This is a genomic window from Chryseobacterium vietnamense, from assembly GCF_031454475.1.
GTDB classification, from domain to species: Bacteria; Bacteroidota; Bacteroidia; order Flavobacteriales; family Weeksellaceae; genus Chryseobacterium; species Chryseobacterium vietnamense.
The window spans coordinates 115,343-173,013 of record NZ_JAVDQX010000006.1; the positions used below are offsets into that span (position 1 = coordinate 115,343).

Genomic DNA, 57,671 nt, shown 5'->3' on the forward strand with positions numbered 1-57,671 from the left:
CTGTTGAAAGATCCATAATGGTATCAGCTCCCCATCGGCAGGCCCATACCGCTTTTTCTACTTCCTCTTCAATACTGGATGAAACAGCACTATTTCCAATATTCGCATTGATTTTTACAAGGAAATTTCTTCCGATGATCATCGGTTCACTTTCCGGGTGGTTGATGTTATTAGGAATAATAGCTCTTCCGGCAGCAATTTCATCCCTTACAAATTCCGGAGTGATTTTACTTTTAGGAGTATTAGCTCCAAAGCTATGTCCGGGATGCTGAAAAGCCATTTCTTTGGATACTGATTCCAGCTGTTCTATTCTTTGATTTTCCCTGATCGCCACATATTCCATTTCTGGAGTGATGATTCCCTGTTTTGCATAGTAAAGCTGTGTAACTTCTTTTCCTTCCTGTGCTACTTTAGGTTTATGATCGTAAGAAAACCTTAATTCATCAAGACGCGGATCTGCCAGACGGGCTTTTCCGTATTCTGAAGTGATGCCTTCCAGAATATTCACATCATTTCTGTCCAGAATCCATTGTTCTCTGATTCTTGGCAGTCCTTTCTGAATGTCAATAACTGCATTTTCATCAGTATAAGGTCCTGAAGTATCATAGATCGTTACCGGAGCATTATGTTCAAAGCCGCCATTGGTCAATTTCGTGGGGCTAAGCTGTATTTCACGCATTGCTACATTGATAGGATGTATTGTTCCTTCAACATAGATTTTCTTTGAGTTCGGAAATGGCGAACATGTAATGGAGTGAGCCATAAGTTTTTGGTATTAAATATAAGAATTAACCGCCCTGAGTGGCAGTAATGATTAAAACTGAATCGTTGTTGTTGAGAATGGTTTCCGCCCAGACTGACAGGGGAATAATGCGATTATTGAGGGCTACAGCAATGCCTTTCTTTTTTCCGGGCAGCTCAATAGCCAGTAATGCTTCCAGGTTGGCAGGAAGTACATCAAATGTTTTTCGGGTGTGGTTGATTATAAGTTCCATTCCTAATATTTTAAATATACTTTAGGAATGGCCGTTATTGTACAATAGAATGTACAGCAAAAGTCATCTACTTTTCCCTACGCTGGTATGATCCAGATCAGGTTCAAAGGGTAAAGTCTCAGTCTGTTGATACAGACACCCCTAAAGTTGGGAACGAAGTTAGACATTATTTTGAAATAAGCAAAATTGATTTTTGCTTATAATGAAAAAAGACTATCTCGGTTTTGAGACAGTCTTCATTTTTATTTTAAATAATTCTTTAGTAAAAAAGCTTCAGGCTTCCATTGGAATTATATTGATTAGTCCAATTTGATTGGCTCAGAAAAAATTCGGAGCTATAAGGTTGATACTCTTTTGAAATTCTTCTTTGAGGATTATTTTTTGATAATGAAAAGTAGAAATAGTCTTCAAAAATACCTAAATTCTTAAATGGATTTTGTGCAGAATCAAAGTTATCAAATGTAATTTCATTCGTAATGTAAGCATTAATATTATTATGCTTTTCAGTTTTAATTGCCTTTTCTAAATTTCCTGAGGTATTATAAATAAACTTTTCTACGTAGGTTAGAATATAATCTTGTGGATCAGTCGGATCGTATGGAACATTAGGATATTGAGTTAAGATCTCAATTAACTTTCCTGAAGCATCATAAGTATAGGTCAAATACTTATCCATATATGAATTATTAACCTGTGGAATAACTACTTTAATAATTCTACCCTGATTATCAAATTCAAATTTCCTTTCATTCAATTGAACATTAAATGACGGATCAGAGCTGTAAGTCTTCATAATTGCTGTATTTCCTGTATAGGTTACCGCTGTATAAACAGATTTTGAATAAGCATAAGGAAAACCAGTACTTCCGGAAAGTTCCAGTTTTCCTCCTATTTTTTTACTTATTCTTCCCTGAGAATCATATTCGAACATATAATTTTGTTCCAATCCATTAAAGACAGGTGACAAAACAGGATAATTCCACGATATTTTACTTGTATTTTCAGTAATCGTCTGTTGTGAATTATCAACTGGTAACTCATCATTGTCTGAACAAGATGCCATAACCAGCGATGTGGCTAATAAAAGTGATTTGAATTTCATGGTATAGTTTTATGATATGCTTATTCTTCACAAGCTCTCCAGATCGCATCATTTTGAGGCACTGGAGCTATGATTTCAATTTCTTCTTTGGTTACCGGGTGAATAAACTCCAGCTTTCTTGCATGAAGATTGATTCCTCCATCCGGGTTGGAACGTGGCGCACCATATTTCAGGTCACCTTTGATCGGAATTCCTGTTTTAGATAATTGTGCTCTAATCTGATGGTGTCTTCCGGTTTCAAGGTCAATTTCAAGCAGCAAATAATTGTCTAATGTTTTAATCACATTATACGTCAGAATGGCTTCTTTTGCGCCTTCAGTTGCCTTAGGAAAGACAATTGCTTTATTATTTTTTTCGTTTTTCTTTAAATAATGAACCAGTCTCTGGCTTTGCGGAATCATTTCTTTTCCTACAACCGCCCAATACGTTTTTTTTACCTCCCGGTTTTTCACCATCTGCGTAAGACGGGAAAGCGCTTTGGATGTTTTTGCATAGATCACCAGCCCGGAAGTTGGGCGGTCTATACGATGAACCAAGCCGAGAAAAACATTTCCCGGCTTAGCATCTCTTATTTTTATAAAGTTCTTGATGGATTCTAACAGTGATTCATCTCCGGTTTTATCACCCTGTACAAGCTGACCTACCTTTTTATTAATCACCATAAGATGATTGTCTTCATATATAATCTGCTCCTTCATACTTCTTGAGTCTATCTTCTTCTATTGGATAATGACAGGATAATCCCGGCCAGAAGTCCTACTGTTTTTACTGCAGAAAGTTTTGAATCTTCCGGAATAAATGCACCAAATACACAAATGGCAGCAGCAGCATACATGGCATAGACAAAATTCTTATTGGTAAGCAGTGGGGCCTGAATAAAGAAGCTCGCACCTATCAGAACATAAAATACTTTTCTTGAAAGCAAATGATTGATTTCCGGGGAAAATAAATTAAACCATCCCACAGCCAGACAGATCAAAGCTGCGATAGATAATATTCCCTGGATAGATTGTTGATTCTGCATAGATTAATAGCTTTCGTTTTCGTTTGGAAACTCTACGTTCTTCACATCTTTTACATATTGCGAAACGGCTCCTGTAATTTCTGTGTAAAGGTCAAGGTATCTTCTTAAGAATTTCGGACTAAAACCTTTGTTCATTCCTACCATATCATGATATACCAAAACCTGTCCGTCACAATCTGCTCCGGCCCCGATTCCGATAGTAGGAATAGAAATGCTTTCGGTTACTTTTTTCGCCAATTCTGCAGGTATTTTTTCCAACACAACAGAAAAACAGCCTAATTCTTCCAAAAGTTGTGCATCAGCAATCAGTTTTTCAGCTTCTGCCTCTTCTTTAGCTCTTACTTTATACGTTCCGAATTTATAGATGGACTGCGGTGTTAATCCCAAATGTCCCATCACTGGAATTCCGGCATTGATAATTTTCTTAATAGATTTGGAAATTTCTTTTCCGCCTTCAATTTTCACGGCATGGGCTCCACCTTCCTTCATCATTCTTACCGCAGACTCCAATGCTTTTTCAGGATTACTCTGATAAGTTCCGAAAGGTAAATCTGCTACCACCAAAGCTCTGTCGGTTCCTCTTACCACACTTTGAGCATGATAGATCATTTGATCCAGCGTAATAGGCAATGTAGTTTCAAAACCGGCCATTACATTCGCTGCAGAGTCTCCAATCAAAATAGCATCTACTCCACCTGCGTCTACCATTTTTGCCGTGGTGAAATCGTAGGCTGTAAGCATTGTTATTTTTTCCTTGTCGAATTTCATTTTACGCAAGGTTTCAGTCGTAACTTTTTTAATTTCAGAGTGAACAGACATAATTTATCTATTTTTAAAAGTTAAAAAGTCGGCCTTGAGCCGACTTAAGTTTTTGTATGATTTATAAAACTACGTGACCGAGTTTCATGAGTTTGTCGTGATTTAAAATCTTGATATTTCTTCCGTCTACTTCAATCAGACTATCCTGTTTGAATTCAGAAATCAGACGGATGGCACTTTCTGTAGCAGTACCGATAATATTGGCAATTTCTTCTCTCGTTAATGAGATCTTGATAAAGCCTTCAGGATCTACTCCCAGTTTCTGTTCCAGCAGCAAAAGAATTTCTGCCAATCTTTCTCTTACCGTTTTCTGTGCAAGGAAAGTAATGGTATTGGAAGATTCTCCTAATTCGTATGAAATTTTCTGAAGCATTACGAAAGACAACTGTGGATCTACTTCCAGAAGATACATAAAGATATCTGCGGGTAAGAATACACATTCAATATCTGTCATTGCTTCTGCTTTGGCCTGGAAATTTTCCCCGCAAAGCAAAGAACGATAGCCGATGATATCTCCTTCTTTGATAAATCTTAAAATCTGGTCCTTACCGAACGCTCCTGATTTCGAAAGTTTGGCAGCTCCTTTTTCCAGGACAAATACTCCTTTTGGAGTTTCCCCATCCTCGAAAATGGTTTCATGTTTCTGAAAACTCAGTTTCTTTTTGCCATTAATATATTTTTCAAAATCTGCGCTAGAAAGTCTTTCTTTAAATGATTTATCATTAAAAACTCTGGCGAACCTCTCTTCAATTGCTATCTGTTGTTCCTGCGGCATTTTATATGATATTTATCACAAAAATAGAACTTTTTAACGCGATAAACAAAAAAATTTGTTATAATTTTGTAGTTCAATATTTTATGGGGTGAGCGAGAACTGTTTTCATTGTGGTCAAGGGATAGAAAAAGAGAGAATTTTATTTGATGAAAAGACTTTCTGTTGTAATGGATGTAAATCTGTTTATGAAATTCTAAATTTAAATAATCTGAGCAATTTCTATGAGCTTAATAAAGGAGCGGGAATTCGTCCGAATGATGAAAACTCTTCTCAATTTGACTACTTAGATACACCTGAAATTTTTGAAAAAGTAACAGATTTCTCTGAAGGAAGCACCAGTCTTGTTACTTTCAAAATCCCTGTAATTCACTGTTCTTCTTGTATCTGGCTGTTGGAAAGCCTTCACACGTTAAATAAGCATATCAAATATTCGCAGGTTAATTTCACAAGAAAGACCTTACAGATTTCATTCAATCATAACGATATGAAATTAAGCGAACTAGCTAAATTTTTAACGAATCTGGGATATAAGCCGGTTATCAGCCTTGAAACGGCTGATAAAAATGAAGATCATCTTGACAAATCTTTATTAGTGAAATTTGCCATAGCAGCCTTTGCTTTTGGTAACGGGATGTTCCTTGCCTTTCCCGAATATATTGGTGGGGAAGATTATTGGATGGATCATTATAAAGGTTTATTCAGAACCTTGATCTTTCTTTTGGCAACACCTGTTGTTTTTTACTCAGCTTCAGATTATTATAAATCAGCATGGTATGGTTTAAAAAATAAGATTGTCAACATTGATGTTCCCATTGTCTTAGGAATTCTTGTTCTCTATGGAAGAAGTATCTACGAAGTGGTAACGGATTATGGACCAGGATATTTCGATACTCTTTGCGGACTTTTATTCTTTATGCTCCTTGGAAAAATTTTCCAAAAAAGAACCTACAGTGCTCTTTCCTATGACCGAGATTATAAGTCTTTCTATCCGATTGCCGTAACAAAGGTTGATTTCGAAGGAAAACAGGATAATATTCTCCTGTCAGAAATAAAAGTGGGCGATAGAATTCTGGTTAGGAATCAGGAAATCATTCCGGTAGATGCCATTCTGATCAACGGAGAAGGAAATATCGACAACAGTTTCATTACAGGAGAAAGTGAAAGTATCAGCAAGCAGCCTGGTGATAAGATTTTTGCCGGAGGAAAGCAGATAGGGTCGTCTCTGGAACTTGAAGTTATCAAAGATGTAGACCAGAGTTACCTTACTCAGCTTTGGAATAAAGAAGCATTCAAGAAACATGAGACCGGACTTGACACGCTGACGAACAACATCAGTAAATATTTCACATTCATTATTTTAGGTATTGCTATTGTTGCCGGAATTTATTGGGCCTTTATTGATTTAGAGAAGATGTTCCAGGTTATTTCTGCCATTCTGATCATTGCCTGTCCTTGTGCGCTCGCCTTGTCTGCACCATTCACTTTCGGACACATTATGAGAATTTTAGGTAGAAATAAGTTCTATGTAAAAGATACTTTAACGATTGAAAAAATCGCGAGACTTGACACCATTGTTTTTGATAAAACCGGAACGATCACTCACAGAAAAAAATCAAATATCAAATACGAAGGATCTGAGATCAATGAATTTGATTCTCTGAATATTAAAACGTTATTAAAAAATTCCAACCACCCGCTTTCAAAATCACTGTACGAATTTATTGAAGTAAATGATGAATATTTCCCTGTTGAGAAATTTGTTGAAATTTCAGGAAAAGGATATGAAGCCAGCGTGAGAGGAAATCTTTATAAAATTGGTTCTGCCCGCTACAACAACCAGGAGCCTAAAAACCTTGAAACAGCAGTTTACATCAGCAAAAACGGCGAATACTTAGGTAAATTTATCTTTAAAAATGAATACCGCCCGAAACTGAGAGAACTTTTCACAAAACTCACCCAATACAAAATATTTATCCTGAGTGGAGACAATTCCTCTGAAGAAAATCAGCTTAAAGAACTTATTCCAAACTATAAAGGAATGGCCTTTAATCAAAGCCCGGAAGACAAACTGAACTATATCAAATCCCTTCAGGATCAACACTTAAAAGTAGCGATGCTTGGAGATGGCCTTAATGATGCGGGAGCTTTAAAACAAAGTAACGTGGGGATTGCAATTGCTGATGATACAAACAGTTTTACCCCATCATCTGATGTCATTATGAACGGTGATAAAGTGGTTACCTTAGACAATTATCTGAACGTTTGTAAGGGCTCGATCACCATTGTGAAAATGACATTTATAATCAGTTTTCTATACAATATTGTGGGTTTAAGTTACGCTGTTACAGGACATATGCATCCGCTTTTCGCAGCAATCATTATGCCAATCAGTTCGATCACAGTGGTTACTTTTACTACAGTTTCAACATGGATTTTAGGTCGCAAATATTTCAAAAAACAGGCGTAAAAGCCCTTATTTAGACTGATTTTAAATTAGCTGAAATCGGCATTTCGTGATGAATGTCATTATTTTTCACTAAATTTGAACCCCGAAAATAGGTTAATTTTGTTGTCCAATGGATATTCTATATTTAATGATCCTCTGCAGTGTTTCTTTGGCTGCGATTTTCTTGGTCGTATTTATAGTGTATGCCCGAAAAGGACAGTTTGAAGATGATGAATCTCCTGCTGTCAGAATCCTTTTTGATGACGAAAAAGTCGAAGAAAAAGATGAAAGCGGCGACAAAAATAAAGACGAAAAAGAAATAGGAGAAAATAATAAAAATTGAGAAAAATAGTGAATAGTTGATATGGAAACACAGAAGTTTAGTTATGACAATAGTATTGTCCGTGCGTTCCTTTATGCGACCTTAGTTTTCGGTCTCATTGGATTTACGTTCGGGCTTACGGCGGCATTAATGCTTTTCTACCCGGAATTACCTGAATTCTTTTTCGGGACGGATGACACAACCATTAAAAGTTTGGCATCGGGTAATATTGAAGGGTTAATAAACACTCATGGTGCATTTGGTTTTGGTAGAATCAGAATGCTGCACACCAACACCGTAATCTTTGCATTCGTTTGTAACATCGTTTACACGGGTATTTATTACTCATTACAGAGATTATTAAAAACAAGAATGTACAGTGACACATTGTCTTGGCTACATTTCTGGACCTGGCAGTTTATGATCGTTGCTACGTTCGTTACATTCTTTATGGGGATCAACACCTCTAAGGAATATGCTGAACACGAGTGGCCGATCGACATATTGATTGCATTCTCATGGATCATTTTCGGTATCAATATGTTCCTGACTATTTCAAAGAGAAGAGTGAGACACCTTTATGTAGCCATCTGGTTCTACATTGGTACCTGGATTGCAGTAGCAATGCTTCACATCTTCAACAACCTTGAAGTACCTTTATCTTTCACAGGCTGGAAATCTTATTCAGCATATGCAGGGGTAAAAGATGCTATTGTACAGTGGTGGTATGGACACAATGCGGTTGCATTCGTATTGACAACTCCGGTTCTAGGTTTAATGTATTACTTCCTTCCGAAGGCTGCAGACAGACCGGTATTCTCTTATAAGCTGTCTATTATTCACTTCTGGTCATTAATTTTCGTATATATCTGGGCTGGTCCTCACCACCTTCAGTATACAGCTCTTCCAGCTTGGGCTCAGGCGGTAGGAACAGGTTTCTCTATCATGCTAATTGCACCATCCTGGGGAGGTATGTTAAATGGTCTTCTTACGTTAAGAGGAGCTTGGGATAAAGTAAGAGAAAATCCTATCCTTAAGTTCTTCGTAGTAGCTGTTACCTGTTATGGTATGGCAACGTTTGAAGGACCGCTTTTGGCAACTAAAAACATCAACAAAATTGGTCACTTTACAGACTGGGTTATCGGTCACGTACACTTAGGAGCTCTTGGATGGAATGGTTTCATGGCATTCGGGGTGATCTATTATCTGGTACCAATTATGTGGAGAACAAAACTTTGGTCTGTAAAATTAGCTAACTGGCATTTCTGGTTAGGTACTTTAGGAATTATTTTCTATGCAGTTCCAATGTATATTTCAGGATTCACACAAGGATTAATGTGGAAGCAGTTCAACCCGGATGGAACCTTATTATGGAAAAACTGGTTGGATACGGTAACGGCAATTATTCCTTACTTCAAAATGAGATTCGTAGGAGGTTTATTCTACATCTCAGGATCTATCCTGATGATTATTAACGTAATCGCAACAGTAAGAAAAGGATCATTCCAGAAAGAAGTTCCTGCTGAAGCACCAGCGTTGGCCAACATCAGCAAAAACAGAAAAGAAGGAGAAGGTACTCACCTTTGGCTGGAAAGAACTCCGGTATTATTAGGGATCCTATCTTTCATCACGATATCTATAGGTAGTTCAATTGAAATTATCCCAACACTATCTCTTAAGAAAAGTGTACCTACGATTTCTGCCGTGAAGCCTTATTCACCGCTGGAACTTGAAGGTAGAGATATCTATATCCGTGAAGGATGTAACGCTTGTCACTCTCAGATGATCAGACCGTTCAGAGATGAGATCACAAGATTCAACGGTAAAAACGGACAGTACTCCAAAGCTGGAGAATTCGTATACGACAGACCATTCCTATGGGGTTCTAAGAGAACAGGACCGGATTTACATAGAGAAGGTGGTAAAAACCCAAGTTCTTGGCACTACAAACACATGTATAATCCAAGATCTACCTCTGCAGGTTCTATCATGCCTCGTTACCCTTGGTTAATTGCTACTGACTTAGACAGAACTAAGATGGTAGACAAAATGAAGCTGATGAAAAATGTATTCGATGTACCTTATACTAAGGCTGAAATCGATTCTGCAGATAAATGGGCTAACAACCAATCGGCAAAAATTGTGAAAGATATCTTCTCTGAAGCTAATGACCTTAAGCAGGCTTATGCGAAGAGACCTCAGGGAGAACTAGAGAAAAAAGAAATTGTAGCTCTTATTTCTTATCTTCAGAGATTAGGTACGGATATCAAAACAACTGAAATCAAAACAGCAAGTAATAACTAAAAAACATTAAAAAGTTCATACTATGATTCCTCAGAACTTTAAAGATATATTATCCAATACTGAAAATGCTGGCTTCTACCAGACACTGGCTCTGATTTTCTTTATGCTGTTCTTCATAGCTTTAGTAATCTATGTTTTTAGCAGACCTAAAAAATATTACAAAGAAGAAGAAGAGGCACCGCTTGGGGATGATGAAGATGACGATTTTAATTTAAAAAATTAAACTATTTTTTATGAAACAAAGAACACCTGTTGTTATAAACATCTTAATAATAATCGGACTTTTAATAGTTTTTTATTATTTATTTGTACAGAGCTACGCGTTCCTTTCTTCACCTTACTTCTGGGGAACTGTTGTAATCGCTGGTATCCTGGCTTATATTCATGGAGCTATCGGAGACCTTATCGAGAACAACAAATTCAAAAAATTATCTCCTGAAGAAAAGGCAGCTTATTTAGCTGAAAAGAAAGTTCCTTATTTCAAAAGATTGTACCAAAGTGCATTCAAAAAGCAATCTGCTTCTGAAGAAAAGGATATCCTTATCGACCACGGTTTCGACGGAATCATGGAGTTGGATAACCAATTACCGAAATGGTGGGTAGGTTTATTCTATTTTGGGACCGCTTTTTGTATTGTATATATTGCAGCATACTCTTTCACAGACTTCGCTCACCCGTTAAGCGAATATGAAAAAGAATATAAAGAGCAGTTAGCAAGTATTGAAGAATATCAGAAAACTCAGCCTCCTGTAACCATTGAAACAGCTAAGTATTCAGCGGATAATATTGCAGAAGGTAAAGAATTATTCAAAACAAACTGTGCATCTTGTCATAAAGAAGACGGTAGTGGAGGTATCGGACCAAACCTTACTGATAACTACTGGATCAACCAGCCTGAGAAAACGTTATTTAAAAACGTATTCCATATGGACTGGAATGGTTCTCCTACTAACCCTGCCATGAGAGCATTCGGTAAAAACGGAGAAGTTTCAGGTGCGGAGATTGAGAAGATTGCTGCTTATGTATATCACATCAACCAGGAACAACCACCAGTGACTCCAGCTCAGGGAGGAGCAGCTCCTCAAGGAACTGAAGCACATTGGGAAAAAGAATAATTTAAAAAATTAGAAACATATGAAAAAAACATAATTTGTTATTAGATTAAAATAGTAACGAATTATGTTTTTTCTTTTTTAAAACCTATTACATATGTCAGACATAGAAGATATAGAAGTACGCGGCGGACAGGGACAGGTTCTGGACCCTGAGACTTACAGAGATTCTATAGGGACAATGGAGCAATCCGGAAAAAGAAGGTGGGTCTTTCCAAGAAAACCTAAAGGAAGGTACACCAACTATAGAAACATTGTAAGCTATCTACTATTAATTATTTATTTTACATTACCATTCATTAAAATCAATGGTAATCCACTATTATTGTTCAATGTCATAGACAGAGAATTTTTCATCTTTGGACAGCCCTTTTATCCACAGGACTTTTTTATCCTCACTTTAGGTGCTATTGCCTCTTTAATCTTTATTATTGTTTTTACGATTGCGTTCGGAAGAATTTTCTGCGGGTGGATTTGCCCTCAGACAATTTTTATGGAATCGATTTTCCGTAAAATCGAATACCTGATTGAAGGTGACAGAAATAAGCAAATGAAGCTGGACAGACAGGAATGGAACACCGAGAAGATCTGGAAGAGAAGTTTGAAATGGACTGTTTATATTATCATCTCACTGATCATTACCCACTTTATGTTCATGTATATCGTAGGATATGAAGAAGTATTTAAAATTGTTGGCGAAGGGCCATTTGCACATCCTACCAATTTTATTGTAATGATTCTTCTTACCGCAGCATTCTACTTTGTATTTGCGTGGTTCAGAGAGCAGGTTTGTACATTGGTTTGTCCTTACGGACGACTTCAGGGAGTATTGATTGATAAAGACACAATCAATGTTTTCTATGATTTCAAAAGAGGAGAAAACAGATCAAAATGGAGAAAAGGAGAAGACCGTAAAGCGGCAGGTAAAGGAGACTGTATAGATTGTCACCAGTGCGTAGTGGTATGCCCTACAGGAATTGATATCAGAGACGGTCAGCAGCTGGAGTGTATCAACTGTACTGCGTGTATTGATGCCTGTGATGAAGTCATGGAAAAAGTAGGTCTTCCAAAAGGATTGATCCGATATGCTTCCGAAAACGAAATTGAAAAAGAAACTCAATTTAAGTTTACAGGAAGAATGAAAGGATTTGCTGTATTTTTATTCCTTCTTGTAGGATTCTTAGGATACCTTCTTTACAGCCGTGGTGAGATGGAGGCTAAATTCATCAAGCCTGCAGGGAGCACATTCTTTGTAAGAGATGGTAAAATTACCAATACCTACAATTATACTTTCCTTAATAAAACGAACGATAAGAAGATCGTTACCATTAAAGTGATAGATCCTGCACATGGTGAAATCACGTATAGTGCATCAAGTAAGATTCAGGTTGACAGAGATAAAATTTCAAAAGGGACCATCAATATCAGTTTCCCTGAAAACGATATGAAGCTCTCTAAACAGAATATTACCATTGGTGTTTATGATATGAAAGGTAAACTGATAGATTCATACCAGACTTATTTTGAAGGACCTTTCAAACTGCAATTTTAATTAGAAAAAAAATGAAGAACTTTAGTTGGGGACATGGTGTTGTAATTGCACTATTAGCATTCATAGTTTTTATATTATCCATGATGTTTCTTTTTCCGAATGGTCAGAAGAATTCCGAAATGGTTACAGATAATTATTACGAAGAAGAGTTGAAATACCAGGATGTGATTGATGCCAAGAAAAAAGCAGATGATCTGCAGGAAAAACCTACATACAGCCAGGATACTAAGGGCATTACCATTACTTTTCCAAAAGAATATAATAACTCAAATACTACGGTAAAATTTGTTTTAAACAGAACCGACGACCAGAATTTAGATATCAAAAAATCTGTACAGCTTGACGCGGCCCAATCTTTTACAATTCCTGCACAGGTATTGAAAGTAGGAAACTACACCTTAAGATTAAGCTGGACTAAAGATAAAACAGACTACCGAATGGATTATGATGTGATATGGAAATAGGACTTATTGTATCGGCTATTGCTTTAGGCTTTGCTTCCGGTTTTCACTGTATCGGAATGTGTGGACCTATTGCATTATCGATGGGATTAACCAAAAAACAGGCTGCCAATTTCTATCTTCAGAACCTAACCTACCAATTCGGAAGAATTTTCACCTATTCTTTATTAGGTGCTCTTCTGGGAATTATCGGACAGGGATTTGAAATGGCAGGCTTTCAAAAATATCTTACTATTACTGCAGGGATTCTTTTGATCATTATGGCTGTATTTTCATTTGGGGGAAAAGATTTTGCTTCAAAAATTCCTTTTCTCTCTAAGTTTCTGTATAGCGTAAAAATGAATCTGGGAAAATTACTTCAGAAAGCAGATTACCGTTCAAGATTTACAACAGGCTTGTTAAATGGCTTTTTACCTTGTGGAATGGTTTATATGGCACTTACTGCCAGCCTGGCAGGAGGAGGAATATGGCAGGGAGCTCTATATATGGCTTTATTTGGTCTTGGAACACTTCCGTTCATGTTCGCTATAGTTTTGGCCGGAAATCTTATGAATCAGGCTTTCAGGGTAAAAGTTTTAAAAGCAGTTCCGGTGATCATGATTATTTTGGGAGGATTATTTATTCTAAGAGGGCTTGAGCTGGGAATTCCATATGTTTCCCCAAAAGCGGAAGCCATGACGATCATTAAAGATCCTAACGGGGCTGTTAACTGTCATTAATTTGTATTTGATAAACCATGAAAAAAACCATTGTCTTATTTCTGATAAGCCTTTTTACATTGCAATCCTGTAATATTAATACAGAAATAATCTACCATAAAGATGCGGCTTCATCTGTGATTACTGATATTGATACGAGGGAATTTATGGCTGAAATGCAGGCTATGACTCCAGATTCGTTACAGGATGAGAAGTTCAAGGATATGGACAAATTTCCGACAATCTGGACAAGTATGTATGATATGTTAAAGAAAGAAGGAAAACTGAAAACTGAAAATCAGGATACTATTAAAATCCTGAAAAAGTTTTTTCTGAAATCTGTAAAAGAAGACCATAAACCTGTTCCTATTGGCTATTCATTTAAAATGGATCATATCACGCCCAATGATTATGAATTAATTAAAAATTTTAATAAAGACGAAAAGCTGCCCTTTGATCAGAATGTACTCAATACCTGGGATGGAAAAACATTAACCATTAATACAGATTTTTTCAATGCAAAAAATATTGAAGAAGTTCTTCAATCTAAAGGTTCAAAAGAGGAAGCTCAGCAAGTGGAAGGAATGATGATGATGTTTTTCAAAAATATAGGAACAACATTAAAATTTGAAAGTAAAATAAAGTCTATCACAGGTAAACATGACTGGTTAAAACAGGTTGACGACTATTCCGTGAGAATCGTATATGATTTGAAAGCTCTATACGACAAAGATTCAAAACTCAAAAACGCAGATAAAAAGATTATCATTGTTACAGAATAAAATGATAAGGCCCGGACCACAGATCCGGGCCTTTATTTTTTCTTAAATGTGCTTAATTAGCAATTAACGTTGCTACAATAGAAGATTGTGAAGAATATGTATTCCAGGTAAATGTACCTGCATAAGCACCGGTAGTACCTCCAAATTTATAAACATCTTTTGCTACTATGTCAAAAGCATAGGCAGCTCCTTTGGTTACATTTATTTTACCAATAATAACTGTCGTTTCAGGGTTCATACCTGCAGAGGGATGTCCTATTGGTGTTGACATTCCATAAAATGTTTCAATACCATTAACCTTTATCACAATCTGAGTATTGGAAAAAACAAGACTTCCTGATCCGGAGGCCTCTCCCAATGCCGTATAAATATTAGCCTGGATAAGTAAAACACCATCAGCCGGAGCTGTATAATTATAATTGAGCCCTGGGATTGAATTAAATGCTGAAGAGCCATTCACACTCTTTCCGCTACTAAAAACATTGAAGCCAAGAGAAGTTTGACCACTAAGTCCCTGTAAAGAATTCCAGGTGGGTGCTGCTCCTGCACCGTGAGACATCAAGACCTGTCCCGCTGATCCTGCAGATCCTGCTGTTCTGGCATCTCCTCCTACATTGAATTCGTTGGTAATCTGTAACGATCCATTAACATGTAATGATTTTTGTGGCGTATCCGTTTTAATCCCAACTTGTCCATATAACGTTAATGACAGTAGAAATCCTACGAAAATTAAATTTTTCTTCATTTGTTTGTGTTTATTTTTAATATTAATAAAGTATTGGTAAATATTCCTTAAATAAAAATTTCGTCGACCTATCAATGATCTGGCAAAACTAAATAAACGAATAAAAAAAACATAATTTAATTCTCATTAACTTGAATAATTGCTAAAACCCCAATGATAATCGATTAATGAAATAATAAAATAAACAGTATATCTAAAAATTTAGAATAAAAAACTCGAAAGGAAAAGCCAGTACAAGAACTAATGGCTAAACAATTATCTACGAAGATTTTAAAATAAAAAAACCACCGGAATGGTGGTCTTTTTTATCTTAAAACATGATTGGTTAATTAATTACATCAAATCTTGCATATTCTGCAATCTTTTTAGGAAGCTTAATTCCTTCTGCTGTTTGGTTATTCTCCAGCAATGCAGCCATAATTCTTGGTAACGCCATTGCTGATCCGTTTAAGGTGTGAACCAGCTGAGATTTACCATCTCCTTTATAACGGCATTTTAATCTGTTGGCCTGGAATGTTTCAAAGTTCGACACTGAGCTTACTTCCAGCCACATTTCCTGAGCAGCACTCCATACTTCAAAATCATAAGTCATTGCAGATGCAAAACCTGTATCGCCACCGCAAAGTCTTAATACTCTGAACGGAAGCTCAAGATCTGTAAGGATTTCTTTGATATGCTCTACCATTTCTTCCAAAACAGCATAAGAATTTTCAGGTTTTTCAATTCTTACAATTTCTACTTTTTCGAACTGGTGAAGACGGTTCAATCCTCTTACGTGAGCTCCATAGCTTCCGGCTTCTCTTCTGTAACATTGAGAGAATGCCGTATTTTTGATGGGAAGGTCTTTCTCATCAAGCAATACATCACGGTACAGATTCGTTACAGGAACTTCAGCCGTAGGAATAAGATATAATTTATCTTCGTTGATATAATACATCTGCCCTTCTTTATCCGGCAGCTGTCCGGTTCCAAAACCAGATGCCTCATTCACAACGTGAGGAGGATTTACTTCCGTATATCCTTTTTCTACGTTTTTATCTAAGAAATACTGAACCAAAGCTCTCTGCAATCTTGCTCCTTTCCCTAAATAAACAGGGAAACCAGCTCCGGCAATTTTAACCCCTAATTCAAAATCAATAAGGTTGTATTTTTTTGCCAGTTCCCAGTGAGGAATAGCTCCTTCACCAAGCCCTTCCACCGGATGAGACTGGAAAATCATTTCATTATCATCAGCAGAAGCTCCGCTCTTTACCAATTCATTGGGAATGTTCGGAAGTTGGTACAGAATATTCAGCAGGTCGTTTTCTTTAACTTCTAACTGGGATTTCAATTCTGAGCTCGACTCTTTGTATTGTGCTGTTTTAGATTTTGCAGATTCCGCTTCTTCTTTTTTCCCCTCTTTCATCAAAAGACCGATTTCTTTCGAAATTTTGTTGATTTCGGAAAGTTGGGAATCTAGTTCAAACTGGATTCTTTTTCTTTCGTCGTCGGCAGCGATAGCCTCGTCCACCAACTCAAGATTTTTGAATTGTCTTTTCTTAAGACCTTCTAAAACGCGTTCTTTATTGTCGCGCAAAAAATTGACTTGTAACATTTTATTTAGATGTTAAATATTAGATGTTTAGCTTATAATAAGCTAACAATTGTACAAATTTAAAAATTATTTTGTGATCGTAACGGTATTTATCGAAGTTGGTGCATCAGCATCTTTAGAAAATACCGGAACCCTGTTATACAAAACCTTTGAAACCTGGAATACTGTTGGTGTATTACGATACTGAATTTCCAAAGTATCAATCACATTTTCAGCAACATTAGTACTCTTTGTATAGGTAATCTGCATTCTGGAAAAATAGGAAGTTCCTGTTCCCGGATTATCAGGACTGATAGAATCCAGTCTTCTTCTTTTTGCTCCTGCCAGATAATCCATATAAAACAATGAATCGGTTGTCATCCTTAATGATATACTTACCGGAGAATTATCTTTATTTCCAAAAATATCATTCACCGAATATCCCGTAAAAGATCCGGCTTTCTTACTGTTCAAAAGATCCTGGCCAGCACTGTTTTTCACATAGATATTAAGAGCCTGATCTATTCTCTGCAAAGAATCATCATCACTTTTACAACCTATAAGTGCAAAAACCGCAACCAGTATACTCCAAAAATATTTCATCATAAATACAAAGGTAAAATATTAATCTATAGACTCCTTCTTTATTCTTCAAAATATTTCTGATACCATAACTCAAAGGTAACCAGCTGCCATATTTTTACCCAATCATATTCATGTTCCTGATGATTCCACCATTCATCAATCACTGCGGTATTGAAGAAGTTTCTCTTTTTTAAACTTTCAAGAATATCAGTAATAAAATCTCTTAGTCTTTTTTCGTTTTTAATGAAATAACCGACAGGAAATGAAAATCCTTTCTTAGGCATATTCAAAACGGATTCAGGAAGATATTTTTCAGCTGTTTTACGCAGCAATGGCTTGTTCTGAGTTCCATTAAACCTAATATTTTCGGGAAGGGCTGATACATAATCTATCAGGCTGTTACTCAGATATGGGTAGCGGAATTCTACGCTGTATTTCATTGCGCTCATATCATCCCGGAAAACGTGGTGAGAAGACAATGAATACTTCATATCATATTCAAAATACCCTGAATAATTTTTGGTTTCTGAAAGATGATATTTTGAAAGATTAGTCTCAATTTTGTTATAAATATGAGGATTAATAAGACTTTTAGCTTCCACGGGCATCATACTGCTCTGACTTTGTCTGAAAAAATCAAACATATAATCCTGAGAGAAATAATTTTTTACTCTTTGCGAAAACTTATCTTTCGTAAAGATAAAAGGGCTTATAAAATTAAAATTTCTCATCAGAAGCCATCTTTTCAGCTTCAATGTATGGGAATAGCCAGCAAAAAGTTCATCAGCTCCGTTTCCGCTTAAGACTACTTTAAAGTCTTTATCGTGTGCATATTTTGCAGCGTTGATTAACACTTCAAAACTGCTGTAAGGTTCTTCAAAGTGTTGGATATTCTCTTTAAGATTTTCCAAAGCTTCTTCATCACTTACTTTTTTAATCTCATGTGAAACATCAAAATGTCTGGCAGCCACGGATGCATTTTTCACTTCTTCTTCAGAAAATGGATAAGATATCGTGTACGTGTTAATATCAGCATTGAAAAACATTGATTTCGAAGCAATTAAGGTAGAATCTATTCCTCCGCTCATCATCACTGCTACAGGAACATCTGCATACAACTGTTCTGAAATACTTTCAGAAAGCAGAGCATCTATTGTTCTTACCGCTTCTTCTTCTGAAATATCTTTTGAAAGCAGCGAAGGCAATTCCCAAAATTTTTCTTTGGTGATCTTATGATCCTTTAAATCAACAGTCATTAAAGAAGCGGGCTCCAGAGAGAAAATATGCTGAAAACAGGTTTGCGGAGCCAATGTTGTCTGAAAAAGGAAATTAGTATACACCCCATTCCAGTTGATTTCAGGCTTTACCAATTCATTCTTCAGTAATGCTTTTATTTCTGAAGACCAAACCAATCCCTGTTCGTTCTGATGATAAAAAAGCGGCTTCATTCCTACCCTGTCTCTTGCCAGGATAAGTTTTTGCAAGATCAGATCCACAATACAAATGGCAAACATTCCATCCAGCTTTGCAAAAGCAGAATTTCCCCATTCCTGATAAGCTATGAGAATAACTTCAGTATCAGAACTGCTGTGAAAAGAATGTCCCAAAGACTCAAGTTCTGTTCTTAATTTTTTAAAATTATAAATCTCTCCGTTAAAGGTAATTATGATCTGTTCATTTTCTGACAGCATGGGCTGATGTCCTTTTTCAGAAAGATCAATAATGGATAATCTTCGGAAACCCAAAGCAATAGCTGAATTTTTCTCGCTTAAAACCGGAAACTGTTCTTTAATTTTTTGTGTGGAATCATTCCCTGAAAAAGAAACTCCCTGGTCGGCATTGCAGAGCCAGAACCCTTCATCATCCGGCCCGCGGTGTCTGATTACCCGATTCATTTCCAGAATATTTGTAGAGGAAATACTTTTATGAAATGAATAATAACCACTGATTCCGCACATAGTAAAGAGTTAATAGATCTGTAAAAATAGGAAAATGACTTTATTTTGTAGCTGTGTATGAAATAATTATTTCTTTAAAAATTTTTGTTTTAAAAGCTGTATCTCTTCTCTTGTGATCATATAATCTTTCAAAATAAACGGAGTGGAATTGTAAAATTTTCTGAACAACAGGAATGCAGAAACAAAATAGGATGATGTAGTTGCAATACAGGCTCCTAAAATACCCCATCTGGGTATCGCTATGAAAGACAATACAATGGTAACCACCAGACCCACAATTGATTTGATATTAAGGATTTTAAGCTCGCGCATTCCTGAAAAGTAGTGTCCCACCATATCACTTATAGCAATGGCAAAAATTCCCGGTGATAGAAGGAGCATTATTTCTTTGGTATCACTGAATTCTTTCCCGAAGATCATCACATATACCTGAGAGGGTATCATAATGATTCCCAGGACGAAACCTGTCATCAGAAAAAAAGTCAGCTTTAAAGATTCTTTGGTTTTTTCTATTGATTCTTTCTTGCTTCTACTGTTGACTACATCTGAGTATAAAATCACAGCGATACTGCGCGTAATGGTCCATATAGCTTCCGAAAAAGTAACGCCGATGGAAAATATTCCAACGCTGGCAATACCATCAAAATATTCTAAAAAATAAAATGAAAGTCTGTAATTCAAAAACTGGACAAAGGCACTCAATTGCGTTTTCCAGCCATATTCAAACATGTTTCTGCCCACATCTTTACAAAATGATATTTCAGAAATAGTACATTTTTTTATGATCTGAAAAAAACTGGTGAGAAAGAGCAAGGCGAGACATCCAATCTGGGCAAGAAAATACACTGAAACATCTTTTTTGCCGAACATATATACCAGTATTCCTAAGAAGATAATATGTACAAGCTGTTGTAAAACAGTATAAAGATTGAACTTTTTAATATTCTGTGTTCCAATAAACAGGCTGATATTGGTGGATAATAGTGAAGAGAAAACAGAAATTCCGATAAGATAGAATAGATATTCCCCCTGAATAGAAGCAATACTGAATAAGAACGGGATTAAAAGACCCGTCAGGAGAGACCACAGATAGGCATACAATAAAACCTTCTCTATTTTAAACCTTGACGCGAAATAAGAAGCACTGCTTCCGGAAAAGATACTGCTGAAAAAACTTACTGCAGCAGCATTGGCCACCACAATAGAAATGGTTCCTTTTCCCTCACTTCCCCACATATTCGTAGAATAGATCACCAGCCCGAAGCTGAGGATCAGAATAAGAAAACGTGAGACAAATGTTTTAATAATAGTAAGCTGCATGGCGATTATGGATCAATAGATTTTTTTACAAAATCAACGAAGATATCTTTTATAATTTCCCAGTTATATTTTCCTTTAAACTCTTTTTGTGCATTGAGAGCATGGGATTGATACAGCTCCGGATTCCTGATATAATTGATGATAATATCCGAGATGGCTTCAGCATCATGAGGATCAGCCAGACTTCCAAACGAAAGCTTCCCCATATGCTTCCTGATTCCTTTCAAATCTGAATAAATCACTGGTTTTCCCGCTCCCATAAAATAGAACAGTTTTATGGGCAGTGAATGATTGTTTTCAAAGTTAATTTCCCGAAGATCAAAACAAAGATCAGCCTCTGCAAAGGCTTTTGTAAATGTTTCAAAATTAGTAGGCTTTCTGATCTCGACGTCATCAAAAGCATATTTCTGCAATAATGATGAAAAGTAGAGCTTATCGCTTTCCTGTACAGTTGAACCAATAATCAGAATCCTGATGTGTAGTGCCAGCAGTTTCTTCCGCAGCCTGTCTATTGCCCTGAAGAAATTCTCAATTCCTTTGTCTTTGGAAATCTGACCTGTGTAACATAGTGTGATGCTTCCGGGAGTGAGTTCTTTTATATTTTCATGAATGTAAACAGGATCCGGATAATACGGCAGAATCATTTGCTTTTTAAATCCAAAAAAATAAGCTAAAGGGAACTTCTTTGTTGTTTCACCAAAAATAAAATGGGTACTTAAAAATCCTGCATACAACTGAATAAGAGAAAACTTTAATGCCTGAAAAATCTTAACAGGAAAGCGGTATTTTTGAAGCATTGACATGGAAGGATACCATTCCGTAATGTCATAAATACAGCTTATTTTATATTCTTTTACAAATTTCTTTACTGCTGCAATAGCCAGAGGTTCAGAGCCAATGATACAATCCGGACGATAGGCACTGCAAACTTTCCGGAAAGTTTCCATTTTTGTGTCTATACTTTCTTCAAGAACGGCAAAAGATTCTACTTCAATCCCATCCATAAAACCTTTATACTCTGCATATAAACTGCATATTTTTACTTCAAACCCATTATCTCTAAGAGCCTTTGCCTGATGATAAAAAATGCGGTCATCATTATAGCTGTGTGAGGTCGTTAAAAAAAGTACTTTAGGCATGAGTGTCTGCTCGAATCTTTACAAATATACATTAAAACAAAAAAGTGGAAATATATTTTCCACTTTATGATTATTCTTTTGTATCAGCCTAATAGCGATTATTTTATAGAAGCCGCCCAGCTCTTTTCCAAAGGAAGAAGAAAGTGGCTTAAAAAATCAAGGTAAGTATTTTTAGAGAAGTCAAAAACCTGGATATCTTCTGAAAGTTCTCCGTTTCTCAGCTTCGTTTTAAAATCAATTAATTTTAATGTTTTCACTTCACCATTTTCTACAAAGCTTGCTTTCATTCTATCGAAAAGGCCCAATTGATATTCTTCATCAATTTCTCTCATCACTTTTCCTAAAGCATCAATGCTGCATCCTGAAGCCATTTCCTTTTCTTCGTCCACACATACTATGATAAACTGGTTCTTTTCAATTTTAAAAGAAGAAGAAAGCGGTTTACCATGGGCTGCCCATGTTGCAAGGAAATCAAACAGTTTCTCAGTAATGGCTTTTGCTTCTTTGGTTCCGAAAGGTCTTGAAGCCGGATATATAATGACTCTGTAGTCGTTGGTTTCTACAATATTAGATTCTTCGATTTTCATAATGTAAATATTTATATTTCAAGAAAATGAACCGTCAATCTCTATTATAATTACTATTGAATGTTCATATCATTGTGAAGACAAAATTACGCAATTTTCCCGAGTTTAAGATCATTGTATTTTCTACTCAGTACATAGAGCATTACTATGAAAACCGGAAAGATAAAAGGAAAGAAAAACCTTAAAGCTGCCGACTGCGGAAAGAAGAAGAATTTGATATAGACATTCACTACAAAAAGAACTGCAATCATCCTCACCCATGCATCTTTGGAACGCCAGAAGATCACTCCGATCATAATAGCTAACGACAAAGTTACTTTTTTAAAATAAATGATCTTAATATAAATAATACTCAGATAGTCTTTTAAACTAACGTCTATCGGGTGTGTTGAAATAATAGGTCTTCTGTCAATAAAAGTATCATAAAACAGATCTTTCCATCCGGGATAATGATAAAATTTAATGATGGCGAGATACATGGCAAGAAGTACGATTCCCTGTGCAATAAAAGAAACATCAATTTTCTTTTCCCGGAAGTAATGGAAAAAGAAAACAGCGATAATATAAGTCAGGGTAAATGTAATATAGTCCGGCCGTATAAACGTAATAGCGAATAAAAGTACAAACATTGCCCAGTTGTTCCATTTTTTGATCAGCCCGATGATAAAGATCAGGATAAACTGAAAAATGAACATATCCGGTGTGGAAACCCTGGACATATACGTCATTGGCGGCAAAAGCATGCAGGCAACCGTCAATCCTGTTGCCAACCAGTATTTCTTTGGAAACAGCAGTTTCAGGATATAAAAGAGTAATATTCCTGAAAAGAAATAAGAAATGAGGCTGGTAAACAGAACTGCCATTGGCGCTGTAAACCCAAGCTTATAAAAAAGAGTGATCACAAGAATATACCCTACTTTGATTTGAAAATAGGGTAATTGTTCTGTAAAAGATTGTGTATTTTTCACGAAATACTGCCGTGGGATATCCCATTGCTTTATTCCGATAATGTCTGTATAATGTTCTGCAGGAGCCTCTTTTTTTATGTCTTCGTAGGTAATAATCCGGACTTTATCCGGAGAATCCGGGAACTCGGAAGTATACATACAACCCATGTAGCCGGGCATATCCCAATCATATACTCTGTTCTGATAATTCCAGAATGTAAGAAGAGCAAGTATTGAAATGATAAACAAAAAGGAGAGTCTCCATTTCAGCATCATAAACCTGTATAAGATTACAATTATAAGTCTTCTGCTTCAGCAAGAAGTTCAACGATATCTTTTACGGCAACTTCTGTATTTTTGTTAAAATGTTTTACTCCATCCGTCATCATGGTATTACAGAATGGGCATCCTGTAGCAATTACCTTAGGCTCAAAAGATAGAGCTTCTTCCGTTCTTTCAATATTGATGTCTTTATTTCCTTTTTCAGGTTCCTTAAACATCTGTGCTCCTCCTGCGCCACAACAAAGTCCGTTGGTTTTGCAACGTTTCATTTCTACAAGTTCAGCATCCAGCTTTTCAAGAAGCATTCTTGGAGCTTCATATTCATCATTGGCACGTCCCAGATAACATGGATCATGGAAAGTAATTTTTTTCCCTCTGAATGCACCGCCTTCAATTTTCAGTCTTCCTTCTTCCATTAAAGTTTTAAGGAACTGAGTATGGTGTACAACCTCAAAGTGACCTCCCAGGCTTGGGTATTCATTCTTCAGGGTATTGAAACAGTGTGGACAGGCCGTTACGATTTTCTTTACTTCATAAGCATTCAATACTTCGATATTGGTAAGCGCCATCATCTGGAATACAAATTCGTTTCCTGCTCTTTTCGCAGGATCTCCGGTACAGCTTTCTTCCTGTCCCAGAACTGCAAATTCTACCCCTATTTTATTTAGTATTTTGCAAAATGCTTTTGTAATTTTTTTTGCACGGTCATCAAAACTTCCCGCACATCCAACCCAGAATAAAACTTCCGGAGCTTTTCCTTCGGCAGCATATTCTGCCATTGTTTTTATATTGAAATCCATTTCTTTTTCAATTTGAAAATGTGAGAATTTGGAAATTTGAAAGTGATAATCAATTTCAAATTTCCAAATTGATTAATTATCTAGTTTTCTGATGCCCAGTTCAGACGGTCGGCCTGATTGTACTGCCAAGGGGCAGCATTGTTTTCCACGTTTGTCATCATCAGGTTCAGTTCCTGTGGCGCAGCAGACTGTTCCATCACCAGGAATCTTCTCATTTCAAAAATAATGGAAAGCGGATCAAGCAATACCGGACAGGCTTCTGTACATGCATTACAGGTGGTACAGGCCCAAAGTTCTTCTTTTGTAATATAATCGTTCAACAGTTTTTTACCATCATCTACGAATTTTCCGTTTTTATCGATGTTTCTTCCTACTTCTTCCAGTCTGTCTCTGGTTTTCATCAGGATCAGTCTCGGAGAAAGTTTTTTACCGGTAATATTAGCCGGGCAAACGGAAGTACAACGTCCACATTCGGTACATGAATAGGCATTTAGCAATTGTACCTGATTCAGATCAAAAATATCTTCTGCTCCAAATTTAGAAGGTACATCAGCTTCTGCTCCTTCAGCCGGTGCTGCGTAAGGATCTGCATTAGGATCCATCATTAGTTTGATCTCCTTTGTGACAGACTCAAGGTTGTTGAATTTTCCTTTTTTCTCAAGATTTGCATACCATGTGCTTGGGAATGCAAGGATAATATGTAAATGTTTTGAATAATAAAGATAATTCATGAAGAAAAGGATTCCCACAAAGTGGAACCACCATGCCCCTTTCTCTGTGAACATTAAAAATCCGCTGTCAAAATTGAAAATTTCTAAAAACGGAACCAATGTCATTTCACTGATCGGGAAACTTCCATGTTCTGCCAAAATACCTCTTGACTGTAAAATAAGGTCTGAAGAATTCATCATAAAGAAAGCCATCATTAAGGCGAATTCAATAATCAGAATCCAGTTGGCATCATTTTTTGGCCAACCGAAAAGTTCTTTCATGGTCAATCTCTTCACTCCGTAAAAATTTCTGCGGATAAAGAAAATAACCACCCCGATCACCACTAAAAGTGCCAGAACCTCTAATGTTGCAGTAAAGAAATTATAAAATGTATGGCCGAAAATGCTTGATAAAAAACGGTGTGTACCAAATATTCCATCAACAACGATTTCTATTAATTCAATATTAATAATCACAAAACCTACGTATACAAAAAGGTGTAAAACTCCCGCAACAGGACGTGCCGTCATTTTACTCTGTCCCATGGCTACACGGGCCATTGTTTCCCAACGTTCTCCTTTTCTGTCGTTTCTGTTGATTTCGTGACCTAACCTGATATTTCTATAAATTTTCTGGAGGCTTTTGGCAAACAGGCCAAATCCCGCCACTAATAAAATCAGGAAAATAATGTTATCGATGTACTGCATAAGGCGTATTAGTCTTTGTTATTTTTACCGAAAACCGAGAAGTTGATATATCTCTTCGGGTTCGCTTTCATATCTTCGATTAATGTATTAAGATTGGAAGAAGCTGAATTCAGGTTGTTATACAGTTGATCATCCTTCATCAGTTTACCTAAGCTTCCTTCACCCTTGTCTATACCTCCAATCACCTGATTCAATTTTCCTACTGTAGCATCCAGATTGGCAATCGTTGCATTCAGCTGTTTAGTATCAATGCTCTGAGCCAGATTTCCATATTTATCCAATGTAACTTTTCCACTTTGCATAGTAAGACTGGCATCATCCAGCACTTTTTGCAGTTTTGGATCATTATGTCCTACAAGCGTATTTACACTTCCTGCTGTTGCCTGTAATGCTCCTACTGTTTTATTAAGGTTGGCTAATAAAGCTTTTATTTCAGCTCTGTTCTGAGCATCGAAAACCTGGTTGGCATTGGTCATTAAGGAGTCTACTCTGTGTAGTACCACTTGCAATTGATCTTTTACCGGACCAACCTGAGAAGAAAGACTTCCCAATGTTCCCAGTTTGAAAGCACCTTTTAAAGTGTCCCCGTCTTTTGCCGTAGCCCCTCCATACATAAGGTTTACTCTCATTTCTTTACCAGACATTAATCCCGGTTCAAAGATCTCCAATGTTGAATTTTTTGAAAATTCGAATTTGTTGTCGACTGTAATTTTTACGACAAAATTAATTTTGCCATCTTTTGAGGTGATAGGAATAATTTTGTCTACCTGTCCTACTTTCAAACCATTAATAGAAACTGCTGAAGATTGCGCGAGGCCTTCAACATTATCATATTTCGCGTAAAATATATTGTCGGTAGTAAAAAGGCTTTTCCCTTTCATAAACTGAAACAACACCACAAAGCCTACGATAGCTAGAAGTGCAATCACACCAGCTTTTAATTCTTTACTGAACTTCACTTGCTAATTTTTTTCTAATAAGCAAATATAATACATTTTAAATAAATCTTTTCCTTTATTATTCTGCGTTAAATACAAAAAAAGCGACAAAAAATTTTGTCGCTTTTATATCATTGAAATGAATTTCTTATTGTTGCTGATTTCCCAGCTTGTTCCAGATCTCAATTCTGTAATCTTCGATATCTGCGTTATCCTGAAGACTCTTCATCCAGGCCTGTCCGAACATTCCGGCACTTCTCTGAGTAAGAGACTCTGTAAACTGCTTAAGATCTCCAGGCTGTTTGTTTACGGTTTCAGATTTTTTGATCAAAACATAAACTCCTGTTCCTCCTTCAACCGGGTTAGAAAGTTTACCTTTTGCAACACCAAATGCTGCACCGGCAACTTTAGGCTCCATAGCACCAGCTACTGAAGGATTTAATAGGTTTACCTGAGCGGATTGTTTTGGAGCGGCAAACAATTTAGCAATCTGATCCAAGTTTGAAGCTTTTGCTGCTGCTATTTTATCAGAAATTTGTTTTGCGGCCAATTTATTTTTAACGATAGTTTCAATCTGATCTCTTACAGATTCAGGATCAGCAAGACCTGCTTCCTGTTTTCCGTTCAGATACACTACAATTTTATCACCCGTACCGTCTACTGTAAATAATTCAGTATCTCCTTTTGTTCTTTTCTTATCAAAAGCCCATGTAAGGATATCAGCATCTTTTTCAGTACCTAAGCCCTGAAGCTGACCCTCAAATCTTTTTGCGGCTTTTGGATTGGAGAACTGATAGTTTCCTTTCTTAGCAATATTCACGAAATCGTTGAAAGATTTTCCCTGAACCTGCTGAATGAATTTTCTTGAATTTTTGTCTGTTTCAGCCTCAGTAGCATCTGAAGGTTTGATTGCTTTCACAAGGTTAGCAACTTTATACCCCATTGATCCTGATTTTTTATCTTCAATATTGATGATATGGTAACCGAACTGTGTTTCTACTACTCCGGTAGCTCCTTTAGGATTGCTTGCAAGATAAGCAAGGAATTCCGGAACGAAAGGCGTCTCTGGTGTTGTCCAACCTAGGCTACCACCCTGAGCGGCAGAATTCGGATCACTTGAAAGCTTAAGGAATTCTGTAAATTTAGCAGGAGTAGCTTTTACGATAGCACCAATGGAGTCTGCTAATTTCTTAGCCTGCTCTTTAGTTCTTGTAACCCCTTCACCTGCAGGGCTTCCTTTGAATGCAATAAGGATATGTCTTGATAAAGTAGAATCTGAAGGTCTTTTACCTACCAATTTAGATACTACGTATACATCTTGCTCTTTATAAGGACCAAAAGTCTGACCTACTGCGGCAGCAGTGATCTGATCTTTGATTGTTGGAGGCAATTGAGCAGGATTCAGATACTGAGGATTGAACGGTGCATCAGAATTTGCTGCAACAAACATAGAATCATTTTTAGTATTCTGGAAGTTTTCAGCTCCTCCACTTGCATCTGTACCTCCTGAATATAATTTTGTAATTTCTTTCAAGGCTGCGGCATCATCTGCTGCACTCGGTTTAGATGGGAAAAATACAATACCTATATTTCTGCTTGGCTCAGCTTTGAACATTACAGGGTGCTTCTTGATGTAATCAGCAAGATCCTGTGTGGTAACATTGATCTTTGTTTTTTGAAGATAAGACGCGTAATCTACTTTTACAAAGTCGATATCTGCAAGCTGATCTCTCTGCTTCATCAATTCTTCAGCTTCTTTCTTACCTGTAGTAATCCCTGCTGAAAGATTGGTAAACACCTGTCTTGCCATTAGTCTGTACTCGATTGTCTTTCTGGTTTTCAACCATTGAGTATATCCTTGAGGATTGGTGTTTTGTAATGTTTCAATTTCTTTTTTAAGCTCTTGAGTTTTAAAGTTACCTTTCTCATCAAAGAACTGTTGATTCTGAGCAAACATCTGATCGTACTGGATTTGATTCCAGAAATAATCATCAGTCATTTCAAAGCCCAGTTTCTCAAACTGCTGTTTGATAAGTTTAGATTGTACAAGTAACTGCCAAGCCTGCTCTTCAAGACCGTTTTTCGGACGACCTTGTTGTTCAGCCTGCTGCTGCAACACGAAAAGCTGATCATTGAACTCTTCGCGGGTGATTTTCTCACCGTTTACTTTTCCTAAAACGTCAGGATTTTTACCAAAAACCTTGTCGATACTATCGGGGTTCACCAGGAACGCCAAAAGCGCTAAGGCTATTACTCCCATTAAAAGCCAAGGCTTACTCCTAATCTGTCCTAAAATTGCCATTTTATAAATTATAGTTTTTTATCAGTTTGCGAAAATACACATTTTTAAGAAATTACAGAAACAGAACTGCTTTATTTTGATTTTTAATGCAAAGATTATCTAAAAAAGGAAATTTTGACCGTATTTTTAAGTAAAAAACAAATGGCATAAGTATTGTGCATTTTTAAAATATTATAATATGCCACACGTTTTCAGAGTATATTATAAAAAATTCCTTTAACGATAAAAAACGAAAATGACAATTTGTCATTCGATTGACTATGACAGAATTTGAAGATATTAGTTTAGAAGAAATGATCAGTGACGGATTTGATATCGTAACTGAAGAAATCAATCTTTCCGACTTCGCAGAGACTGATAAAAATTCCGAACAGAAAATATTCCCTATACTTCCTGTAAGAAATATGGTTATGTTTCCCAATGTGGTAATTCCTATTACTGCGGGGAGAAAAACCTCTATACAGCTTCTTGAAGAGGCACAGAAAAACGGAGATTTTATTGGAATTGTTAGCCAGAAAAATTCGGATCTTGAACAACCTTCCGAAAAAGATATATATACTACCGGTACACTGGCAAAAATCATTAAGATCATTAAACTTCCTGAAGGTAACATTACAGCTATTACCAAAGGATTTCACAGATTTAAGATAAAAAAAATCATTGATAACCAACCTTATTTCAAAGCAGAAATATCAAAATTAAAAGATACCCGACCTAAAGATCAGGAAGAATATGAAGCATTGTTGGAGAATATCAAGGACCTTGCTTTAAAGATCATTGAACTGGATCCTAACATTCCTAATGCTGCCAACTTCGCGATCAAAAATATTAACAATAATGATGATCTTCTGAATTTCATCTGCACGAATGCTAATTTCTCTTCAATAGCAAAACAAAAACTGCTTGAAGAAAAAAGCCTGATGACAAGAGCTAACCAGTGCTACGAACTGATGCATGAAGATTTCAGAAAACTGGAACTGAGAAATCAGATTCATCAGAAAACATCAAAGGATCTTGACAAGCAGCAGAGAGAATACTTCCTGAATCAACAAATAAGAACGATCCAGGAGGAACTTGGCGGCGGACCTGAAAGTGATGTGGAAGATCTTATTGCCAAGGCTAAAACAAAAAAATGGAGCCAGGAAGTTGAAGACCACTTCCAAAAGGAAATCAGCAGACTTCAACGTCAGAATCCTAATTCCCCGGACTATAATGTTCAGAGAAACTACCTGGATTTCTTTACAGATCTGCCTTGGGAAACCTATACAAAAGATATTTTTGATATTGCAAAAGCTGAAAAGGTGCTTGACAAAGCACACTTTGGCCTGGAAGATATCAAGAAAAGAATTCTGGAGCACATGGCTGTTTTAAAACTAAAGAACAACATGAAGTCTCCTATTCTATTATTAGTAGGGCCTCCGGGTGTGGGTAAAACCTCTTTAGGGAAATCTATTGCTGATGCTTTAGGAAGAAAATATGTAAGATTATCACTGGGTGGTCTTCATGATGAGAGTGAAATCCGAGGACATAGAAAAACCTACATCGGTGCTATGGCAGGGAGAATTTTACAGTCCATTAAAAAATCCGGCACATCAAATCCGGTAATTGTTCTTGATGAGATTGATAAAATCGGACAGGGGCTTCATGGGGATCCTAGCTCAGCTCTTTTAGAAGTGCTTGATCCTGAACAAAATAAGTCTTTTTATGACAATTTCCTGGAGATGGGTTATGACCTTTCAAAAGTGATGTTCATTGCTACTGCCAATTCACTTTCAACAATACAGACTCCTCTTTTGGACAGAACGGAGATCATTCAGATTGCCGGCTATACTTTGGAGGAAAAGATTGAAATAGCCAAAAGACATTTAATTAAAAAGCAACAGGAGGAAAATGGGCTCGATGCCAAATCATTCAAACTTGGATATACCGAACTTAAGCATATTGTAGAAGCGCATACTTCTGAAAGTGGTGTAAGAACTCTGGAGAAAAGAATTGCAGCCATTGGAAGATGGGTAGCGCTGCAGACTGCTTTGATAAAGGAATATGATCCAAAAATTTCAGTGGAAAAAATAGATGAAATTCTTGGCGTACCAAGACCAAAAAGCTTATCCGAGATCACTGGAGTTCCCGGGGTTGTCACTGGCCTTGCCTGGACAAGTGTAGGAGGAGATATTCTTTATATTGAAAGTATTTTAAGCAATGGCAAAGGGGCATTAACGATGACAGGAAACCTGGGAACGGTAATGAAAGAATCTGCCACTATTGCTTTGGAATATATTAAAGCTAAACATGATGAACTGGGGATTTCTCAGGAAGACATCGAAAAGAAAAATATCCACGTGCACGTTCCTGAAGGTGCAACACCTAAAGATGGGCCGTCTGCCGGTATTGCGATGCTGACATCAATGGTTTCTTCATTTAAAAACAAGAAGGTAAAGCCTCACCTTGCGATGACCGGAGAAATTACATTAAGAGGAAAAGTACTTCCTGTTGGAGGTATCAAAGAAAAACTTCTTGCTGCAACAAGAGCAGGAATCAAAGATGTTATTCTTTGTGAAGCTAACAGAAAAGACGTGGAGGAGATCAAAAAAGATTATCTGAAAAACCTGAAAGTGCATTACGTAAACAGAATGGAGGAAGTCATTGACATCGCCATTGAAGAATAAACAACTTATAACATATTAACTTCTCAATAAAGAAACACGTTCTGATATTCAGGGCGTGTTTCTGTTTTTCAGTAAAAAATCACAATCAACCTGGGCAGGTGGAATAAAATTTGATACAATCCAAGGAAATCCCGAAGGATTGAATAAAAAATTTTTCAATTCAGAAGGGTTTTCTTATTTTTATTCCACACTGCATATTTTTAGATTATGAATTTTCTTAGACTTCCTTTCCTTGTCAAGCTTACACTCGTGGTGGTTTCCATCATTGGACTTGGCTATCTTCTGGCATTGGGGCAGAGTATTTTAGCTCCATTTTTCCTGGCATTCCTTATGGCAATGCTGTTTTTGCCTGCAGCCACTTTTATGGAAAAAAAGTTAAGATTTCCAAGATCTATGTCTACCATGACCTCGGTATTCATTATGCTGATGATTTTAAGTGGTATTATTTACTTCTTTACCAATCAGTTGTCCGACTTCAGTAAAGATCTGCCACACCTCAAGGAACAGTTTACCACTGTTTTTAACAGCCTTCAGCATTGGGTTTCCAAAACATTTAATGTAAAAGTGGATGAACAGGTAGACTATATTAACCAGGGATTGACTAAACTACTATCTTCCTCGGGAGTGATTTTAGGATTTACCTTTGGGATCTTTTCGACCGGATTTGGATTTATTATATTTTTTACCCTGTTTTTTATCTTTATTTTAAATTACAGAAGACTTTTAAATAACTTTATTGTTACGGTTTTCAATGAAAGACATAAAGCGAGTGTGCAGGAAGCTGTGAATGAGATCAGAATCATGACCAAGAAATATATCTTCGGACTTTTTCTTCAGGTAATTATTGTATCTATTCTCACCTCCATTCTTCTTACCATTCTGGGAGTAAAATATGCCATTCTTCTGGGAGTTCTGACAGGATTATTAAATGTCATTCCGTATTTGGGAATTTTTATTTCCCTTCTGATTTCATGTTTTATAGCATTTGCTACTTCTACACCTTCAACGTGTATTTATGTTGCTTTGGGGTATATTGCCATTCATGCTGTGGACGGAAATATTGTTCTGCCATTTGTGGTAGGCTCTAAAGTTAAGATCAACGCCTTATTTTCTTTTATTGGTATTCTTTTAGGAGAACACCTTTGGGGAATTGCAGGAATGTTCCTGTGTATACCGGCAATTGCTATTATAAAAATTATCTGTGAAAGAGTGGACGATTTAAAACCTTGGGGAAGATTGCTTGGAGAAGAACCTAAACCTCATAAGAAGAAAAAAAGCTATAAAATCTCCAAGAATATTACTTTGAAGGAAATGGACTAATTATAAGTAATGAGTAATAGGCAATAAGTAATAATTGACATATTCCTAACTTTAAATAAAAAAGACTGCCTTTTTCGAGACAGTCTTTTTTTGTTATTAAGCAGCGCACCAAGGACTCATTCCGTTTGGACAAGTGTCTGTGCACAGGATGTAAGTCTGACTATCCGGGCAGTATCCTTTATCCGGTTCCGGAGTTCCTCCACCACCTCCGATACAAGGATGACCAGGCGGAATTTTACATGGGCAGTCTATTGGCCCGATATCACATTTATCAATTCCTCCGTGGATTTCTCTCAAATTCGTACGGTTTAACTTTTTAAGATTTTTCAACATAATATTATTAGTTTAGTTTGAATTTCAAATATAAACAATGAAATTATCCAAAACACAACATTAACCTATCATTAACATTAATTGTGTATTTTTTATAAAAATACAATCAACGAATCCTATTTTTATTTTACATTTGATGTAAAATCATCAAACATGAAAACAATAAAATTCATTTTATGTTTACTTTTCGGGCTTATGTTTATTAATGCCGGATTAAACAAGTTTTTTAATTATATGCCCATGGAGAAACCTACTCCTGAACAAATGAAACTTTTCGCTGCATTTGGAGAAATCAGCTGGCTGATGCCATTAGTAGGCATCGTAGAAGTTATTGGCGGATTATTATTTATTTTCCCAAAAACAAGAGCGTTAGGTGCCATTGTTATTTTACCTGTCATGGTAGGGATTGTCACGCATGTTTTCACAATGGATAAATCTCCTATGGGAATGGGTATTGCCGGGGTAATGTTTCTGATCAATATCTGGATGATTATTGACAACAAGGAAAAATACAAACATTTAGTTTCATAAGGGGGCAGATGATAGGTTGCAGGTTGCAGCACCTACAACCTATTACCTGCCATCTGCTACCTGTTACCTATACAAAAGCACTGAATCCTGTGATCGATCGTCCTACGATGAGCGAGTTGATTTCTTTTGTTCCTTCATAAGAATAAATAGCTTCTGCATCGGCAACAAATCTGGCTACATCATACTCCAGCAGAATTCCGTTTCCTCCCATTGCTTCTCTTGCTCTTGAAACAATATCTCTTGTTCTGAGGGTACAGAAAACTTTGGCTAACGAAGCATGTTCATCTTTTAAAATTCCTTCATCCTGCATTTCAGACAGTCTGAAAACCATGGTCTGCATGGCAGTAAGATTAGATAACATTTCTACCAGATGTCCCTGAATCATTTGAAATGAAGCAATAGGTCTTCCAAACTGTTCTCTTTTTCGGGTATAATCCAAAGCACTTTCATATGCTCCGCGTGCACAGCCTGTGGCCATCCATGCGACACCTGCTCTTGTCATTCTCAGTACTTTGCCGGTATCTTTAAAGGAATTGGCATTCTGTAAACGGTTTTCTTCGGTTACAAGACAGTCTTTTAAAGTAATCAATCCGTTCTGGACAATCCTTAAAGCCATTTTTCCCTTAATTTTTTCTACGGAATATCCCGGATTATCTTTTTCCACAATAAATCCTTTCACCTCTCCGCTATCCAGGTCTCTTGCCCAGATAATAATCAGATCAGCGAAAGTAGCATTCCCGATCCATTTTTTCTGGCCATTGAGAACCCAGCCTTCCGGTGTTTTTTTACAGGTTACTGTAAGTCCACCCGCTGCTCCTGATCCAACTTCCGGCTCTGTAAGTCCAAAGGCTCCTATTTTTTCAAATTTCTGCATCTGCGGAAGCCATTTCTGCTTCTGTTCTTCAGAGCCGCAGATATAAATAGAACCCATTGCCAGCCCGGATTGTACCCCGAAAAATGTGGCAATGGAAGCATCTACCCTTGCCATTTCCATCGCAATAACACCTTCCATCAGGAAAGGCATTCCCGGACAGCCGTACCCTTCATAAGTAACACCACAAATATCAAGTTTTTGGAATTTCGGGATCAGCTCAAAAGGAAATTCATCTCTGAGCCAATAGTGGTTCACCAGAGGTTTTACTTCCTTTTCCATGAAAGCTCTTACTTTCAGCTGAATTTCACGCTGTTCAGGAGTCAACGTATGGTAGATATCATAAAAGTCGCCATCAATAGGTGGTAATTCTTTCTTTTTCTTTTCGGGATCAAGCATTTTCATAAGCCCGGAAAGCTGTTTATCATCCAGTTTTGAAAAATTTTGCATCAGTTTTGGCAGATCTACCTTTTGAGAAATGCTGCTCAATTGATCGAAATCTATGGATCTAAATAATTCTATTGCGTTTCTGATTTTGGAAAAAGTATTTGACATAGTGACAGATTGTTGTTTTGGTTTGTAAAAGATAAGCAAAAACTGCTCCGAAAGCAATGGCTAAAGCCCATGTTTATTTTACAAAACACTAAATTTCAATTCATTATAACTGAAAATTTTGTTTACAAGCTTTTTACTTTTGATTTTCAAGCGTTACAAAAGATCCTGGCTGAACTTTGACTTCAGGAAAACAATAAAAATAAGCGCTATGAAAACTACTTACATTCAATTATCTCTATCAGCTGTTCTTTTACTAGGAATTTATTCATGTAAAAAAGGAGAAGTTTCTTCTGCAGATCTTGAAGCCTATGCTACTACAGATTCAACCGCTGCTATTGTATCAGACAGTATCTCATCTGTTGCGGATATGAAAGTAAAAGACAAACAGTTCATCAAGACTGCCGATGTGAATATGGAAGTAAAAGATGTGTATAATGCAACGGTTGCTATTGAAAAATCTGTACAGGAACTGGGTGGTTTTGTTACCAACAGTAATCTGCAAAGCAATGTGGTTTCTGAAAACACTTACAACACATCCAATGAAGAGGCTATGCTGATTAAAAAATATCAGACAGAAAATAGAATGCAGGTTCGTATTCCAACGGAAAAACTCGGGGAACTTTTAACAGCAATCAATACAAACAAGTTATTTCTTAATTCCAGATCTATCAATGCAGAAGATGTAACGGCTAACATCAAATATTCTGAACTGGAAGGGAAAAGAAATCAAAAGACTTCGGAAAATATCAGCAAACTAAAAACAAATAAAGATAAGGTAACGCTCGATGACGAAAATATGTCTGAAGGAGATCTTCAACAACTGCAGAGTATGAATATGACGGACGATCTGAAATACAGCACTATTGATATCTACATTAAAGAAGCACAATTACGTATTGCAGAAATCGCCGTTACCAACACGACCAGCATTGACAATAAATATAAATATAATTTCATCTATGACGCAAAAGATGGCTTCGTGTACGGCTTCTATCTGATTCAGAGAATCATAGTGGCTCTGATCAATGTATGGCCTCTTCTATTAATTGCTGCTGCAATTCTCTATTTTTTAAGAAAAAGAAAAACTTCAAAACCTGGCCAGCCAAAGATCCAGGAATAAAAAAACTATCCTAACCAATTGGTTATCATCATAATTTTAGATTTTACTACCTCCTGTTTTCAGGAGGTTTTTATTTTTTTGAAAAAAAACTGTAACGATTATAACACATGCCTTACCTACTGTTTAAAAGAACAGAAAATCAAAAAAATTAATATTATGAAAAATTTAATCAAACTTGGATTCGCAGCATTATTGTCATTGAATTTCATAACAGCCAATGCACAAAATAAAAACAGCAACACAGAAAACAGTCTCCTATGGGAAGTTTCCGGAAACGGTCTTTCTAAGCCTTCTTATATTACCGGGACTTTTCATATCTTATGCAGTAAAGATTTTGAGATCAAACCTAAAGTTCTGAAAGCTCTTGAAAACTCTGAAAACTTTGTCATGGAAATCAACTATACTGATCCTGCTGAAATGATGTCATTACAGAAAATGTTTAAAGCAGATAAAAAAATATCAGACCAGCTTTCTCCCGAAGAAGCTAAGGAACTGAATACCATTCTTGCCAATTATGGAACAGATCTGAAAAGCATTGACTCATCAAGTCCTCAGGCACTTTATGCCTTGCTTTCCACCAAAGCCATTCCATGCCCCCGGACCGAAGTTAAACTTTACGAAATGGAGCTTCTTCAGAAGGCAATAAAAGATAAAAAAGGAATCAAAGGGCTGGAAAAAGTAGAGGATCAGATGCAATCGATCAATAAAGCATATGATCTGAAGAGTATCATTACCCAGCTCAAAATGGACAAAGAATATCAACTATTATTCAGTCAGATGATTGAAGCTTTTAAAAATGAAAATGTGCAGTCACTTTACAGTCTTTTCAAGGATGAAAGATTCATGAATGCTCAACAGGAAAAGGCAATGCTTACCAATAGAAATCTAAACTGGGTAAAAATAATGCCGGACATGATGAAAAAAGAAAGCTCGTTATTTGCAGTCGGAGGATCTCATCTTATGGGTGAAAACGGAATCATTCCTCTCCTGCAGGCAAAAGGCTACACGGTGAAACCAGTATCAAGCTTATAACCATAACCAAACCATGAACCGATTGTGAGCAATCCAACTGAAACCGCTTTTTTAAAACTCGTCAACCAGCACAAAGGTATCTTGTACAAAGCCTCGCGGATCTATGCAGATTCTGTAGAGGATCGGGAAGACCTTCAGCAGGAAATTCTTATCCAGCTTTGGAAATCTTATCAGAACTTCAAAGGAAACAGTGAGTTCTCCACGTGGATGTACAGGGTCGCAATTAATACTGCCATTACCTATTTAAAAAAGGAAAAGCAAAGATCTACTCATCATACAAATGTGCCTTCCCATTTTGAAGTACAGCAGGAGGATTACAACCCTGCAAAGGACAGACAGCTGGAAATTTTCTACAGTGCCGTTCAGGAGCTGAACTCTCTGGAAAAAGCTGTCATATTTTATTTCATGGAAGGAATGTCACATAAAGAAATCGGGAACAATCTAGGGCTCAGTGAAGGCAATGCGCGAGTAAAACTCAACAGAACAAAAGAAAAAATACAGCAAATCATAAAAAAATCAGGCTATGAATTTTGATCAATTAAAAGAACAGTGGAATAAAGAGGACAGTGATGTCCAAATCCCTGATACAATACAGCAATTAAAGGAGAGCAAGCACCCTATAGAAAAGATTCAGAAAAATATGAAAAAGGAATTTCCTATGCAGATTCTTGCAATTATTCTGATGGCTTTTTTTCCTCTTCAGTTTAAATTTCCGTCTTCACAATATATTATTTATTATGTTTCCTATACAGTGATGGTCGTAATATCTTCATATTATCTGTTTGGGTTTTATAAATTCTACAAACAGACAGAACTTTATACTGGAAATACCAAAAACAGCCTTTGGAAAATATACCATGAGCTTCGCCTGAATATGGAACGATACCAATCTTTCGGATTTTTATTACTTCCTCATTTACTTATTACTATTGGACTGGTTATCTATAATACGATGAAAGAGCAGGGAAAGTCTTTACCAGAGCTTTCTGCTTCTCATCAACAGGGATTAATCATTGCAGTACTGATCGGAACATTAGGGTTTATAACCAGCATTGTTTTATGGACAAAATACATCTATGGAGGAAGCGCAAACCAATTGGAAAACATTCTGAATGAAATGGATGAATAATATCCTAAGAGCTATCCCACAAACACTTTTTATACAACCTCAGACCTGTTCTGAGGTTGTGTTTTTTAAAAAAATGTTATTTATCGTCTTCAAATTTATCAGAGGTTTTATTTTTCCGTAAATTTGCAAATCAGAAATAAATCATTATGGATTATGACCTATTCTCATCCGATATATGATCTTCTGAACGATAAAAATTCTGTAATATGCTATCAAAAATAAATCCAACACAAACTAGCAGCTGGAAAGCACTTGACGAACACTTCGGTGGAAATGACTTTGATCTTAGAACTCTTTTCCAGTATAACCCGAACCGTTTTAATGAGTTTTCTCTACAAAAGGACAACTACCTTTTTGATTATTCTAAAAACCTGATTGATTCCAGAACAAAAGATCTTTTATTGCAATTGGCTGAAGAAAGCCAGTTAAAAGATGCTATTTCCAAAATGTTCTCAGGAGATAAAATCAATGAAACAGAAGGAAGAGCTGTGCTGCATACAGCATTAAGAGACTTCTCTGATCGTGAAATTATTGTAGATGGAGAAAATATCAAACCGCAGATCAAGAGAGTTCTTGAGCATATGAAATCTTTTTCTGAAAAAATTATTTCGGGAGAACATAAAGGTTTCAGCGGAAAAGAGATCACAGATGTAGTCAACATCGGGATTGGAGGATCAGATTTGGGTCCTGTGATGGTTTGTTCAGCTTTAAAGCATTTTAAAACAAGATTAAACGCTCACTTTGTTTCCAACGTGGACGGAAATCATATTGCAGAAGTAGTAAAAGATTTAAATCCTGAAACTACTTTATTCATCATTGCTTCCAAGACGTTTACCACTCAGGAAACAATGACGAATGCCAATTCAGCAAAAGACTGGTTCCTGAAGGCAGGAAAACAGGAAGATGTAGCGAAGCATTTTGTTGCTTTATCTACTAATATTGAAGAAGTTAAGAAGTTCGGAATCGCAGAGGAAAATATTTTTGAGTTCTGGGACTGGGTAGGCGGAAGATATTCTCTGTGGAGTGCTATCGGATTAAGTATTGTACTTTCTGTAGGATATGAAAACTTTGAACAGCTTTTAAAAGGTGCTTATGATACAGATCAGCATTTCCAAACGGCAGAATTCTCTGAAAATGTTCCTGTATTAATGGGACTTCTGGGAATCTGGTACCGTAATTTCTATGCTGCTACAACGTATGCCATCTTACCGTATTCTCAATATCTGGACAGATTTGCAGCCTATCTTCAGCAGGGAGATATGGAAAGTAACGGAAAATGTGTAGACAGAAATGGTGAATTTGTAGAATACGAAACGGGACCTATCATCTGGGGAGAGCCTGGTACAAACGGGCAGCATGCTTTCTACCAACTGATCCACCAGGGAACAGAATTGATTCCGGCAGACTTTATTGCCTATGCAAAAAGCCCTAACCATGTTTCTGACCACCAGGATAAATTATTAGCGAACTTTTTCGCTCAGACTGAAGCATTAGCCTTCGGAAAACTTGAAGAAGAAGTGGAAGAAGAGCTTAGAAATGCAGGAAAATCTGATGAAGAAATAGACAGACTGATCAACTTCAAGGTCTTCCATGGAAACACACCTACTAACTCTATATTATTCAAAGAATTAACTCCTTTTTCACTAGGACAACTGATCGCTTTGTATGAACACAAAATTTTCGTTCAGGGTGTCATCTGGAATATTTTCAGTTTTGACCAGTTTGGAGTAGAATTAGGAAAAGTATTAGCCAACAAAATCCTTCCTGAGCTGGAGAATAATGAAGCAGTAAGCTCTCATGACAGCTCTACCAATGGATTAATTAATTACTATAAAGAAAATAAATAGTAAGTAAAAAGAAAGTAAAAGTAAATCTATAAAGTAAAAAAGTAAAAATGGCAGAAATTCTTGACGGACTTAAAGTATCCAAGGAAATTAAAGCAGAGATCAAGGTTGAAGTAGAAAAGATTCTCGCAAGTAAAAGAAGAGCTCCCCATTTGGTGGCTATTCTTGTAGGAAATAATGGAGCTAGCAAGGCCTATGTAAACTCGAAAGTGAAAGACTGTGAGGAAGTAGGGTTTCAATCCAGCTTGATTAAATTTCCAAGTACAGTTTCTGAATCTGAACTGTTGGAAAAAATTGACGAGCTTAATAAATCTAAAGCAGTAGACGGATTTATCGTTCAGCTGCCTTTGCCGGATCAGATTGATCAGGAGAAGATCATTAACGCTATTGATCCAAGAAAAGATGTGGATGGTTTCCACCCTGAAAACTTCGGGAAAATGGCTCTTGAAATGGATACTTTCTTACCTGCTACTCCTTTCGGAATTTTAACATTATTGGAAAGATATAATATTGAAACGAAAGGAAAAGACTGTGTAATTATCGGAAGAAGTAAAATTGTAGGAAGACCAATGAGTATCCTTATGGGAAGAAAAGATTTCCCTGGAAACTCTACCGTTACCCTTACGCACTCATACACGAAAGACATCGAAGAATATACTAGAAAGGCAGACATCGTAATTACCGCTTTGGGAGATCCGCATTTCTTAAAAGGAGATATGATCAAAGAAGGAGCTGTAATTGTTGACGTGGGTATTACAAGAGTAGATAATGACTCTCCAAAAGGATATTACCTTGCAGGTGACGTAGATTTTGACAGCTGTGCAGCTAAAGCAAGCTGGATTACTCCGGTACCTGGAGGAGTGGGCCCAATGACAAGAGCGATGTTAATGAAAAACACCATCATTGCTTACAAAACTTCGGTCTATAACGACTAATTTTAAAATGAATAAAGAAGAAGATATTTTATTAAAAGAAGGTAAAATGCTCCCTGTAATGGAGCATTTTTACACTTTACAGGGAGAAGGAGCACACACCGGAAAAGCCGCATATTTTATCAGGCTGGGAGGTTGTGATGTAGGATGCCACTGGTGTGATGTAAAAGAAAGCTGGAACCCGGACCTCCATCCCCTGATGAATGCAGAGGAAATTGCAGAAACTGCAGCTAAACACTGTAAAACAATAGTGTTGACCGGTGGGGAACCTTTGATGTGGAATTTAGATATATTGACATCCAAACTGAAAGAATTAGGATGTACCGTACATATCGAAACTTCAGGAGCCTATCCCATGAGCGGGCAGCTGGACTGGATTACCCTTTCTCCAAAAAAAACAGGACTGCCTAAGGAAGAGATTTATCAAAAAGCTCATGAGCTTAAAGTGATCATTTTCAATCAGCATGACTTTACGTTTGCTCAGGAACAGGCCTCAAAAGTTTCTGAAAACTGTAAACTTTACCTTCAAAGCGAATGGAGCAAAAGAGATGACATGTATCCTAAGATCACAGATTTCATCCTGGAACATCCGGAATGGCAGGCTTCAGTTCAGACTCACAAATATCTGAATATCCCGTAAAAAAGCTTAAATTAGCTGGGCTTATCCGCTATAATACCGATAGATGCAGAGAATTCGATACTCTAGATACCTGAAATCGATCATTATGTTGCTTGACCTCATGGTTATTGCATCTATCTTCATATTCTTTTTTATAAGCAGAAACGAAAGTTTAAAATACAATAAAGAAACCTGGTATCAGAATAGTTTTTCTTTGGTTCTGTTGTTTTTGTTCTGGGTACTACTGAGTGGTAGGACAAAAATATACAATATTCCGAGGAACCTCACCTATACCCTGTTTCTTGAACGCCTCTTGATTCATTTCCTCTTTTTTATACTGGGAGTGCTGCTAATAGGAAAGGTAAGTAAGAATGTATTTTTCAATTCGGATATTTACTGGCTTTCGCTTTACCTATTTATTTCCATCTTCCTGGCGAAATCATTAGTGTATTTTGCGATCAAGTATTTGCGATCTCTTGGAGCGAATTATAGAAATGTCATGTTTTTGGGAGACCGGCATTCCACAGAAATTCTTAAAAATATCTTTACAGACCGTAAGGACTATGGGTACAGAATATTTGAATATGAAAATGCCGAGGTGAAGATCAATGAGCTGGTAGCTTTCTGGAAAAAAAACGGAATCCACACTCTGTTTTTATCTATGGAAAACTCTTATGATGAGGCCATGAAAAATGAAATTTTCAGTCTGGCTGAAGATCATAAGATCCACATATCATTGATCCCAAGCATTACACAAAGTGATTTTTTCCTTTATGACCTTGGATATATACAGACCCAGCCGGTACTTAATCAGGCCAGGTATCCGTTAGATTATTATTCTAATTTCCTGATGAAAAGAACATTTGATATTTTCTTTTCTGCTTTTATATTGATTGTAATCTGCTCATGGGTATTCCCGATTATTGCGATTTTGATCAAAACAACGTCCAAAGGTCCAGTTTTTTTCCTTCAGAAAAGATATGGTTTTCATGAAGATGTTTTTAATTGTATTAAATTCAGAACAATGGTTGTCAATGATGAATCTACGACGAAAACTACATCAATAAATGATTCCAGAATTACCAGAGTAGGTAAATTTTTAAGAAAAACCAGCCTTGATGAACTTCCTCAATTTATTAATGTATTGAGAGGTGAAATGTCTGTAGTAGGTCCGCGCCCTCATATGCTGGCTGTTGACAATTATTACAAACCCAAAATCGGAAGATACAGCCTGAGAAGTATGGTTAGCCCTGGTATTACCGGATTGGCACAGGCGAACGGACTGCGTGGTGACTTCGGAGATGTGGAAGTAGAAATGAAAAAAAGAGTTCTGGCAGATGCTTTCTATGTAAGAAACTGGAGTTTTGTACTCGATCTGGTAATTATTTTAAAAACCGTTTTTTTGGTTATTGGAGGAGATAAAAATGCAAAATAAGGGAAGAAATAAGATAGATATTGAAATAATTTTAACACAAAACTAAGCTTTGGTCTTATTCTTGACTCTAGCCCAATTAAATAAAAAAGTCTAATTTAGCAGTATGTTAAAAAAGTTTTTCACAGCAGTAGGGGAATACATGATCCTCTTGGGAAAATCCCTGCAGAAGCCTCAGAAAATGAGGGTTTTCTGGAAGCTGTTCATGAGAGAAATTAATGATTTGGGAGTAAATTCTTTCGGACTTGTTATCTTCACCTCCATATTTGTTGGAGCGGTAGTGGCTATTCAGATGTTCAACAACTTTGATGCTTCTTCTTTTCCTATCCCGCCTTCATTTGTAGGATATGCTACGAAAGCGGTTTTGGTTTTGGAATTTGCCCCTACCATTATCAGTCTTATTCTGGCAGGTAAGGTAGGTTCCTATATTGCGTCAAGTATTGGAACAATGAGGGTTTCCGAACAGATTGATGCATTGGACATCATGGGAGTAAACTCACCCAATTTCCTGATATTTCCTAAAATTATCGCCTGTATGCTGTTTAATCCCCTTCTTATTGCTATCAGTATCGTATTCGGTATTGGTGGTGGATATATTGCCGGGATTTTAACAGGAAACTGGACAGAAAACGACTATATTGTTGGTATTCAAATGTATATGCCGAATTTATTTATTTACTATGCATTTACCAAAACGATCGTTTTCGCTTTTATCATCGCAACGGTTCCTTCTTATTTCGGATATAATGTAAAAGGAGGATCACTGGAAGTAGGTAGAGCAAGTACGCAGGCAGTGGTATGGACAATGGTATTCATTATCATTTCTGAATTAATTTTAACCCAATTAATATTAAGCTGATGATTGAGGTAAAAGATCTTAAGAAAAGTTTTGATGATGTTGAAGTATTGAAAGGCATTTCAACTTCATTTGATAAAGGAAAGGTAAACTTAATCATTGGGCAGAGTGGTTCCGGTAAAACCGTTTTTTTAAAAAGTTTATTGAATGTTTATATGCCTTCTTCAGGAGAAATTCTGTTTGACGGAAAAGACATCAACACAATGACGAGAGATGAAAAACAACATCTCCGTTCAGAAATCGGAACGGTATTCCAGGGAAGTGCATTATTTGATTCCTTAACTGTGGAAGAGAATATCATGTTCCCTCTTGATATGTTTACCAATCTTACCTACAGAGAAAAAAAGAAAAGGGTTTTTGAAGTAATAGGACGAGTACATCTTGACAAAGCGGAAAGAAAATATCCTTCTGAAATTTCCGGAGGAATGCAGAAAAGGGTGGCGATCGCCAGAGCAATTGTCAACAATCCTAAATATCTGTTCTGTGATGAACCCAATTCCGGACTGGATCCGTATACTTCAAAGATCATTGATGATCTTCTTTATGAGATCACCAAAGAATATAATACTACAACAATCATCAATACACACGATATGAACTCTGTAATGACGATTGGCGAGAAAATTGTATACCTAAGACTGGGAATCAAAGAATGGGAAGGTAATAAAGACATCCTGATTACCGCAGGCAATAAAAATCTGATTGACTTCGTTTATTCTTCAGAACTGTTTAAAGAACTGAGAGAATATTTACTTGAGAATAATAAAACGATTGAAACGACAAATACAAAAATAGACGATAATGAAAAAGGTACTTAGTATAGCGTTATTAGGGTTTTCAATGTGGGCATCTGCACAGATTTCACTGGCAGGTAAAGCCAACTTAATTTTTCCAACAGGCTCACCTTCATGGTCCAATATTAAAGGGACAGTGAATGATGCTATTGCAGGAACAGGTAAAAATAATGTAGGTTTCAACGTTGGGCTTTCATTAAAAGTGGGACTTCCTACTTCATTGTTTGTGATGCCGGAAATCTATTATACTCACTTCAAAAATGAGTTTACTACAGAGAACACTACTTTTGATGTAAAAAGCAACCGTATTGATGTTCCGGTTCTTTTAGGATATAACCTTTTAGGGAATATGCTGGGAGTTTTTGTAGGACCTGTAGGAAGTTTTAACTTAAACAAAGACAATACTTACAACGATTTCAAGGAAAATGCTAAAAATGACTTTACCGTAGGGTATCAGTTTGGTGCACAGCTTGAAATCAAAAAGCTTATTGTAAATGCAAGATATGAAGGTGCTTTCAGTAAAGATGAAAGAAATTTCATCAACAAAGTTTCCGGTTCGGAAATCAGATATGATAACAGACCTAACTTGTTTATGGTAGGTTTAGGATATAAATTCTAATGATTTATCGAAAATAACAACTTTAAACCCTCAAATTTAAATTTGAGGGTTTTTATTTTGTTCTTCAAGTTCAGCCTGGCGTTTTGCAATGTCAGCAGCCTGTTTTTCAAGCTCTTCTTTGTCTTTTTGCAGCTGTTTGAATTCTTTTTTCTTCTGTTCCGCTTTGATAGCGCTTCCTTTACTTACATATCCTACCATTCCTCCAATGATAAGCCCTATTCCGATTCCCGCCATTATACCCATAATGTGGGAAATTTTTATTTGCTCTACGGCAAAATCAGTTGTTAAATAGAAAAGTAAGGCAGAAACAGCCAAAAGGATAAGTCCGGTAATTGATAAACTCTTCATAATATTGTGTTTAGGTGGTTACATAAAAAAGCCTTACCAAATTTACTAAAAATTTAATAAGGCCTTACTCAAGATTAAAATTCTAATTATATTTTTCCTCCTGCAGCCTTATAGTATTCCAAAGCTTTTGGAAGATCTTTGTTGATATCTGAAATTCTCGTTTCCGGATTCGGGTGAGTAGATAAGAATTCAGGTTGTCTTGCTCCTGTAGATGCGGCTTCCATTCTGTTCCAGAAAGGAATCGCTGCTCTTGGATCATATCCTGCCATAGACATCAGGTAAAGTCCCATTTCATCAGCCTCGGACTCCTGACCTCTTCCGTATTTCAACAAAGCAACCTGTGAACCAATAGGGTAAACCTTCTGGAAAACACTTGCCCATTGTGAATTTGAGATGGTTCCTCCCAGGATTGCACCTCCATATTGGGCTACCATTGCCTGAGAAATTCTTTCATTTCCGTGGCCTGCCAGTGCGTGAGAAACTTCATGTCCCATTACAACTGCAAGTCCGTTATCGTCTTTTGTTACCGGTAATATTCCCGTATAGACTGCAACTTTTCCACCAGGCATACACCAGGCGTTCAGCTCATTGCTCTGCAAAAGATTAAATTCCCAGCTGTAGCTTGCAAGATCTGCTGATCTTCCAATACTCTGATAATATCTTTCTGCCGCATTTTTAATTCTGTTTCCTACATTTACCACTCTCTTTGCATCTGCTGTACCGGTAATCACTTTACCTTTAGACAATGTCGTTCTATATTCCTGTGAAGACATTGTTAAAATTTCCGAATTGTTGGCCAGCTGTAAAGAAGACCTCCCCGTAATCGGGTTTGTAGTACAGGCAACAGCCGACAGAGCAATAGCTCCCATTCCTAATAGATGTGTAACTTTCATAGTTTGAGTGTTAATAATTCAACCTTAACAATTTTTATTCCAAAATATTTCAGAAAGAATATATTTGCATACATTTTGCTGTTTAAATTTAATAATTATATCATTATGAAAAAGTATATTTCTTTACTGATGATTTTTGGATTCCTGTTCTTATTCCAGAGCTGTGCTTCACAAGGTTCATTAGATCCGAAAACAGTGGACACTTTGGTGAATTCCCAGGAGTTTACCTTCTATGCACAAAGAGCCAACCCTACGAATTATGATGTTATCAATGTCATGAATTCAATGCCCAATGCCACTGCAACAAGAATGTTGAATCTGAATGGAGATTACACCATTGACGTCAGTAAAAATACGCTTGAAGTAGTTCTTCCTTATTTTGGAAGACTATTCAATCCTACATTTGGAAGCGCAAGTGATAACAGCTACCGATTTACTTCGAAAGATTTTACGGTCACTAAAACTCAGAATAAAAAAGGGACCTGGACTTTTAAGTTCAAACCTAAAGATGTAAGAAACGTAGACGAAGTGAATATTGAAATTTTTAAAACCGGAAAAGCTTTCGTTTCTATGAGAAGTAACGACAGGCAACCCATCACCTATGACGGATATATTTCAAAAACTGAGGTTAAACAGGAAAAAGAGAAGCTTTAACCCCTGTTTTCGTTAGATAAAAATTTTTCTACAAATAATTTTGCTTCAGTACTTGGATTAGAAACCATGGCTGAAGCATTTTTTTTATGCATATGATAAGCTTCCTCCACCGCATTACTTTTTTTCATCAGGGATAAAATATATTCCTGAACCCAATATTCAAATCGTTTTTCAGCCTGCTGAACCCGTATTTCTTCAAAACGGCCACTCTTCTTTTTCAGATCAATAAATTCGGATATTGTATCATACACTTCCTGTAATCCTTGATTATGAAGCGCAGAGCCAAGTAAAACAGGAATCTTCCATCCTTTTTCTTTAGGCGGAATAAAGTCTAATGCTCTTTTTAATTCCAGTCTTGTATTTTTAGCTTTCTGAAGATTGTCCTGATCTACTTTATTGATAAAAATGAGGTCTACCATTTCCATGATACCTCTTTTTATTCCCTGAAGCTCATCTCCACCTCCAATAATTTTAAGGAATAAGAAAACATCGGTAATATCAGCAACCAGCACTTCTGACTGCCCTACTCCTACCGTTTCTATTAAAATATAATCGTAGCCTGCAGCTTCGCAGATCATCATAGTTTCAAAAGTAGTATTCGCTACTCCTCCCAAAAACCCTGAGCTGGGAGAAGGGCGGATGAATGCATTTTCTTCTTTGGCCAATTCTTCCATTCTGGTTTTATCTCCCAAAATACTTCCCTTGTTAATAGCTGAACTAGGATCAATGGCCAAAACGGCAACCTTTTTTCCCTGAGCAATAACCAAACGGCCAAAGTTTTCTATAAAGGTAGATTTTCCTGCCCCGGGAACACCCGTTACTCCTACCCTCACAGAGTTTCCGGTAAGAGGCATAATTTTCTTCAACAATTCTTCTGCCTGTACCCTATGCTCTGCTTTCTTACTTTCAACCAATGTAATAGCTTTTGCAATCAGGCGTTTGTTTCCTGACTGTATTCCTTCTATTAGCTCTTCTGTAGAAAATTTCATTAATTCAAAATTAATAATTAAAATGGGAATGGTCAATAGCCTGCTTAGAATGATGAGACAAAAGATTTAAATTATCTTCATTTGGGATTACTGATTTTACGTAATTTTAATTTTTATTTCTTCTAAATTAAAACTAGAATCCCCTATATCAACCGCTTAAGGAATTTATTACATTTGTTATATATCAAAAAAAGAAACATGAAAAAACTCATCGCTGCGGCAACGTTTACTGCAATTTTGCTGGTTTCCTGTACGCCGAAAGCTGCTACATCCACTGCTACTGCAGGAACTTCAACATCTACTGCAGAACAGATTGCTCAGGGGAAAACTATTTTTGAAAACTCTTGTGGAAGATGTCATAAACTCCCTGATCCTGCTTCACATAATTCTGTACAATGGGTAGGAATCATGAATTCTATGGCTCCAAAGGCAAAATTAACGGATGAACAGCACCAATGGGTTTATGATTATATTGTTTCTGTGAAGAAGTAATCATCAAACAAAAATAGGATATGAAAAAATTCATCTTAGCCGGTATCGCAGCATCAGCATTTCTGGTATCCTGCGGACCAAAAAGTGTGGCTGTAACAGGGCCAAAGTATACCTCATCTGAGCAGCTGGCGCAAGGAAAAACCATTTTTGAAAATTCCTGTGCAAAATGCCATAAACTGCCGGAACCAACGAAACATGACGACAAGGGATGGATCAACACGTTAAGCAGAATGGCTCCAAAAGCTAAACTAAGCGATGACCAGCATCAAATGGTGTATGACTATCTGATCTCTGTCAATAAAAAATAAGCTTTCAATGAAAGCTTATTTTTTTTTCTTAATTAATGCCAACTGCTATCTTACAATAAGTTTTTCAACCTGGGACTGATTCCCCTGACTGATATGAACCATATAAACTCCTTTTTGAAGTCCTTTTACAGAAACAGCTTTCTTCGATCCTGATTCTCTGGAATCCGTCATTACTAATTTACCAGACATGTCAAACATCGTAATTTTAACTTCATTCGGAGATTTATCAATATTTCCCACGAAAAATTCATCATAAACAGGATTAGGAAAAACAATAAACCTGGATCCTGCTTTTATACTTTCCTTAGTAGCTAAAGCTGTATTGCATTCGGCAGGTACTGTAAAGTCTTCTACCTGATCAGTAGCAACTGTTTTGGAACCTGCGGATGCGTTCACTCCAAGCCCTCTTCTTGCAAATGTGTTCCAAATCAAGCATTTATTAAGCCCTCCATTTCCTATTACATCAGCCTGCAAAATAGCATCTCTACCATCAATAAAAGTGGGGCTGCACGGCTACAGCTTAATTCCGTCAATGACAAGCTGAAGAACTTTTGCATTTCCGGAAGTACTGCTAGCCAGAACATCATTATTATATCCATATTTTTCTATATACTTCCAGGCCAGATCCCAAAGCATTGTTGTCCATATAAAACCTATCTGATGAACTTCTGTATTGGTATTTGTTTTCCCGTAGGTATAATCATTAATGCTGAAATCGGGGGAATATTTAGCCAGCCTGTTGCCATTGCCGGTTGTAGGCTCATTTTTCGTATAAGTTGAATGTCCTCTGGAAACAGAGGAAGTGTCTCCAGGTCTGGCGGTCACCATAAGTCCGAAGAAATCAGACCAACCTTCGCCCATCTGCTCCGTGCTGTTGGTGGATGAGAGACAACTATATCCCTGTGCGGTAAGCCGGTTGGATACTCCATGCCCATACTCATGGGCCATAGTACCATTATCAAAACATGCATTCTTGAAACCACTATAATCAAAATTGAGGGTGGCATTAATAGTATTTCCGCTATTCAACTGCCCGGTCAGGAATAAACCTTCCGTTTTTCCCATACTCATGGTAGGTATGGTCACCTGCCCTCCATAAGTTCCTGCACCCAATGAAGTTGGGATATCGGAAGAAGATTTATACATAATGACACCTACAGCTCCAGCATTCTGTACATTGAGGGCTTTAAGGCCAAATTCACAATTAGCATTTGTTATGACTGCAATTTTATTAGCCAGGCTTCCAGCAGCAGGGGCGGTACATGCATCGGCTGGTACAGGAATTGCCAGGTCTCCTGTAACCGGAGCACCATACAAAGGTCCAAATGATGCTCCTGCTGTCAATACTTTTGGTCTGCCAGCCACGGAAGCAGGAGAATTATACTGATACCTTATTACCGGGTCATCAGCTGTTTGCAGCCTATCATACAGATACATCTGCATTCTACCTGCCTTTACCTGTGGCTGTCCGTTGACAATTTTTTCATAGCCAGGGCTAAAATTGGCATTATTAAGGCCGCTTCCGTCAAAAGCTTCTGCATTTACAGCATCTCCTCCCATACCAGTATTTCCAAAGTTACTGGTCTGGAAATTTCGGGCAGATTCTGTAAATCCGAATTTATAAAACAGATCATGCATTTTATTATTCATATAAAATAACTCCGTGATAGCAGCATCTTTATATGTGAAGGGATTATCATATCTTCCGTCGGCAAAAGGAAAATCAAAAATGCGCGCGCTTCCGCCATCCGGAGAATATCCTGGTGTATCCGTATTATTCTGATCAGAATAAGCGTACACATTATTTCCTCTTGTTATAGTGTAGCTGTTGGTTCCATCGGAATGCCAGCCTTCGGGAGATGCAGTAAGATCCCAGGGATTAGTGATGATAGAACGTGAACCAAATGTAGGCGCTTCTACCGGTAACGGAAATACATTATAAGATGCATTATCCGGCACGAGCTTCCCCTGAATATTTATTTCACTCTTTATTTCAGCGGGTTCCGCATATACCAGGTGAAACTTTGCCGGTTCTTTAGAACGATTATTGTCTTCTCCGTTATCCGCAAAATTACAACTGACGGTCATATTATCTTTAGTGAATATTTCACCTGTATCTGCGTCAGCTATTACATGCCATACATCGGAAGAATTCTTATCAGAAACAAATAATTCCTTTGCAATTTTATATACTTTATTATTCTCAAAATAGACATCATCAGTGTAATTTATTTCAGAAATATCTTTCAGACCCAGCTTACTTTTGATAAGATCATACGAAAACTTTGCAGTACTGTTTTTATGGCCATCCACAACAATATTCCTCTTAAATTCATTTTTCTCAGAGATAATTTTATTTTCCCTGATCACTACTTTTCCCAGAGCATTATAGACCCGAAGCCCATTATAGGTTTGCTGCACATCCACAATTCTGGCCTGAAGGCTGTGGGAAAGATCTTCGTTCAGAATAATAATTCCTGATGCATCGTTGCTACTCTTTTGTGCTATCTGCCCCTTTTTGTGGTAATATTCCTGAATAAGTTCTGCAGAATTTTGAGCGCAAACATTTCCGGAAACAAAAAAAGCTGCCACCGAAAATGGTACTAGAAAAAAATTTTTATTCATATTGTTTTTTTAGGTAGATAAATATATACAACACTACCTGCTAACAACTTATAAAAAAAATAAAATCACAAAAATCAGCAATATCTGAATATTTCTGTTTTTTTTAAATTATATTATTTATTCTTTTAAAATTTTTGTTTTATAATTTTAACTATTGATGGTGGTCATTTTTGATAAATACCTACAGAATCAGGTTTAATATATCTAAAAAAGGAGATTTATTTAATCTCCTCTTTCTTTCTGACCCTTGTTACCGGCATTTTACTTTTAATCATTTTTTCTCTATCTTCAAGTATTTCGAGTGCTGTACGGTTGTAAGCAAATTTCTTAGCTTCTTTAAGGGTTTCTAAAGCTTGCTTGTACTCAAAGTTTCTTTCCTGCAGAAGGGAGAGACAGTTCAGAATTTCTGATTTGTCAATTCCTTTTAGCTTTAAGGCAAATGCTATCAATTTTTCCGCTTCTTTATAATCTTCATTATTTAAAAGGCATTCGATATAATATTTGGGAGTATTAACATTTCCGATATTACTTTGCATGGCTTCATCAAAATATTTCTTTGCTGTTTCATAGTCCTTTAATTCTTCTGAATATACTCTTCCCATCAGGCAAAGGCTGTCTGCATCTTCCGGTTCGTAAGACAGAGCATAATTCAGTGCATCCATACATTCAGAAAGATTGAATGGAAAGTAGTCTAATGCTTCAAAATAATATTTACTTTTAGTTAAGGTCATTGTTGTAGTTTTTAAGTTCGTTTTTCAAGGCATTTCTTTGTTTTTTGAATGTCCTGTCGTCGTAATTCTTTTTAAAATCTGTTCCTGAAAATGTCCGAACCGGATTTCCGCGTTCTACCTGCATCTGAAGAGACCAGGTTTCTTTCAGCTTTCTTTCCAGCTGTTGGATATAAACAGCCATTACCTTTTCTTTGAGTCTGATAACAGATAGTTTTTTATTCTCCAGCTGGGAACGGGAATCCTGTACAAACACCGTTTCTTTAGTAGGAATATGAGTAGCACGAACAGCGGTATTCACCTTGTTTACGTTTTGTCCTCCGCTTCCCTGACTTCTCGCAGTCTGAAACCGGATGTCTTTTTCATGGAAGTCAATCATTTTCACATTTTCCAATTCGAAGATTCCGATAAACCAATTGCTTCTTTTATGGAGTTTCCTGAATGTACTTTTTCCTATCCAGCAAACACTTCCCAACCAGTTTTTTAAAAATATATTTATCTCTTTGCCCTTTAAAAGCAGAGTCACAGACTTTAATGTCAGGTTTTCATCACCGCTTTCACGATGTATGATTTCGTATTCTATTGTATTTTGTTTTGCCTCTTCAAGAAAAGTCTTCAGAACCTTGGCTACTACCCACTGGCATTCTAAAGGTCCTCTTCCTGAAGTGATTTGTATTAATTTTTCCATTGTTATATTGGCATTTTGCTTAATAAAGGGTGACCTACCGGATCTATTCCCTTTTCTAATAAATCTTTTGCAGCCATTACTGCCCAGCATTTGTCACTGGAATGAATATTTCTGTAAAATGAAAGTAAAGTATCAGGCTTTACGACAGTAAAACCATTAGCTTCTATAGTTTCAAGATCATCTCTTTCAAAGAAGTCTATGGTAATTCTGTGGAATTTGTCATTTTCAAGCTCAACAGTTTTTTCATACCTGCGAAAGTTTTCCTCGCTCGGCAGATGGTCATATCGGGTCCAGACTTTCCGGAATCCTTCCTGCTGAAGAATGATGACTACTTCTGCTATCTTTTCTTTTTTTACAAAAACATCAATATCCTTATGGTCATGGGCATGCTTATATTCCGTATGTCCTTCTTCGGACATAAAATGCCATGCCCAACCTCCTGAAATGATGATTTTATCTTTTAATTTATCTAAAATTTTGAGTCCTAACCGGATTCTGAATTCCGGCCAGACTTCACCGTATCTTTTTATGTTATGTGGTGCTCCCATTTCTTTGTTTTTAAATATTTCCTGATTAAACCTTACAGGTTTTTGAAACCTGTAAGGTTGTAAAATATTAGGCTAATTACTTATCCATTCTCACAATTCTCGGCTGGAAGGTTCCCAGAATGTCTACCAATTCGCTCTGAGCGTTCATCACTTCATTGATGTCTTTGTAGGCCATAGGTGCTTCTTCAGCATTTCCACCCATCAATGTGACATTTTTAAGCTTTAATTCTTTTTTGATATCATGCTGAGTGAAAAGACTTCTGCATTCTCCTCTGGAATGTGCTCTTCCTGCACCATGGGACGCTGAGTTCAGGGATTCCGGGTTTCCTTTTCCGCGAACGATAAATCCTTTTGCGGTCATTGATCCGGGAATCATTCCCAATTCATTCTCATTGGCAGGTGTTGCGCCTTTCCGGTGAACAATCACTTCTTTTCCGTTGTGGATTTCTTTCCAGGCAAAGTTGTGATGATTTTCAATTCTGGCTTTTACTCTTCCACCAACGGCTTTTACAAGTCTTCTGTGAATATCGTCATGGCAGGCTGAAGCATAATCTCCGGCAAGATTCATTGCTGTCCAATATTCCAATCCCAGATGTGTACTAAGGTCCAGCCAGGCGAAGTTTTGGGCTTCTTTTGGTAGCGGACACTGTTCTGTTGCCATCCTTGAATAATACTGTGCAATTTCTGCTCCGAGGCCTCTTGAGCCACTGTGAGAAAGGATTCCCAGATATTTTCCTTTTGGCAGGCCAATCTGTTCGTCTTCTTCGGTGATTTCCACTTCCCCGAATTCTACAAAGTGATTTCCTCCGCCTGAAGATCCCATCTGTTTGATGGCTTTTCCCTTTAATCTTCTTAAGATCGGGATCATATCGAATGTATCTCTGTCGAAAATCTCATGGTCTATGTGAGATTTGTGCGTTTCATACATTCCGAATTTGGTATGTTCGGCAAGGGCTTTTTCATATTTATCTCTTGCTCCTTCAAGATATGAAACTGGTGTATCCAAAATACTGAGGCTCATTCTGCAGCCAATATCCATTCCTACTCCGTAAGGAATTACGGCATTTTCCACCGCCAGAACTCCACCAATTGGAAGTCCGTAGCCGCTGTGGGCATCCGGCATTAATGCTCCCTGAGTAGAAACAGGCAGTTTCAAAGCAGTGTATAACTGGTTTTTTGCCTCTTCTGAGATATTGTTTCCAAAAATCTGAAAGGAAGCACGTTGTGAATTCAACATTCTTTTTTCCGTTTTTTTGGATGAAAGCAGGGTTTCTGCAATCTGTCCGAAAGTAAGATCTTTTTCAAATTCTTCCGGATTCAGCAGGATTTCCTTTAAAAGAGATTTTACGTGGTGAATATTCTTCGTTGCAAAATTTCTTTTCATGACTTCCAATGCTACGTTTACACTTTGGTTATTTGGATAGCCCAGTTTTAATATATCTTTTCCTTTTAGTTTTAAATTTCCCATTGTTTTTGTTTTAAATAACAGTTGGACTTATATGTCCAGTAAGCTTTCTGCAATCTCTGTTGCAGACATTGTGCAGGTAGCATATTTCCTGCTTTTGATAAGTTTTCTTTGATACGTTTCTTTCCATGGATTCGATTTACATAAAATAGTCTTGTTCATAATCCCTATCACCTTATACTCTCCCAAATAGGAATCCAGCGCTGCATATTCTTTTTCCAGCTCCAAATCAAGGGGTTTGTAATGGGTAATCATGTTGGGTGTTACCCTCAAAGTAAATCGCCATGGTTCGGTAAATTTGTAGTAGGTTCCGAATATCTTACGGACAGGGCAATAGTCTTCTTTCTTTTCAAAGTATTGTCTTTCTCTGTCAGTAAGTTCCCATTTTGGATAATTCCATGAATATGAAGTAATATACCTAAGCTTCTGCTCTCTTTCTACATATATCTTTCTTCCGAACTTTCTTTTCTTTTTTAAAAATTTTCGGTTATCAGAATACATATAGGTATTTATCTTCTTTAAAATTCCTTCGAAAAAATCTCCGTCTTTGGATTGTTTTACATCTTCTCTTACAACAAAGAATCTTACAAATCCTTTTTGATAGGGTTTATCCAATGGTATCAACGGAAGATTTCTTCTTATTTTCCAGAGTTTTCTACTACGTTTGTATTTTTTTCTTATCTGCTTTTCTACATCTTTTCTAATTGCTCTTTTTCTTCTTCTCACGCTTCTCAGGCGGAAATGCAGAAGGTTATCATTTTCCATTGTGAACAGAAGTCTGATGTGAAATATTGGAAACTTGATTGTTTTATCTCACACAACTTTTAATCAACTAAAACATTAGTTGAATGAATTAATAATAGACTATACAGTTCTGAGGAATGTACCTCATTCTGTTTTGTCCTTAATGACACTAAAAAAGATTTCGGGGAAACTTGAAGTTTGAAATATTGCGCAATAAAAAACCCGAAATCTCTACGACTTCGGGTTTTGATATTTCATTGTACTGTTATTCTAAGAATGTACCAAACCGCGAAGCCTTACCACCATAAGTGGCAATCCAACTGTAGAATTCTGATTAGTTCTGAACATTGCTTCGTTGTTTTTTATTGGTTAAACTTGATTTTCAGGTGCAAATATATACATTTTTCTGAAAATCAAAATATTTTTTTTCACTTAAGGTGAATAATACTGAGAAAAATGGCGTCAATAACCTTGGTCATTCTCTTTGTATCCAGGGTTTCCAAAGTGTCTGTAGGCTCATGATAATTTTTATTTCTGAAGAAGGAGGTATCTGTAATCATGAGGGCGGGGAAATCAAAGTTCCAATAGTTGAGGTGATCAGAATAGTCTATTCCTGCTACAAATTTCGGGGCAGAGAAGGTTTCTGTTTTGATCTTTTCGGAACCTTTAAAGTTGCTGATAAAGTTTTTTACAAACGGACCAGCTCCACTGAATTTTTTAATCAAAGTAATAAAATCACCTTTATCACCGTATACCCATGAAAGAACACCTACAGGAAAGCTCTGAGAACCTTTTTCATCTTTAAAATAGCCAATCATTTCTACACTGGCCATTCCATAGACATCAATATTGTTATCTTTTAAATATTTTGCGTGGACATAACTTCCCATATTTTCAGTTCTGAAGTAAGGAGGTTCTTCTAAGGTGTAGGATACAAGATCTACTCTGTACTTCAACTTTTGTCCTTTAAGCATTCTTGCCAGCTCCAAAAGGGCTGTAACTCCTGTTGCATTGTCGTCTGCACCCTGCTGATCTCCACAAACATCGTAATGAGCTCCTATGATAATTCGTTTCTTATTTTCTGTTCCAAAGGAGGTCATTACATTTTTATATATTTTTCCGTCAACTTTGTATTCCTGGTAAGCAGTGCTGTCACCATAGGTATTGAAAGTCTGATGGATATAGCCTGCAACGGCATTCAGCTGCTCTATATTTTTATGATTTCTAAATTGCGGCGTTTGGGTAAGTGCTGTCAAATGTTTCCTAACCAAAGCAGTATCTGCAAAGGTTTTCGAGCTTTGTATGGATTCATTTTTTCCTGAAGCTAAAAGGAAAGCACCAGCGATAATAAATAAGCCTACGAGAAGAAACAATTTTTTCCTCGTAGGCTTTATGACATTTTTCAGAATCATAGGCTGCATTTTAATTTCAAATTGAAATTAAAACTTTTCTGTCTACTTTTCTAAAAATCTTTCTAAAATTTCCACTGCGCATTTCGGAAGGTTGGTTCCTGGACCGAAAATAAAGTCTGCACCATTGGCATAAAGGAA

The 57,671-nt window shown here is 36.8% G+C and carries 58 protein-coding genes, 1 pseudogene and 1 riboswitch (2 of these 60 running past the window's edge); of the genes and pseudogenes, 26 read left to right on the forward strand and 33 right to left on the reverse strand.

Going from position 1 to position 57,671, the window contains the following annotated elements; all coding sequences use genetic code 11:
- The 7 genes from thiC to J2786_RS20320 all read right to left on the reverse strand — a co-directional run.
- On the reverse strand, positions 1-763 hold the beginning of the coding sequence (gene thiC, locus J2786_RS20290) for a phosphomethylpyrimidine synthase ThiC (protein ID WP_047428887.1). Its footprint begins 1,049 nt before the window's first position; the window shows 763 of its 1,812 coding nt (coding positions 1-763); its start codon is at positions 761-763; its stop codon lies off the left edge, out of view.
- Between the two features lie 25 nt (positions 764-788).
- Positions 789-995, reverse strand: a complete 207-nt coding sequence (gene thiS, locus J2786_RS20295; RefSeq protein WP_047377339.1) for a sulfur carrier protein ThiS — start codon at positions 993-995, stop codon at positions 789-791.
- 57 nt (positions 996-1,052) lie between these two features.
- Positions 1,053-1,148, reverse strand: a riboswitch (TPP riboswitch).
- Positions 1,149-1,254: 106 nt separating this feature from the next.
- The gene (locus tag J2786_RS20300; RefSeq protein WP_047428886.1) at positions 1,255-2,097 is read right to left on the reverse strand and encodes a hypothetical protein; all 843 of its coding nucleotides are present in this window, start codon (positions 2,095-2,097) and stop codon (positions 1,255-1,257) included.
- Between the two features lie 20 nt (positions 2,098-2,117).
- On the reverse strand, positions 2,118-2,795 hold the full coding sequence (locus J2786_RS20305; RefSeq protein ID WP_047428885.1) for an RluA family pseudouridine synthase: 678 nt from the start codon (positions 2,793-2,795) through the stop codon (positions 2,118-2,120).
- Between the two features lie 11 nt (positions 2,796-2,806).
- Positions 2,807-3,121 (reverse strand): hypothetical protein, encoded by a 315-nt coding sequence (locus tag J2786_RS20310; RefSeq protein WP_047428884.1) that lies wholly within the window; start codon positions 3,119-3,121, stop codon positions 2,807-2,809.
- A 3-nt stretch (positions 3,122-3,124) separates the two neighbouring features.
- Entirely contained in the window at positions 3,125-3,940 is an 816-nt protein-coding gene (gene panB, locus J2786_RS20315; protein ID WP_047381678.1) for a 3-methyl-2-oxobutanoate hydroxymethyltransferase, read from the reverse strand.
- Positions 3,941-4,001: 61 nt separating this feature from the next.
- Entirely contained in the window at positions 4,002-4,715 is a 714-nt protein-coding gene (locus J2786_RS20320; RefSeq protein ID WP_047424695.1) for a Crp/Fnr family transcriptional regulator, read from the reverse strand.
- Between the two features lie 88 nt (positions 4,716-4,803).
- Between J2786_RS20320 and J2786_RS20325 the strand changes: the two genes are divergently transcribed.
- The 9 genes from J2786_RS20325 to J2786_RS20365 all read left to right on the forward strand — a co-directional run bounded on the left by J2786_RS20325 (position 4,804) and on the right by J2786_RS20365 (position 14,392).
- Positions 4,804-7,182: a heavy metal translocating P-type ATPase gene (locus J2786_RS20325; protein WP_047428883.1), complete on the forward strand. Its 2,379-nt coding sequence runs from the start codon at positions 4,804-4,806 to the stop codon at positions 7,180-7,182.
- A gap of 109 nt (positions 7,183-7,291) precedes the next feature.
- Positions 7,292-7,504, forward strand: a complete 213-nt coding sequence (ccoS, locus tag J2786_RS20330) for a cbb3-type cytochrome oxidase assembly protein CcoS (RefSeq protein ID WP_142018862.1) — start codon at positions 7,292-7,294, stop codon at positions 7,502-7,504.
- Between the two features lie 21 nt (positions 7,505-7,525).
- Positions 7,526-9,787 carry a cytochrome-c oxidase, cbb3-type subunit I gene (gene ccoN, locus J2786_RS20335; protein ID WP_047428881.1) on the forward strand — a complete coding sequence of 754 codons (2,262 nt, stop codon included), beginning with the start codon at positions 7,526-7,528 and terminating at the stop codon, positions 9,785-9,787.
- Between the two features lie 22 nt (positions 9,788-9,809).
- Entirely contained in the window at positions 9,810-10,010 is a 201-nt protein-coding gene (locus tag J2786_RS20340) for a cbb3-type cytochrome oxidase subunit 3 (RefSeq protein ID WP_002983870.1), read from the forward strand.
- Between the two features lie 10 nt (positions 10,011-10,020).
- Positions 10,021-10,902, forward strand: coding sequence for a cbb3-type cytochrome c oxidase N-terminal domain-containing protein (locus J2786_RS20345; RefSeq protein WP_047428880.1), 882 nt, complete (start codon positions 10,021-10,023; stop codon positions 10,900-10,902).
- A 94-nt stretch (positions 10,903-10,996) separates the two neighbouring features.
- Entirely contained in the window at positions 10,997-12,451 is a 1,455-nt protein-coding gene (ccoG, locus tag J2786_RS20350) for a cytochrome c oxidase accessory protein CcoG (protein WP_047428879.1), read from the forward strand.
- 11 nt (positions 12,452-12,462) lie between these two features.
- Complete coding sequence (locus J2786_RS20355) at positions 12,463-12,915, forward strand: FixH family protein (RefSeq protein WP_047428878.1); 453 nt, start codon at positions 12,463-12,465, stop codon at positions 12,913-12,915.
- Positions 12,906-13,631, forward strand: a complete 726-nt coding sequence (locus tag J2786_RS20360; RefSeq protein WP_047428877.1) for a sulfite exporter TauE/SafE family protein — start codon at positions 12,906-12,908, stop codon at positions 13,629-13,631. Before J2786_RS20355 ends, J2786_RS20360 begins: the two co-directional genes overlap by 10 nt.
- Before the next feature lie 17 nt (positions 13,632-13,648).
- The gene (locus J2786_RS20365; RefSeq protein ID WP_047428876.1) at positions 13,649-14,392 is read left to right on the forward strand and encodes a hypothetical protein; all 744 of its coding nucleotides are present in this window, start codon (positions 13,649-13,651) and stop codon (positions 14,390-14,392) included.
- A 52-nt stretch (positions 14,393-14,444) separates the two neighbouring features.
- Here the strand turns inward: J2786_RS20365 and J2786_RS20370 are convergent, their stop codons facing one another.
- The 12 genes from J2786_RS20370 to J2786_RS20425 all read right to left on the reverse strand — a co-directional run bounded on the left by J2786_RS20370 (position 14,445) and on the right by J2786_RS20425 (position 28,986).
- Positions 14,445-15,137, reverse strand: coding sequence for a hypothetical protein (locus J2786_RS20370; RefSeq protein ID WP_047428875.1), 693 nt, complete (start codon positions 15,135-15,137; stop codon positions 14,445-14,447).
- A 325-nt stretch (positions 15,138-15,462) separates the two neighbouring features.
- Entirely contained in the window at positions 15,463-16,731 is a 1,269-nt protein-coding gene (gene serS, locus J2786_RS20375) for a serine--tRNA ligase (protein WP_047428874.1), read from the reverse strand.
- Between the two features lie 66 nt (positions 16,732-16,797).
- Positions 16,798-17,316 (reverse strand): hypothetical protein, encoded by a 519-nt coding sequence (locus J2786_RS20380; RefSeq protein WP_047428873.1) that lies wholly within the window; start codon positions 17,314-17,316, stop codon positions 16,798-16,800.
- Positions 17,317-17,354: 38 nt separating this feature from the next.
- The gene (gene asnB / locus J2786_RS20385; protein WP_047428872.1) at positions 17,355-19,253 is read right to left on the reverse strand and encodes an asparagine synthase (glutamine-hydrolyzing); all 1,899 of its coding nucleotides are present in this window, start codon (positions 19,251-19,253) and stop codon (positions 17,355-17,357) included.
- Positions 19,254-19,319: 66 nt separating this feature from the next.
- On the reverse strand, positions 19,320-20,573 hold the full coding sequence (locus J2786_RS20390; RefSeq protein ID WP_047428870.1) for a lipopolysaccharide biosynthesis protein: 1,254 nt from the start codon (positions 20,571-20,573) through the stop codon (positions 19,320-19,322).
- A gap of 5 nt (positions 20,574-20,578) precedes the next feature.
- On the reverse strand, positions 20,579-21,712 hold the full coding sequence (locus J2786_RS20395; RefSeq protein ID WP_047428868.1) for a glycosyltransferase: 1,134 nt from the start codon (positions 21,710-21,712) through the stop codon (positions 20,579-20,581).
- Positions 21,713-21,810: 98 nt separating this feature from the next.
- Positions 21,811-22,299 (reverse strand): hypothetical protein, encoded by a 489-nt coding sequence (locus tag J2786_RS20400; protein ID WP_047428865.1) that lies wholly within the window; start codon positions 22,297-22,299, stop codon positions 21,811-21,813.
- Positions 22,300-22,385: 86 nt separating this feature from the next.
- The gene (locus J2786_RS20405) at positions 22,386-23,522 is read right to left on the reverse strand and encodes a hypothetical protein (protein ID WP_156121365.1); all 1,137 of its coding nucleotides are present in this window, start codon (positions 23,520-23,522) and stop codon (positions 22,386-22,388) included.
- Positions 23,523-23,542: 20 nt separating this feature from the next.
- Positions 23,543-24,328, reverse strand: coding sequence for a (Fe-S)-binding protein (locus J2786_RS20410; protein ID WP_047428861.1), 786 nt, complete (start codon positions 24,326-24,328; stop codon positions 23,543-23,545).
- A gap of 80 nt (positions 24,329-24,408) precedes the next feature.
- Positions 24,409-25,746, reverse strand: coding sequence for a 4Fe-4S dicluster domain-containing protein (locus tag J2786_RS20415; protein ID WP_047428859.1), 1,338 nt, complete (start codon positions 25,744-25,746; stop codon positions 24,409-24,411).
- An 8-nt stretch (positions 25,747-25,754) separates the two neighbouring features.
- Positions 25,755-26,705: an MlaD family protein gene (locus tag J2786_RS20420; protein ID WP_047428857.1), complete on the reverse strand. Its 951-nt coding sequence runs from the start codon at positions 26,703-26,705 to the stop codon at positions 25,755-25,757.
- Between the two features lie 127 nt (positions 26,706-26,832).
- Complete coding sequence (locus J2786_RS20425; RefSeq protein WP_047428855.1) at positions 26,833-28,986, reverse strand: SurA N-terminal domain-containing protein; 2,154 nt, start codon at positions 28,984-28,986, stop codon at positions 26,833-26,835.
- Between the two features lie 260 nt (positions 28,987-29,246).
- Here J2786_RS20425 and lon point away from each other — a divergent pair, with 260 nt between their 5' ends.
- Entirely contained in the window at positions 29,247-31,652 is a 2,406-nt protein-coding gene (gene lon / locus J2786_RS20430) for an endopeptidase La (protein WP_047428853.1), read from the forward strand.
- Between the two features lie 207 nt (positions 31,653-31,859).
- The gene (locus tag J2786_RS20435; protein ID WP_047428851.1) at positions 31,860-32,972 is read left to right on the forward strand and encodes an AI-2E family transporter; all 1,113 of its coding nucleotides are present in this window, start codon (positions 31,860-31,862) and stop codon (positions 32,970-32,972) included.
- A gap of 96 nt (positions 32,973-33,068) precedes the next feature.
- On the opposite strand, the gene J2786_RS20440 is transcribed toward J2786_RS20435, so the two are convergent.
- The gene (locus J2786_RS20440) at positions 33,069-33,305 is read right to left on the reverse strand and encodes a bacteriocin-like protein (protein WP_047428849.1); all 237 of its coding nucleotides are present in this window, start codon (positions 33,303-33,305) and stop codon (positions 33,069-33,071) included.
- Positions 33,306-33,458: 153 nt separating this feature from the next.
- On the opposite strand from J2786_RS20440, the gene J2786_RS20445 reads away from it, so the two are divergent.
- Complete coding sequence (locus tag J2786_RS20445) at positions 33,459-33,836, forward strand: DoxX family protein (RefSeq protein WP_047428847.1); 378 nt, start codon at positions 33,459-33,461, stop codon at positions 33,834-33,836.
- Between the two features lie 67 nt (positions 33,837-33,903).
- On the opposite strand, the gene J2786_RS20450 is transcribed toward J2786_RS20445, so the two are convergent.
- On the reverse strand, positions 33,904-35,262 hold the full coding sequence (locus tag J2786_RS20450; protein ID WP_047428845.1) for an acyl-CoA dehydrogenase family protein: 1,359 nt from the start codon (positions 35,260-35,262) through the stop codon (positions 33,904-33,906).
- A 208-nt stretch (positions 35,263-35,470) separates the two neighbouring features.
- Here J2786_RS20450 and J2786_RS20455 point away from each other — a divergent pair, with 208 nt between their 5' ends.
- From J2786_RS20455 to J2786_RS20505, 11 genes are all read left to right on the forward strand, one after another.
- Positions 35,471-36,382, forward strand: a complete 912-nt coding sequence (locus J2786_RS20455; RefSeq protein ID WP_310026549.1) for a DUF4349 domain-containing protein — start codon at positions 35,471-35,473, stop codon at positions 36,380-36,382.
- A 156-nt stretch (positions 36,383-36,538) separates the two neighbouring features.
- Positions 36,539-37,414, forward strand: coding sequence for a TraB/GumN family protein (locus J2786_RS20460; RefSeq protein ID WP_047429046.1), 876 nt, complete (start codon positions 36,539-36,541; stop codon positions 37,412-37,414).
- A 24-nt stretch (positions 37,415-37,438) separates the two neighbouring features.
- Positions 37,439-37,948: an RNA polymerase sigma factor gene (locus tag J2786_RS20465; RefSeq protein ID WP_047428841.1), complete on the forward strand. Its 510-nt coding sequence runs from the start codon at positions 37,439-37,441 to the stop codon at positions 37,946-37,948.
- Positions 37,938-38,543, forward strand: a complete 606-nt coding sequence (locus J2786_RS20470; protein ID WP_047428839.1) for a hypothetical protein — start codon at positions 37,938-37,940, stop codon at positions 38,541-38,543. Before J2786_RS20465 ends, J2786_RS20470 begins: the two co-directional genes overlap by 11 nt.
- A 206-nt stretch (positions 38,544-38,749) precedes the next feature.
- A complete protein-coding gene (pgi, locus tag J2786_RS20475) occupies positions 38,750-40,390 on the forward strand; it encodes a glucose-6-phosphate isomerase (RefSeq protein WP_047428838.1) in 1,641 nt (546 codons plus the stop codon).
- Positions 40,391-40,437: 47 nt separating this feature from the next.
- A complete protein-coding gene (locus tag J2786_RS20480) occupies positions 40,438-41,322 on the forward strand; it encodes a bifunctional 5,10-methylenetetrahydrofolate dehydrogenase/5,10-methenyltetrahydrofolate cyclohydrolase (RefSeq protein WP_034692667.1) in 885 nt (294 codons plus the stop codon).
- Positions 41,323-41,329: 7 nt separating this feature from the next.
- A complete protein-coding gene (locus tag J2786_RS20485) occupies positions 41,330-41,959 on the forward strand; it encodes a 7-carboxy-7-deazaguanine synthase QueE (protein ID WP_047428835.1) in 630 nt (209 codons plus the stop codon).
- A gap of 43 nt (positions 41,960-42,002) precedes the next feature.
- On the forward strand, positions 42,003-43,373 hold the full coding sequence (locus J2786_RS20490; protein WP_047428832.1) for an exopolysaccharide biosynthesis polyprenyl glycosylphosphotransferase: 1,371 nt from the start codon (positions 42,003-42,005) through the stop codon (positions 43,371-43,373).
- A gap of 103 nt (positions 43,374-43,476) precedes the next feature.
- Positions 43,477-44,229, forward strand: a complete 753-nt coding sequence (locus tag J2786_RS20495; RefSeq protein WP_047381748.1) for an MlaE family ABC transporter permease — start codon at positions 43,477-43,479, stop codon at positions 44,227-44,229.
- Positions 44,229-45,044, forward strand: coding sequence for an ABC transporter ATP-binding protein (locus J2786_RS20500; protein ID WP_047428831.1), 816 nt, complete (start codon positions 44,229-44,231; stop codon positions 45,042-45,044). Before J2786_RS20495 ends, J2786_RS20500 begins: the two co-directional genes overlap by 1 nt.
- Positions 45,028-45,639 carry an outer membrane beta-barrel protein gene (locus J2786_RS20505; RefSeq protein ID WP_034692679.1) on the forward strand — a complete coding sequence of 204 codons (612 nt, stop codon included), beginning with the start codon at positions 45,028-45,030 and terminating at the stop codon, positions 45,637-45,639. The genes J2786_RS20500 and J2786_RS20505 overlap by 17 nt, the downstream gene beginning before the upstream one ends.
- 36 nt (positions 45,640-45,675) lie before the next feature.
- On the opposite strand, the gene J2786_RS20510 is transcribed toward J2786_RS20505, so the two are convergent.
- Together J2786_RS20510 and J2786_RS20515 are read right to left on the reverse strand one after the other, a co-directional pair.
- On the reverse strand, positions 45,676-45,987 hold the full coding sequence (locus J2786_RS20510; protein WP_047428829.1) for a hypothetical protein: 312 nt from the start codon (positions 45,985-45,987) through the stop codon (positions 45,676-45,678).
- Positions 45,988-46,073: 86 nt separating this feature from the next.
- Positions 46,074-46,880, reverse strand: coding sequence for a M48 family metallopeptidase (locus J2786_RS20515; protein ID WP_047428827.1), 807 nt, complete (start codon positions 46,878-46,880; stop codon positions 46,074-46,076).
- 105 nt (positions 46,881-46,985) lie between these two features.
- Between J2786_RS20515 and J2786_RS20520 the strand changes: the two genes are divergently transcribed.
- The gene (locus J2786_RS20520) at positions 46,986-47,534 is read left to right on the forward strand and encodes a DUF4251 domain-containing protein (protein ID WP_047428825.1); all 549 of its coding nucleotides are present in this window, start codon (positions 46,986-46,988) and stop codon (positions 47,532-47,534) included.
- Here J2786_RS20520 and meaB read toward each other — a convergent pair.
- Positions 47,531-48,523, reverse strand: a complete 993-nt coding sequence (gene meaB / locus J2786_RS20525; protein ID WP_047428822.1) for a methylmalonyl Co-A mutase-associated GTPase MeaB — start codon at positions 48,521-48,523, stop codon at positions 47,531-47,533. The genes J2786_RS20520 and meaB overlap by 4 nt on opposite strands.
- Positions 48,524-48,721: 198 nt before the next feature.
- Between meaB and J2786_RS20530 the strand changes: the two genes are divergently transcribed.
- Positions 48,722-49,015, forward strand: a complete 294-nt coding sequence (locus J2786_RS20530) for a c-type cytochrome (protein WP_047428820.1) — start codon at positions 48,722-48,724, stop codon at positions 49,013-49,015.
- A gap of 20 nt (positions 49,016-49,035) precedes the next feature.
- Positions 49,036-49,323, forward strand: a complete 288-nt coding sequence (locus tag J2786_RS20535; RefSeq protein ID WP_047428818.1) for a c-type cytochrome — start codon at positions 49,036-49,038, stop codon at positions 49,321-49,323.
- 45 nt (positions 49,324-49,368) lie between these two features.
- Here J2786_RS20535 and J2786_RS20540 read toward each other — a convergent pair whose 3' ends face one another.
- From J2786_RS20540 to scpA, 9 genes and pseudogenes are all read right to left on the reverse strand, one after another.
- Positions 49,369-49,719 carry a T9SS type A sorting domain-containing protein gene (locus J2786_RS20540; protein WP_310026627.1) on the reverse strand — a complete coding sequence of 117 codons (351 nt, stop codon included), beginning with the start codon at positions 49,717-49,719 and terminating at the stop codon, positions 49,369-49,371.
- A 3-nt stretch (positions 49,720-49,722) separates the two neighbouring features.
- Positions 49,723-51,948: pseudogene (locus tag J2786_RS20545) on the reverse strand (M36 family metallopeptidase); the annotation flags it as partial.
- A 218-nt stretch (positions 51,949-52,166) separates the two neighbouring features.
- The gene (locus J2786_RS20550; protein ID WP_047428817.1) at positions 52,167-52,679 is read right to left on the reverse strand and encodes a tetratricopeptide repeat protein; all 513 of its coding nucleotides are present in this window, start codon (positions 52,677-52,679) and stop codon (positions 52,167-52,169) included.
- Positions 52,666-53,364 carry a peptide chain release factor H gene (gene prfH / locus J2786_RS20555; RefSeq protein ID WP_047428816.1) on the reverse strand — a complete coding sequence of 233 codons (699 nt, stop codon included), beginning with the start codon at positions 53,362-53,364 and terminating at the stop codon, positions 52,666-52,668. Before prfH ends, J2786_RS20550 begins: the two co-directional genes overlap by 14 nt.
- A 2-nt stretch (positions 53,365-53,366) precedes the next feature.
- The gene (locus J2786_RS20560) at positions 53,367-53,912 is read right to left on the reverse strand and encodes a nucleotidyltransferase family protein (protein WP_047428815.1); all 546 of its coding nucleotides are present in this window, start codon (positions 53,910-53,912) and stop codon (positions 53,367-53,369) included.
- A gap of 76 nt (positions 53,913-53,988) precedes the next feature.
- Complete coding sequence (locus tag J2786_RS20565) at positions 53,989-55,380, reverse strand: RtcB family protein (protein WP_114822096.1); 1,392 nt, start codon at positions 55,378-55,380, stop codon at positions 53,989-53,991.
- Positions 55,381-55,407: 27 nt separating this feature from the next.
- On the reverse strand, positions 55,408-56,142 hold the full coding sequence (locus J2786_RS20570; RefSeq protein WP_047428812.1) for a hypothetical protein: 735 nt from the start codon (positions 56,140-56,142) through the stop codon (positions 55,408-55,410).
- Between the two features lie 407 nt (positions 56,143-56,549).
- Positions 56,550-57,533, reverse strand: coding sequence for a M28 family peptidase (locus tag J2786_RS20575; protein WP_047429044.1), 984 nt, complete (start codon positions 57,531-57,533; stop codon positions 56,550-56,552).
- A 42-nt stretch (positions 57,534-57,575) separates the two neighbouring features.
- Positions 57,576-57,671, reverse strand: partial view of a methylmalonyl-CoA mutase gene (gene scpA / locus J2786_RS20580; RefSeq protein WP_047428810.1) — the end only. 2,025 nt of this gene lie beyond the right edge of the window; the window shows 96 of its 2,121 coding nt (coding positions 2,026-2,121); its start codon lies off the right edge, out of view; the stop codon is at positions 57,576-57,578.

Bases quoted from the DNA above. Each gene is read 5' to 3' on its own strand.
- J2786_RS20440 (WP_047428849.1), bottom strand. From the start codon at position 33,305: ATGTTGAAAAATCTTAAAAAGTTAAACCGTACGAATTTGAGAGAAATC.
- J2786_RS20480 (WP_034692667.1), top strand. From the start codon at position 40,438: ATGGCAGAAATTCTTGACGGACTTAAAGTATCCAAGGAAATTAAAGCA.
- J2786_RS20550 (WP_047428817.1), bottom strand. From the start codon at position 52,679: ATGACCTTAACTAAAAGTAAATATTATTTTGAAGCATTAGACTACTTT.
- J2786_RS20460 (WP_047429046.1), top strand. From the start codon at position 36,539: ATGAAAAATTTAATCAAACTTGGATTCGCAGCATTATTGTCATTGAAT.
- J2786_RS20305 (WP_047428885.1), bottom strand. From the start codon at position 2,795: ATGAAGGAGCAGATTATATATGAAGACAATCATCTTATGGTGATTAAT.
- J2786_RS20575 (WP_047429044.1), bottom strand. From the start codon at position 57,533: ATGATTCTGAAAAATGTCATAAAGCCTACGAGGAAAAAATTGTTTCTT.
- J2786_RS20390 (WP_047428870.1), bottom strand. From the start codon at position 20,573: ATGCAGCTTACTATTATTAAAACATTTGTCTCACGTTTTCTTATTCTG.
- J2786_RS20515 (WP_047428827.1), bottom strand. From the start codon at position 46,880: ATGAAAGTTACACATCTATTAGGAATGGGAGCTATTGCTCTGTCGGCT.
- meaB (WP_047428822.1), bottom strand. From the start codon at position 48,523: ATGAAATTTTCTACAGAAGAGCTAATAGAAGGAATACAGTCAGGAAAC.
- J2786_RS20370 (WP_047428875.1), bottom strand. From the start codon at position 15,137: ATGAAGAAAAATTTAATTTTCGTAGGATTTCTACTGTCATTAACGTTA.
- J2786_RS20395 (WP_047428868.1), bottom strand. From the start codon at position 21,712: ATGCCTAAAGTACTTTTTTTAACGACCTCACACAGCTATAATGATGAC.
- J2786_RS20310 (WP_047428884.1), bottom strand. From the start codon at position 3,121: ATGCAGAATCAACAATCTATCCAGGGAATATTATCTATCGCAGCTTTG.
- J2786_RS20500 (WP_047428831.1), top strand. From the start codon at position 44,229: ATGATTGAGGTAAAAGATCTTAAGAAAAGTTTTGATGATGTTGAAGTA.
- J2786_RS20415 (WP_047428859.1), bottom strand. From the start codon at position 25,746: ATGCAGTACATCGATAACATTATTTTCCTGATTTTATTAGTGGCGGGA.
- panB (WP_047381678.1), bottom strand. From the start codon at position 3,940: ATGTCTGTTCACTCTGAAATTAAAAAAGTTACGACTGAAACCTTGCGT.
- J2786_RS20360 (WP_047428877.1), top strand. From the start codon at position 12,906: ATGGAAATAGGACTTATTGTATCGGCTATTGCTTTAGGCTTTGCTTCC.
- thiS (WP_047377339.1), bottom strand. From the start codon at position 995: ATGGAACTTATAATCAACCACACCCGAAAAACATTTGATGTACTTCCT.
- J2786_RS20340 (WP_002983870.1), top strand. From the start codon at position 9,810: ATGATTCCTCAGAACTTTAAAGATATATTATCCAATACTGAAAATGCT.
- J2786_RS20485 (WP_047428835.1), top strand. From the start codon at position 41,330: ATGAATAAAGAAGAAGATATTTTATTAAAAGAAGGTAAAATGCTCCCT.
- J2786_RS20355 (WP_047428878.1), top strand. From the start codon at position 12,463: ATGAAGAACTTTAGTTGGGGACATGGTGTTGTAATTGCACTATTAGCA.
- J2786_RS20470 (WP_047428839.1), top strand. From the start codon at position 37,938: ATGAATTTTGATCAATTAAAAGAACAGTGGAATAAAGAGGACAGTGAT.
- J2786_RS20405 (WP_156121365.1), bottom strand. From the start codon at position 23,522: ATGATGCTGAAATGGAGACTCTCCTTTTTGTTTATCATTTCAATACTT.
- J2786_RS20320 (WP_047424695.1), bottom strand. From the start codon at position 4,715: ATGCCGCAGGAACAACAGATAGCAATTGAAGAGAGGTTCGCCAGAGTT.
- J2786_RS20400 (WP_047428865.1), bottom strand. From the start codon at position 22,299: ATGAAAATCGAAGAATCTAATATTGTAGAAACCAACGACTACAGAGTC.
- J2786_RS20345 (WP_047428880.1), top strand. From the start codon at position 10,021: ATGAAACAAAGAACACCTGTTGTTATAAACATCTTAATAATAATCGGA.
- J2786_RS20535 (WP_047428818.1), top strand. From the start codon at position 49,036: ATGAAAAAATTCATCTTAGCCGGTATCGCAGCATCAGCATTTCTGGTA.
- ccoS (WP_142018862.1), top strand. From the start codon at position 7,292: ATGGATATTCTATATTTAATGATCCTCTGCAGTGTTTCTTTGGCTGCG.
- serS (WP_047428874.1), bottom strand. From the start codon at position 16,731: ATGTTACAAGTCAATTTTTTGCGCGACAATAAAGAACGCGTTTTAGAA.
- J2786_RS20365 (WP_047428876.1), top strand. From the start codon at position 13,649: ATGAAAAAAACCATTGTCTTATTTCTGATAAGCCTTTTTACATTGCAA.
- J2786_RS20495 (WP_047381748.1), top strand. From the start codon at position 43,477: ATGTTAAAAAAGTTTTTCACAGCAGTAGGGGAATACATGATCCTCTTG.
- J2786_RS20490 (WP_047428832.1), top strand. From the start codon at position 42,003: ATGCAGAGAATTCGATACTCTAGATACCTGAAATCGATCATTATGTTG.
- J2786_RS20505 (WP_034692679.1), top strand. From the start codon at position 45,028: ATGAAAAAGGTACTTAGTATAGCGTTATTAGGGTTTTCAATGTGGGCA.
- J2786_RS20565 (WP_114822096.1), bottom strand. From the start codon at position 55,380: ATGGGAAATTTAAAACTAAAAGGAAAAGATATATTAAAACTGGGCTAT.
- J2786_RS20455 (WP_310026549.1), top strand. From the start codon at position 35,471: ATGAAAACTACTTACATTCAATTATCTCTATCAGCTGTTCTTTTACTA.
- J2786_RS20510 (WP_047428829.1), bottom strand. From the start codon at position 45,987: ATGAAGAGTTTATCAATTACCGGACTTATCCTTTTGGCTGTTTCTGCC.
- J2786_RS20410 (WP_047428861.1), bottom strand. From the start codon at position 24,328: ATGGATTTCAATATAAAAACAATGGCAGAATATGCTGCCGAAGGAAAA.
- J2786_RS20380 (WP_047428873.1), bottom strand. From the start codon at position 17,316: ATGATGAAATATTTTTGGAGTATACTGGTTGCGGTTTTTGCACTTATA.
- J2786_RS20445 (WP_047428847.1), top strand. From the start codon at position 33,459: ATGAAAACAATAAAATTCATTTTATGTTTACTTTTCGGGCTTATGTTT.
- ccoN (WP_047428881.1), top strand. From the start codon at position 7,526: ATGGAAACACAGAAGTTTAGTTATGACAATAGTATTGTCCGTGCGTTC.
- J2786_RS20570 (WP_047428812.1), bottom strand. From the start codon at position 56,142: ATGGAAAATGATAACCTTCTGCATTTCCGCCTGAGAAGCGTGAGAAGA.
- pgi (WP_047428838.1), top strand. From the start codon at position 38,750: ATGCTATCAAAAATAAATCCAACACAAACTAGCAGCTGGAAAGCACTT.
- J2786_RS20520 (WP_047428825.1), top strand. From the start codon at position 46,986: ATGAAAAAGTATATTTCTTTACTGATGATTTTTGGATTCCTGTTCTTA.
- J2786_RS20530 (WP_047428820.1), top strand. From the start codon at position 48,722: ATGAAAAAACTCATCGCTGCGGCAACGTTTACTGCAATTTTGCTGGTT.
- J2786_RS20450 (WP_047428845.1), bottom strand. From the start codon at position 35,262: ATGTCAAATACTTTTTCCAAAATCAGAAACGCAATAGAATTATTTAGA.
- ccoG (WP_047428879.1), top strand. From the start codon at position 10,997: ATGTCAGACATAGAAGATATAGAAGTACGCGGCGGACAGGGACAGGTT.
- J2786_RS20560 (WP_047428815.1), bottom strand. From the start codon at position 53,912: ATGGGAGCACCACATAACATAAAAAGATACGGTGAAGTCTGGCCGGAA.
- prfH (WP_047428816.1), bottom strand. From the start codon at position 53,364: ATGGAAAAATTAATACAAATCACTTCAGGAAGAGGACCTTTAGAATGC.
- J2786_RS20300 (WP_047428886.1), bottom strand. From the start codon at position 2,097: ATGAAATTCAAATCACTTTTATTAGCCACATCGCTGGTTATGGCATCT.
- asnB (WP_047428872.1), bottom strand. From the start codon at position 19,253: ATGTGCGGAATCAGTGGTTATTATTCATTTCATAAAAGTATTTCCTCT.
- J2786_RS20425 (WP_047428855.1), bottom strand. From the start codon at position 28,986: ATGGCAATTTTAGGACAGATTAGGAGTAAGCCTTGGCTTTTAATGGGA.
- J2786_RS20435 (WP_047428851.1), top strand. From the start codon at position 31,860: ATGAATTTTCTTAGACTTCCTTTCCTTGTCAAGCTTACACTCGTGGTG.
- lon (WP_047428853.1), top strand. From the start codon at position 29,247: ATGACAGAATTTGAAGATATTAGTTTAGAAGAAATGATCAGTGACGGA.